Here is a 57,671-nt window from a genome sequence, read left to right on the forward strand (position 1 = left end):
TGAAAGCCAACCAAACGGCCCTATTTCCAACCTAGTGGGCTTACATTCCAATTTCACCCAAAAATCTCCTCTGATTAAGTTCTTTTCAACCTCTCTGAGAAATTCTTACTTTAGTCGGACACTAGTGATTATTATTTTTCAATCAAAAATTTTGAAAGAACGGTGAATCACGAACCTAAACAGAATTAAATTTTGATAATGGATCGATAGACAATAATAGAAGTAGGAAAATCAAAAACATTGCCCCCTATAAACCAAGCGTTTAGCTAAAAATTCACCTCAAAATTATCAATGCTTAAAAGTGGATTTTTAAAATATATTAAACACTTATCAAGTTAATCGAAATTAAATTTTGAAATCTTAGTTTTTTCGAAAGCATACCAAATACTATTCTTTACCGTGCAAATTGATAGCCTCCCGCTTATTATATTTGTGCGCGAATTTATTTAAATCCAAATATAGAAGTCATGATTATAGGTGTTCCTAAGGAAATCAAAAACAACGAGAACCGTGTAGCGCTTACCCCTGCCGGTGCTAAAGAATTAGTAAAAAGAGGTCATTCTGTATACGTTCAACATACTGCTGGTGAAGGAAGTGGATTCCCAGATGAAGTGTATGTAGAAGCTGGCGCTACTATTCTCCCTACTATCGAAGCCACATATGAAATCGCTGAGATGATTATGAAGGTAAAAGAGCCTATTGAATCAGAATACAAACTGATCAAAGAAAATCAATTGTTGTTCACCTATTTTCACTTTGCTTCCTATGAGCCATTGACTAAAGCAATGGTGGCAAGTAAGTCTGTGTGTCTGGCATATGAGACGGTAGAAAGAGCAGACAAAAGTCTTCCTCTTTTGATCCCTATGTCTGAAGTAGCTGGTAGAATGGCTGTACAGAAAGGCGCAAACTATCTGGAGAAACCACTTGGAGGAAGAGGTATTCTTCTCGGAGGCGTACCAGGTGTACTTCCTGCTAAAGTATTGATTCTTGGCGGTGGTATCGTAGGTACTCAGGCTGCTTGGATGGCTGCTGGACTCGGTGCTGACGTGACTATCATGGATCTCAATCTACAACGCTTGCGCTATTTGGCTGACGTAATGCCAGCAAATGTGAATACCATGATGTCTAATGAATTTAACATCAGAAAATTGATTCAGAATCATGACTTGATTATTGGTGCGGTATTGATTCCAGGCGCTAAAGCTCCTCACTTGATCACGCGTGATATGCTTAAAGAAATGCTTCCAGGTACTGTATTAGTGGACGTGGCGGTAGATCAGGGAGGTTGCATCGAAACTTGTAAGCCTACTACTCACCAAGATCCTACTTTTGTAATTGATGATGTGGTTCACTACTGTGTTGCTAACATGCCAGGTGCGGTACCTTACACTTCTACTTTGGCTTTGACTAACGCAACCCTTCCTTATGCTATGCAACTGGCAGATAAAGGTTGGAAAAAAGCAGCTCAGGACAACCCAGACTTAGTACCAGGCTTGAATATTATCAATGGAGACATTGTGTTTCAGGCAGTAGCAGAAGCATTTGACATGGATTACACTCCAGTTATAAAATATCTTGCTGACTAATCTCAGTTAAGCTTACTATCTACGAATCCCTCTGGTGAAAGCTGGAGGGATTCTTTTTTGCAGGCTGATACAAACTACAAAGGACAGGGAGGTTTAGCAGAAATCACATAGTCATTGGCGCATCATTTCATGGCCCCAAGTGGCATAGCAATGTTGAATCCCGTTGGGCCCAAACTAATCTGATAACGATCTGCGGAAGTTCCTTAGCATGTGTATGGTGAAAAGTATACATCACGGCATCAAATGTCAGCAGAAATGCACCTTGGAGGATAATTGACTTGCCAAATCCCACAAACTTATCTTTGCTGATCCGCAGTCCACGCTCTTTCAAATACATACCTCCAGCGATATAGGCCACATCCAGCGCAGCATTGAACAGCAATATTTTCTCCATATTCTGCTGAGCATCCATAGTACTCCAAAATTCGACTCCAGCATTTTCCTTAGTTGCTTGCCAATATCCAAATCCAGCAATGACTAAATTCACCGAATTCCAGTACAGATTCATTTGGTGAAAAGCCTGCGTTTGTCCACTCGTCTGGCTTGCAGCCATACCACCCCAAATCATATTTCCTACTGCCCATCCTCCCAAAATCAGCATCCCTTTTTCGTTGTACGAAATTCTGGTTTGATTAAACTTCTGAAGCTCGGGGATATTTTGTGCCAAAGTATCAAGAGGAATGAAAACCGCAGTAAGCAAGGCTATAAAAAGTATAAGTGAGTACGAAGGGGATTTGCTGAGCATAAGAAAAGATTTAAAACAGGTAAGAAATCTGAAATTTCAACTCACTTGTGAGATAGATTGTTTTTAAAGCTACCCAATACCCTGACTTATAGAATCTACGGTTTAAAAACCTACCCCATCGCAAACCAAATCAGCCGGAAACCAAAACCTATCATGGCTATTCCCACTGCTTTGTTCAGCCAAAACATAAACTTGGGAGTCACAAATTGGGATAGCTTCTTTGCTATGTAGGCTTTTGTCAAATCTATGGAGAAAACCGTAACAAGAATTCCAGCATAATAAAGCCATACATCCGCTGAATCATACGATTCCTTGAGATGAACCAAGCTGGCAATTGAAATCCAGAAAAGCAGCACAAAAGGATTGATTCCATTGATACTGAATCCTTTCAGAAAGGCACTTCGCTTCTTGGCTCTGCGCACTTCATCAACTTTAGCTTCAGGCTTGGCTGTTTGCTTTTTCACTAAGTAGCTTATTCCAAAACCAATCAAAATAGCTCCACCTACATAGCCCAAAACAGACTCAAAATAAGTAGCCTCTGCCAAGAACTTAATACCAAAAAAAGTAAGTAAGACATAGAGCGTATCACTAGTCAAAATCCCCAAAGCAACCATCGCAGCATAACGAAAACCGTTTTCCAGACTACTTTGGATTAAAGTGAAAAACACAGGGCCTATCATTGCCGACAGCAACAATCCCATGCTTACTCCTTCCAGCAAAGCCTGACTCACAACTTCACCTCATTTTTGAGCAGAAACTCCTGCCAACTTGCAGCTTTATCGCCCTTCAGCACCCGCGGAAATTTGTACTGCCCTCCTTCTTTTCCCTGCTCTTTTAGCCAATCATAAAAGAAGGAAGATGGCAACACCGTGACTTTTACTTCCTTCAAGGCATGGTTACGCTCCACCGCATAATCATCATTGAGCACCTTCAAATTCGCATCAATGGACTTTTTCAACAAACTTTTTTTGACTTTATCATCCGACCCTATGAACCAATGATGTGCAAACAAACTTCCGTGAGGCACTCCAAGAACAGTGAACTCACGAATATTCATATCATGTTCTTCAGCTGTCAGCTCAATGGCTTTGTTCATATTATCCACCGAAAGATGCTCTCCACATAGACTCAAAAAATGCTTTGTTCTACCGGTAATTATAATTTCTGATTCCTCTTTTGATACAAAACGGACGATGTCTCCAATCAAATATCGCCATGCTCCAGCGCAAGTGCTGATCAGTAGTGCATAATCTTTACCTTCTTCAATCTCATCAATTTTGAAAGTCTTTGCATCGACTCGGATATTTCCTTCCTCATCAAAATTCTCCTCATTGAATGGTACAAACTCATGAAAAATACCGTTGTTGAGTACTAAGCGCATGGATTTTCGATTTGGCAAAGCCTGAAATGCCAGAAATCCTTCTGAAGCCAAATAGGTTTCAAGGTATAAAAGTGGCTTACCCAATAGCCTCTCAAAACCTTTTCTATAAGGTTCAAAGGAAACTCCCCCATGCACGAAAATCTGGAGGTTTGGCCAGATCTCATGAATATTATTGAGCTGGTACCGCTCAATGATTTTTTCTATCAATATCTGAAGCCAAGCCGGCACACCTACGATAATACCTATATCCCAGGATTCGGCTTTCTCTACGATCTGATCTAGTTTATCTCCCCAGTTTTTGCTTCTTGAGATTTTTTTCCCTGGCTTATAAAAACGCTGAAACCAAATCGGCAATCTACCAGTGGTAATCCCGCTGAGATCGCCTGAGAAATAGGTACCGTTAAACTCCAAATCAGTACTTCCACCTAGCATCAAAATCCCCTTGGTCAAAAGTGAAGCTGGCAAGTCATATTTTGAAAGAGATAAAATCTGACGAACGCCTGTTCTACGAATAGCTTTCACCATATCCTTGGTGATGGGAATAAACTTGGAAGTAGCTCCTGATGTCCCACTGCTCAATGCGAAATGTCGTACTGGACCTGGCCAAGTTATATTTGACTTCCCTTCCAGAAGCTTATACCACCACTCGCTGTGTATGCGATCATAATCGTAAATCGGAACCTGAGCCTTGTATCGCTCATAAAACTCATCTTCACCACGGCGAAAACCTTTCAGTATTTTAGGGAAATCATACTTTTTGCCTATTTCAGTTTCAGCTGCATGAATCAATAATTTCTTCAATTCCTGACGCTGAAGTTCTAGTGGATGAGAATATTCTTGTTCTAAACTCTCTCTCAGTCGAATGCCTTTTTTTAGCAAAGTACTAATGATCGCCATATCTTTGTTTTGGTCCTTTTAGAAAAACGTAAAGCATAAAAATAGAAAATGGACATCAAAGCCAACCTTCAAGTAGTAAAAAAAACATTCTTAAATCAAGAATGCCTACTGGTAGCAGTGAGTAAAACCAAACCACTCGAAGATCTAAAAACCGCCTATTCGGCTGGAATTAGGGATTTTGGAGAGAATAAAGTGCAGGAACTTCAGGTGAAACAACCAGAAATGCCTGAAGATGTCAAATGGCATATGATCGGCCACTTGCAAAGTAATAAGGTTAAATACATAGCTCCCTTCGTGCATTTGATTCATGGAGTGGATTCCTTCAAGCTTCTTAAGGAGATCAACAAGCAAGGGGAAAAGATCGATAGAAAGATTAATGTGCTACTCCAAATGCACATAGCCGAAGAAGAAACCAAGTTCGGTTTTGATAAGGGAGAATTAGATGAAATGCTCACCAATCCGGATTTCCTAAGCCTAAGTCATGTGAAAATTCAAGGACTAATGGGAATGGCAACCTTCACAGAAAATAAAGATCAAGTCAGAAAGGAATTCAGAAATTTGAAGACCCTTTTTGAAGAGTTGAAAAGTCGTCCACTTCCAGAATTCGTCCAACTCGAAGACATTTCCATGGGGATGAGCGGGGATTACCTGATCGCTCAGGAAGAAGGAAGTACGATGGTGAGAATCGGTTCAGCGATTTTCGGAGGAAGGAGTTAAGGATAGTTGTTAGTTTTTAGTTTTTTGTTGTTGAGAATTGAAAATTATGAATTTAAAATTGGCGACTTACATCACGGAAAGAGTTTTAGAATAGCTAATCACTAATAGCGGAATCTATTTTGTCGATTTGAAAAGACAATATAAATATATTTATGTAGTTTTTATTCGACAATTATTAAATATATTTGCAGAATATATTCGACAAATAATGGATATTCTATTTTCAAATTCCCAAAACTTACTCAATCAAACTGACGGTAAGTTCTTCAGGTACCTTTTTGATAAAATAGAATGGAATCAGCGGATGATTGCCATTAAAGGGCCTAGAGGTTCTGGCAAAACAACCTTAATGCTCCAACGAATCAAGTATGGCATAAAGCCTCAATCCTACGAAGCGCTATACTTTTCTGCTGATCACTATTGGTTTTATACTCACAATCTGGTAGAGACAACCGCAACTTTTTACGAAAATGGTGGTCGCTTTTTATTCATCGATGAAGTTCACAAATACCCGAATTGGTCACGGGAGCTCAAGAATATTTATGATTCATATCCTGATCTGAAAGTGGTATTCTCCTCCTCTTCAGCACTGGATATTTATAGAGGTGAATCCGATTTGAGTCGCCGCGTGATCAGCTATGAATTACCAGGAATGTCGTTTCGGGAATACTTGAATTTAACTCAAGAGAAGAATTTTCTACCAGTTTCTCTTGCAGAAATCCAGAATTCACATTCACAAATCACTCCTGAGATCACCTCAAAACTCCAACCCCTACCAGCATTCAAGGAGTACTTGAAAAGGGGTTATCTCCCCATCATCACCGAGTCAAACTCAGAATCCATCCCGGTTTTCCTCCAGCAGATCATCAACACTGTAGTTGAGTCTGATCTGGCATTTATAGCTGATTACAATGCTGGAACAGCTTATAAAGTCAAAAAATTGCTTGGTGTATTGGCAGAGTCAGTTCCTTTCAAACCGAATGTATCTTCGATTGCAAGAAAAGTGGAAACCAGTCGGGACTCAGTGTATGAATGGCTTACCCAATTAGAAAAAGCCAGATTACTTAATTTCCTGATCGCAGAAGGTAAAGGCATTTCACTTTTACAAAAGCCTGATAAAGTGTACTTAGAAAACACCAATCTATCCTACGCATTAAAGGCTACTCCAGAAATCGGTTCGGTGCGGGAAACCTTTCTACTAAATCAACTCAAAAACATCAAAAAAGAAATCCGACTTCCAAAGTCAGGTGACTTCCAAGTGGATGATCTAGCGATAGAAGTTGGTGGCAAAAATAAAGATTCAAGCCAAGTCAACCACCACGAAAACTACCTCATTGCAGCCGATGAGATCGAGCATGGCTTTGGTAAAAAAGTGCCATTGTGGGTACTTGGGATGATGTATTGAAAAACTCCGCCCATGTGACTGTCTTCACTCACATTTTCAAATCAGTTAGTGGAGACTCTAATTATGGCTGAAGTATAAAAATAGAGTAGTAGTGAGTGAAGACACTCACTACTTCATAACTCTCAGCGCCTTCTCTGCGTCACCTCAGCGTACTTTGTGGTTAAAAGAAAGGGATCAACCTCCAAACTTCCCTTTCAGCATCTTCAGCTTATCAGCCATCGATCCTTCAGATTCTTTTGCCTGAGTTTTGACCTCTGGTTTTTTTTCCATCTTTTTTCCTCGCTCCGCAAATGGATCTGACTTCATACTCAGCCCAACTCGCTTACGTGGAATATCGATTTCCATCACTGTCACTTGCACTTTTTGATTCACTGATACGATCTCATTCGGGTCTTTTACAAAACGATCTGCCAAATGACTCAAATGCACCAAACCATCCTGATGAACTCCCACATCTACGAAAGCTCCAAAAGCCGTAATATTAGTCACCACGCCTGGTAGCTTCATTCCCACTTTTAGATCAGACATGCTGTTCACACTTTCTTCGAAAGCAAAAACTTCGAAAGTCTCACGTGGATCTCTTCCTGGTTTTGCAAGTTCCTCCAAAATATCCTGAAGCGTAGGCAAACCAACCGTTTCGGACACGTAATTCTTTAGGGAAATTCGATTTCTCAAGTCATCCGAACTCATCAAATCTGAAACCGAAGCATTCACATCTTTGGCCATCTTCTCTACCAAGGCATAGCGCTCTGGGTGAACTGCAGAAGAATCCAGCGGATGTTTTGCTTTACTGATTCTCAGGAAACCAGCTGCTTGCTCAAAGGCTTTATCTCCAAGTCTTGGTACTTTTTTCAGTTGAGCACGACTCTTGAAAGGTCCATTCTCATTTCTGAAATCAATAATATTTTGCGCGAGCGTAGGTCCCAAACCTGACACATAAGTCAACAGTTGCTTGGAAGCTAAATTCACTTCTACTCCTACTCCATTTACTACAGACATCACCGTGTCGTCAAGCGCATTTTTCAAGGCATTCTGATCTACATCATGTTGGTATTGACCAACTCCGATAGATTTCGGATCGATTTTCACCAATTCTGCCAATGGGTCCATCAGTCGGCGACCAATAGAAACAGCTCCTCTCACTGTCAAATCCAGATCAGGAAATTCCTCCCTAGCCACATCTGAAGCAGAGTAAATCGATGCCCCAGATTCATTGACCATGGTTACGATCACAGATTTTGGTAGGCCAAGACCTTTTACAAAAGCTTCTGTCTCACGACCTGCTGTACCATTACCTATCGCTATAGCTTCAATCCCAAATTTCTCCACCAATCCTTTTACATTCATCGCAGCTTCCTGATTTCTGCGATTGGCTTCGTGCGGGAAAATAGCTTCATAATGCAAGAATTGACCTTGTGGGCCCAGACAAACCAACTTACAGCCTGTTCGGAACCCGGGATCAATCGCCATCACGGACTTCTCTCCCAAAGGAGCCCCAAGTAGCAGTTGACGAAGATTCTCTGTAAATACTTTGATAGCTTCCTCATCCGCTTTACGCTTGGTAAACAGACGAACTTCTGTTTCCATGCTTGGCTTTAGCAATCTTTTGTAACCTTCCTTAATGGCGAGCTTCACCTGATCTACTGAAGAATTTGCCGCATCGGCAAGAATCATTTTCTCCATCTGATAGATCGCAGATGCTTCTTCTGGCACCGAATCCAGCATCAGGAAAAGCTCTTTCTCCCCTCTTCTCATCGCCAATACACGGTGAGACGGCGCGGTTTTTATAGGTTCAGACCATTCAAAATAGTCCTTGTATTTGATCGCTTCCTGCTCCTTTCCAGGTAGAACTTTCGATGAAAAAACACCTTCATTGAGGAAAAGCTTTCGCATCTTCTCTCTCAATTCTGCCTTCTCATTAATCCACTCAGCCATGATATCACGGGCGCCCTGCAATGCTTCTTCTATGCTATTTACCTCTTTAGAAGCATCCACAAACTTCTCTGCTTCAGCTTCCAGATTAAAAGACTTTTGCTCAAAAACCTGCTCAGCAAGTGGCTCTAAGCCTTTTTCTCTGGCAATAGTGGCCTTTGTTCTTCGCTTAGGTTTGTATGGCAAATAGATATCTTCCAGCTTGGACATGGTCTCAGCATCTTCTACTTTAGCCTTCAATTCTGGAGACAATTTCCCTTGTTCCTCAATAGATTTTAGAATCGCTTCCTTACGCTTAGCCAGCTCTCGCAACTGCAATACACGATCACGGATAGCAGCCACCTGCACTTCATCCAACTCCCCAGTAGCTTCTTTTCTGTACCGGGAAATAAACGGAATCGTTCCTCCATCATCCAATAATTGCACCGTGGCATTTACTTGATGTGGTTTAATTTGGAGTTCGGAGGCTATTTGTACTTCGTAATTCATATGGAAATGGGAATTCTACTCTTAATTGATAGTGCAAGTTAAGCCTCCTTTTGGAGACAAAAAGTGTGAAGTGTGAGAGTTATCACTAAGCGTCTGGGAATGTGGGGGTAATTTTGTAATGAAATTTTAGTAGGTAACATTGATTTAAGAAAAAGTGGAAAGTCTAGATAGAAAAATACATTGGGAGAACATCTACCAAACGAAAAACTTCGAGGATGTTGGTTGGTTTCAAGCTAAGCCAGAAACTTCTTTAGAATTCTTAGAGAAATTCAACGTACCAAAAGATGCTAAAATCATTGATTGTGGAAGTGGTGAGAGCTATTTTGTAGACAATCTTCTTGATCTTGGTTATCAAGACATAACTGTATTAGACATCTCAGAGAAAGCCTTAGAAAAAGTGAAAAAAAGGCTTGGAAGTAGAGCAAATAAGATAAAATGGATAGTTGCTGATATATCCTCATTTCAGCCGCCCGAAAAATACGATTTTTGGCATGATAGAGCCGCTTTCCATTTTTTAAAAGAGGATGAGGTCACCAAATATCTTCAGATCATCAAGGAAAACTTGAATCTTGGAGGTCATTTGGTTATAGGTACATTTTCTGAAAATGGCCCTACCAAATGCAGCGGAATTGAAATCAAGCAATATTCAGAAAACACACTTAGCCAAGTAATAGAGAAATATCTGAAAAAGATTTATTGCTTTACGATAGACCATATCACACCATCTAAGTCTACTCAGAACTTTATGTTTTGTGGCTTTCAAAACTAAAAAATAACCACACACTTTATAAACCGTACTTAGTACTCACAAATGGATTGGAAAAAAGAAATTAAAAGCTGGGGCATCTTGCTCAGCGTAGTGGCATTTTTATACTTCACTGGGCTTTTGCCAGTTATCATAGGGGGATTACAATCCGTGTTGCTTTCTACAGGTTTGATCAAACCGACCATTGAAGTTCCGGATCTCAAAGAGCAGCAATTCGACTACCGAGGGAAGTTTCTGACATTTGATGGACAGCAAATCGACCTGGAAAGTTACCGAGGCAAAACACTCTTCATTAATCTTTGGGCTTCTTGGTGTGGACCATGCCGAGCTGAAATGCCGCATATTTCTGAGCTGTATAAGTCCGTTCAAGACGAGCCTAACTTAGAATTTCTGATGATTGGGATTGATAATGACATCAAGAAAAGTCAGGGATTTCTAGAAGGAAAAAGCTGGACTTTCCCTACAGCTCATGCTAGTTTTGGGCTGAATCAAAGTTTACAGAGCCAATCCATTCCTACTACCTTGGTAATAAACCCGGAAGGAAAAATCGTCTTTTATCAGGAAGGAATGAGCAATTTCAACACAGATGAATTTCGGGAGTTTTTAATAAACCAATCCAAAATTTCAGAGTAAGGAAAACTAATTCTGCTGCTAAAAGAGCCCAATTGTAAAAGATTTGATGACTATCTGTCAAAATTTTTATAATTTATCCTTTTCAAAATGGTTGGATACTTGATCAAATCAGGTGCCTGAAACTTTCTCAGAAAACAGAAATTAACTTGGGTTTATCAGCTCATTTTTCTTTTTCTTTGACTTCCATTGTCAGCATCTATGAACAAAAAAAGCCCTTCTACCCAAGAATTCGAAGTAAACGAAGGCAAATTGATGGATTCTGTTTTGGAGGAATTTCAGGAATTCAATTCTGGTGTAGCAGTACAATCTTCGGCAGATGAACTCTACTCCTATCTCCTCATACAAGGTAGTAGCTTACTCGCAGCATACAGCAAAGCTGGAGACACTTGCCTTGACATGGCTGGGAAAAACACTGAAGTAACGGATCCAGATCATTATCTCGTTCACTTCTCCTATCCTGATCGCTTCAAATCAATCATTCTGCTGGTACGGGATGTCTTACTTCAGCTAAGCATAGCCCATCTTCGCTACCTTGAGAAGCTAGTTTCAAAGGAAACGGTGATTGATCATTTCGAAAAATCAAAAACCCTTCTCCTCACTGAATCAGAAAAATCCTTTAACTATTTCAAGGTTGAGCGCAAGAGCCTACTCGAAAAGCCTGAAGTGCTCAAACGGAAATTAGACTCAGTGAAGCATTTTTCCAATCCTTGGAAAACGTACCAGTTGCAGTTCGAAACTATATTGGGCCAATTCAAGGAAATAGAGCTTAACTATACTAGACTTGACCAAACCATAAATCAATATAGACTTATTCGGGAGATGATACTCCAGATGAGAACGGACGTTCAGAAAACTAATGCCCTATTGGCAGGCAAAGCCGATCTATGTCTGAATGGGCTTAAAAACATCAGCGAAGTACAGCAACTCAACGATATAATTAAGTCTTTTGATGATCTTATCACTTCAGGAATCAGCCAGGAGATTCGTCCCGAAAGCACGATTCGAGATCTGGAAGATTCTGTAGATAAACTTCCGTCACTCTCTGTTCCTGTAGGCGCACAAGAGGGATACTTAATTTTAAAGAAAGTAGATTTCAAAAAGTCGGCTGAAAAGTGGTTGGATTATGAAATTCTGCCCTACCTCTCTGATTTATGGGATGGCCAGGAGGCTAATTTCTCACATCTTCTAAATGTTGCCACGCAAATTAAAAGTAGCTTGTTGGTTGCCAAAAAGACGCAGCAACTCACTAGTTTTCATGGTGAGATTTCGTCACTGAATTCGATCAACCAGGAGCAAAAAAATACAATTTCTCAAAGTGAAGATGCAGTTGCTCATATAGAGAAGGAGCTCGCACTAAAATTCAAGGTAACAGAGATTTTCAGGGAAGAGGAATACCTTAAAGTCCCTTTACAAACCAATTTCTCTTTATTATCCAACACCAAACCTGGTAACCTCAGGTATTTTTCTGCTCAAGTAGCGCAGCTTTTCAGAAATGTCGGAAAGCAAGTAAAGGACGTTCAGGAAAAAACACCACATCAGCGGTTAGAGATTGCACTGGAGATTCTAGAAACGAGAAACGAGAAAGAAACGCCAGACCACTACCACTCCTTGTTCTTGAACAAGAATTTCATCGGTGATCTGTTTTTAGTGAAACGAAAGCAGCAAGAAGAAGCTCTGGAGAAAATCATTCCATACTGGAAAAAAGGTCAAAGTAGATCCCTTGCTGTAGTTGGAGATCCTCTTAGTGGCAAGTCCACACTTTTGGAGTACGCTACACATCAATTCAAGTCAAATGATGTGCATCACCTAACTCCCGGTGGTGAAATCAGCATAGAAGGTAGAAAGCTCAAAATGGGTAGAAACCTAGAAGAAGTATTAAGCTTCGTAAAAAGATCCATTAGTAATTCAAAACCCATACTTGTCATAGATGATCTTCACCTCTGGCGTGATTCAGATCGCTCACTGCTCACCAATGTCATTTCGTTGGTAGACTTCATGAGTCTGAATGCTTCCAAAGTATTTGTAATTGTCGCTATTACCAATGCGCTTCGGTTACATTTAGACACCAGAATCCCCTTTTCGCAAAGCTTCACAAATCTTCTGGACACGAATCTTTCCACTACCGACGAAATCTACAAAGCAGTAATGCTACGTCATGGAGCATCTCACCGTACCTTATTTGAGAAAGAAGGCAAGGTGATGAATGATGGACAACTGAGAAAAAGAATTGGATGGTTGACAAAAAAATTCGATTTTAACATCGGAGCAGTTTTACAGGCGTGGATTTTCTGTACAGATGTTCAGGAGGATAGCTCGATTCAATTTTCAGAGAAAGAAACTCATCTCAACGATTTTCTCTCCACCACAGAACTTCTAATTTTAAAAAACTGCTTGCTCTTCGGATATAGCAGCGATCTTGAACTCAAAAATTTATTTACTGACCGCTTCGAATCGGAGTATAAACCTGCCATACGAAAACTCCTAAATATTGGTGTTTTGGATAGAGATCCTAATGGCTATTTAATAGTGAAAAATACAGTAAGACAGGATCTTTACTCTATTTTGAAATACAGAGAATTACTCGCTTGATAAGAAATGAATCACTGGAATGATCTTTACGCATTAATCCTTATCGTCTTTGCGATCTATCTTTTCCTATCCTTATGTTTTTTCGGGTTTACCCGATATTTGAAAAAAAGGAGGATCAACGAAAGGTATTTAGCCTTAGTCAATAAAATTCGACTTTTCTATAAGCCGATCGCTTGGCTGGTAATCATTGGCGGTTTTATAGCATTAGATCCTGTGACCCATGGTTTGATAATAGTATTGGTAGCGGGATTCGGCTACAAGCAATTAGGGAATTATATCAGTGGACTCTTCATCCGAGCCAGTCCTTTGCTTGCGACTGATACCCTTGTGAAAGCTGGAAAGATCCATGGCAGGATCAATCGTATTGGAAGTTTGGGGATGGTACTTGGCACTGACCAAGGAGAACGCTGGGTTTGGTATCATTCTTTTGACCGAGCTGGTTTTACGTTAATTTCCAATCAGACGAATGTGCTTCAACGAGCACTTTACCTACGTTCAGAACTTAGTAAAGAAGGTCTTTTAGATTTGATTTTTAATCATCCCATCCTGGCTCTCGGCAAACCTACTAATCTGAAAGCTCTAGCTACTAAAAACACCTTCCTAATGCATTACACATTAGTAAAAGGTGCGCGACACGAAGATTTTATTAACTACCTGCATGGCCATAAAGTCATGACCAATTCTACTGAAAACTTTGACGCCTAATGGAAATCATCTCTTCATATAATCTGATCATTGAGTTTTCGGTGATTATTATTTTATCCTTCCTATTCAACGGCTTGTCTAAAAAAACCAATATCCCTGCGGTATTGATGCTGATAGCTCTAGGAGTCATTTTACAGTATGTATTGCACTATTTCACCTCTGAAACGATAGACTTTTTCCCAATTTTGGAGGTTCTAGGTATAGTAGGATTGATCATGATCGTGCTGGAAGCTGCTCTTGAGTTGGAGCTCAAACGCGAGAAACTGGTACCAATTCTCAAATCACTAGCTATAGCACTGATCGGGCTAGCTCTTTCCACTTGGGCAGCAGCGAGTATCCTTTATTATTTCATTCCGGACATGACCATGCAGTCCGCCTGGCTATATGCTACACCTCTGTCTATCCTTTCCAGCGCTATCATCATTCCGAGTGTGATTGGGCTGAAAGGTAAAAAGCGGGAGTTTCATATCTACGAAAGTACCTTTTCAGACATTTTGGGCATCATGCTTTTTTACTTCCTGTCGGGAAAATTAAATCCAGCAGAAGATTCAGGATTGGTGGGATTTGGGGGAAATTTCCTACTGACCATTACTATCTCTCTAATCGCGAGCTATGCTATTATATTGATTTTTCAGAATATCAAAAGCAATGTCAAGCTGTTTCTAATGATCGCAGTATTGCTTTTGCTCTATGCGTTAGGCAAAAAAATGCACCTTTCCTCACTGATTATTATTCTGATTTTTGGTCTGGTCATCGCCAACATGAAGTTGTTTTTCAAAGGACGACTTTCACGCTTGCTGGATTATGAAAAAGCACATCAGATTTACCATCAGTTACACACGATCACTGGGGAAACTGCATTTGTGGTACGTACGCTTTTCTTTGTGATTTTTGGGCTTACTATTACGATCACCTCCCTGTTTAATATGCAGGTAGCATTGATTAGTAGTATGCTGATCGGATCGATTTACGCAATTAGAGTAATCCTGCTTTTGATTTTTGAAGGAAAAGACGTTATCCCGCAAGCATTTATCGCACCGAGAGGTTTGATCACTGTATTGTTATTTTATGCCATTCCTGAGGAGGCAGAAGTAGCAGGTTTCGAACCTGGGATATTACTCTTTGTCATTATCGGAACGAGTCTGATTATGACTTTCGCGATGATCTACGAAAAAAGACGCTCATCCAAAGCTGTTGATTTAGCGAGCAGCAGAGCTGTGGGTTCCGTTAAATGGAAGGTGCCAAGTGTTATAGAAAACGAAGAAAAAGCAAGCTAAGCATTGTGATTTTTGGCTAGTTAGCGGTTCTAAATGCTTATTTAAGCCAAAAGTCTAGTTTTGAATATCACCGTTTATAGGAATCAAATAGGCATTTAAGAACATTTTGGGTTGGCGACTTCAAAGATTTGTCGTAATCTTATTTTTTGACCCAAAATACCATGAAAAAGTTCTTCCTAAGTGCTCTAGTATCTCTTTGCCTATACAATTTTACGTTTTCTCAATCCTCCTCCATTCTCTGGTATAATCAACCTGCTGCGGAATGGGAAGAAGGCTTACCAGTAGGAAATGGTCGTCTTGGAGCTATGGTGATGGGTATTCCGGGACAGGAACATCTTCAGCTCAATGAGGATTCTCTCTGGCCGGGAGGATATGATGACTGGGGTTTGGCAGAAGGAAAAAGAGCGGATCTAGATCAAATCAGAGCCTATTTACTAGCTGGAGAGAACAAAAAATCAGACTCACTTTTGGTGTTGAAATTTTCCAGAAAAGAAATCACAAGATCTCACCAAACCATGGGAGACCTCTGGTTCAACTTCGATTGGATAGAGTCAGAGAATTATAGAAGGAGCCTAAACCTTGAGACGGCGACGGTACTCACCCAATTCATAAGCGAAGGATATGAAGTCAGTCAAGAAGTGATTGCTTCTGCACCTGATGAAGCCTTGATCATTAGATTTAAAACCACTCATCCTAAAGGCTTCAATGGGCAAATCACCATGAGCCGTCCTAAGGACAATGGCTTTGCGACAGCAAAAACTACAGCCCTTAATGATAGACAGTTAGAAATGTCTGGGATGATCACTCAGCGTGGCGGAAAATTAGATTCCAAACCATTAGAGATTTTGAACGGTGTGAAATTCCGCACTTTATTATTTGCACAGAATCAATCTGGCGAGATCTCGACTACCGATTCCACTTTGGTGATTTCAGGAGCGAAAGAATTCACGCTAAAGATGGTCTCAGAAACTTCATTTTATCATACCGATTTTGAGGCAGAGGCAGACCGACAGCTAGAAAAAATTCAATTAAAAAGCTGGGGAGAACTACTTCACTCACATGAAAAGGAATACGCATCTTGGTATGATCGCATGAGTTTGCAATTAGGCACAGATGTCCCAGACAACATTGCAACTGATGAGAGAATTGAGCGGGTTAAAAACGGAGAAATTGATTTGCACTTGGAGAAGCTTTTGTTCGATTATGGAAGATACCTTTTGATATCTTCTAGTCGCCCAGGCAGTAATCCGGCAAACCTACAAGGAATTTGGAATAAGCATATCGCTGCTCCATGGAATGCAGATTATCATGTGAACATTAATCTACAGATGAATTATTGGCCAGCGGATGTGACTGGTCTAGGAGGACTGAATGAGCCACTTTTTCGATTTATTGATGGTGTGATCGAAAATGGAAAGAATGCTGCCAGAGAGAATTTCGACATGGCTGGCTCCATGGTTCCGCACACGACCGACCTTTGGCAAGTTGCTTTTCTGCGTGCAGCTACTGCCTATTGGGGTAGCTGGATCGGTGCTGGTGGCTGGATAGGGAGACATTATTGGGATCATTATTTATTTAGCCAAGACACTAAATTCCTTGAAGAACGTGCCTATCCCGCATTGGAAGCTATTTCAGCATTCTATTCTGATTGGCTGGTGGAATACCCTAAGGATGGGACTTTGGTCTCCTCTCCTTCCACCTCACCAGAAAATCAATTTATCAATGCTAAAGGAGAAACTGTAGCATCCACTATGGGTGTGGCGATGGATCAACAGATTATTGCAGATGTATTTAATAATTATTTAAAAGCATCTGAGCTACTTGGAAAAGAAACTCCACTTCGTGAAAAGATAAAGAATCAACTTGCAAATCTTAGACCAGGCGTACAGATAGCTGAAGATGGAAGAATACTTGAATGGGATCAACCCTATGAAGAAAGCGAAAAGGGACATCGTCACATGTCCCACATGTATGCTTTTCACCCAGGTGATGCAATTACATCAAGCGCAACGCCGGAGGCTTTTGACGCAGTAAGAAAAACCCTTGAATACAGACTGGCAAATGGCGGAGCAGGAACTGGCTGGTCACGCGCTTGGCTGATTAATTTCTCTGCAAGATTATTGGATGGAGAAATGGCACATGAGCATATTCAAAAGCTACTTTCCCAGTCACTTTATCCAAATTTATTTGATGCTCACCCCCCTTTTCAAATTGATGGGAATTTTGGTTACACAGCTGGATTAGCAGAAATGCTTGTTCAATCGCATGAAACTGGAATGATTCGGCTACTACCTGCTTTACCAAAAGCTTGGGAAAATGGAAGTGTGAAAGGGCTAAAGGCCAGAGGGGATTATACAATCGACATGACATGGGCAGATGGCGAACTCAAAACATGCCGTATTCATGCTGGAAAAAACGGTAAAGTCATGGTTTATTATGATGGGTCAGAAATGGATCTGGATCTAGAGAAAGGACAGAGTTTCGAGATTGAATTATAAAGTCCTTACAGCACAACTAATTATCTCAGCATTAATGAAGGAACTTTGACTTACCCAAAGTGATAATCACCGATGCTATCGCTAAATTCGAACAATGATCCGAAAGTTTATTACCCTATTCCTGTTAACTGTTTTTATCTGGCTTATTTGGTCTTCTTCAGGGCGAAATACACCACTACCTGAAGCAATGCATCATATTAGTTTAGTAGAAGAAGTTAATTCTAGCGATAGCCTGCCTCATAATATTATTGGAATACAGCCCGTCATGGATGTTTCTGATTACTTCATGCAAACTACCTTCAAAGATAAGGTCCGTCAATATTTAGTATCGGTTAATAGAAAGTCTTTAATCCAGAAAAACTCAATAATCGTCTACCCTGAGTCTATTGGCACATGGCTTTTTTTACTTGGAGAAAAACATAACATCATCGAAAAACCTTCTTTTTTAGAAGCAAGGAAAACACTAGTCTATAGTAATTCCTTTGACTACATGCTTGGCTATGTCAAAACTTCGGATGAAAAAGACAAGGAATTGTCAGCAATCTTCCGGATGAAAGCCAAATCAATGCTAAGCGCTTACTACGAGACATTCAGTGATCTATCAATGGAAACAAGTGCTTATATCGTAGCTGGATCCATCGTACTACCTGAGCCCAGAGTCGTCGACGGAAAGATTTATATTAAATTAAATGGGCCACTTTATAATGCTTCTTTCATCTTTGGACCAGATGGCTTAGTCATCGGACAGCCTATTTTGAAAGCCTTTCTAAATGAGTCAGAAGCTCAGTACATGACGGCTGGAAATCCTCAAGATATGCAGGTTTTTAACCTTCCTTTTGGCAAAACAGCTGTAATGCTGGGAACAGATAATATGCATCCGGAGTCCTACGAAAATCTTATCAAAGACGAAGCAGAAATCTTGTTGTCTCCTTCATTTTATTCCTCTGACAAAAAAATGAGCGATATAAAACCATCAACAGACAGTTTGAAGACCCTGCAATCAACTACTAATCGCGCGATCAGCGCATCGTCAATAAGTTATGATGTCGATAAATTTTTAAGCTTACTTGAAAGCACTAGTGTTCAAGTTGCCTTAGGTGTATCCATGCACGGTGAATTATGGGATTTAAATAATCCAAGTCCACCTTTAGCTATTTTCAAAGGAGACTCCCTTCCTCTAACTCCTTCTGACCAAGGAGCAGTATGGTCATTGAATTTCTAATTAGACTTATAAAATTATGTGTATTCGGATATCTGCACGTATGTTCAATCAGGCTTCGACTGCGCTCAGCCTCCGGTCAATTTTGGCTTAAAGGGAGAGGGAGAGAATGCGGCACCGCCGCATTCTCTCCCTCTCCCTAGATTTTAAGCTTAAATTCGGTTCCTGAGCGCAGTCGAAGGGAAAGGTATTCAAAATATTATTTTGGCACGTGCATTCATGCGGATACACATATATAAAATTTACATTTTAATCAGTCAATTGCTATTTAAGACCTTCATCAGAGCAGTTGAGATTCAGCAATGACCCTCCAATAGCATACCAGGAAGGCTGCTTTCTGCGATCAGAAGTTGAATGTTTGAATAGCTTCAGTTCACTGATGCGTAATTATAAAAGCTTCAGCTTGTAGTATATTAAGCTTGCGCAAAAGCATTGAGTAGTAATTGCCCTATTAACATGTTGTAAGCCTAAAAGAATAGCATTAAATTACTTCTACATTAAACTCCAAAATTATGAAAACGCTCTTCTCCTTTATTTGCATCTGCTTGATGTCAGTTCCAAGTTTTGCACAAGATAAATCTGTTGCTACAAAAGAAGTCCAAATCAAAACTGCTGTACTAGCAGCTCCTGATGAAAAACAAGCTGACGCTACCGTTATGGGATATAATGAAAGTGGAGAGTTGATAGAACTACGGAAAGGATCGAATGGGATGATTTGCCTTGCTAGTGATCCAAATGGAAAGGGCTTTAGTGTTTCTTGTTATCAGGCAGATTTAGAACCTTTTATGATCAGAGGAAGAGAGCTTAAAAAAGAAGGTAAATCATTTCAGGAAATATTCGATACCAGAGAAGCAGAAGCAAAAAGCGGCAAACTCAAAATGCCAGCTGAAGGGGCTACTCTCTATGTGCTTACAACAGATGCCGAAAATTACAATAAAACTACTGGAGAGGTATCTGACACCTATCTAAGATACGTGGTGTATTTACCTTGGGCTACTTCTCAAACTACAGGACTTCCTCTGAAGCCAAGTGCACCGGGCATGCCATGGATTATGGATCCAGGTACTCATCGAGCACATATTATGATTACACCAGTTAGGGATTAATTCTTAGCTTATTGTTTTAAAAAAGGCTCAGCGGGTTTCTATTGAATTAGAAACCCGCTGAGCCTTTTTAGTTAGAAAACCCTGACTGGAATAGTCTATTCATGAAAATGCCCTGCGACATTAATGATGTTGCAGGGCAGATTTAGTAGTTGATGGCTCCTAAGCCTACCACATAATTACTGGCTGTGAATCTGTCCTCACATTGTCGCGGAATAAGTTGAACACTGCTGTAAACTCGTGGGTATTTCCTGGAAAGTTGTAGCTTCCACCATTAGGGAATTCATAGAGGTAACCTATTCTAAGTCGTTTGGTTACTATACCTGCCTGTGCATTAGTTGCATAGTCCATTCTATGTCCAATTCCCAACCAGAGCTTGTCCATTAGGACTGCCTTCATGTTGAACTCAATATTATCGTCTAGATTTTTTTGTGTGCGATAGAAAGCATTGAATATTACAGCGACATTCTCACTAACAGCACTTCTATATCCAGCCTGAAAAATGGAGCTAGCAGGATATCCATTCATGAACTCATCCCCATTGGTGATTTTGCCACCATTCACCCGGTGGATACCATACGAAATGTAGTAATTCGCATGTGTCAAGGCCATACCCAGGTTAAAGTCCACTACACTCATGTTGGAGAATTGACCAATATACTGACCCAAAGTCGGATCATTTTGTTCCTCTGTGGACAATGCATTGCCATCCAAACGGATTGTCTGGTAATTGATGCCAGCACCCATTCTTAAGTTGTGTGTTTCTGAAAGTCTGATTCTGCTTGCATAACCCACCGTCAATTCTGTTTCTCGGAAGGCGCCATAGGTGTCGTGAAGTAAATTTAATGACACTGCATTCTTACCTGTCAGTGCAGGGTCCACCTCGCCTGACAATTCTCCGAAATCCAATTCTGTACTAAAGAAATATGTCTTCGGAGCTCCATCCACTCCAGACCACTGATTCCGTACGAAACCTCGTACGGTCGAACCCTCGTAGCCTGTCAGGGCGGGATTGAAGTAACTCTGAAACTGACTGAATTGGGAAATGTATTTTTGCGATTGGGCCTGCGCTTGGTTAAGTGTAAGTCCAGTTAAAAGGAAAATGGCTATGTATGTTAATCTTTTCATGATGTCGTTGTTGAGAGACTGAAAAATAATATTCTGACTCGTTTAAAATTTATCTTTGAGATTGACCTTTGAGGCTTCACTGCCCCAAAGGTCTTCTCATTCATGTTATTGCCTCAAGAGGTTTAGCATGCCTCGTCTGATCTCTCCGGTTTCACCCACTTCGATCACATATAAGTAAGATGATATTGGCATTTCCTTGCCTTCAAACGTTCCGTCCCATTTCTTATCAGGATTTTCAGTGTAGAATATTCTGTTTCCTCCCAGATCAAATACCTGAATTCTCACTCCTGTATAATATCTCAGCGCTAGTATACCCCAAGCGTCGTTGGTACCATCGCCATTCGGTGTGAAGGTATTTGGCACTTCCAATTGATCCAATGGAGTTCTCAATCTTCTGATTGAAAATGCTCTCTTGATTTCATTCCCCGCTCTATCTACTACACTTAGTACTATGGTGAAGTCTACTCTACCCGATTGCTGATCTGCACTACTCCAGAACAAGATGCCTGAGTTGACTTCGAAGAACACATTGTCTCCTTCGCCTTCCGGCAAGCTCAGCGTATGAACATTGTCAGTAGGATCAATCACTGTAAAGGCTCCTATTTCTTGGAAGAACTGATCTGGTATACCGATAAATTCATTATTGCTAAGCGTGACATCCAGTGGTGCAGGCTTAGCCAGTACAGTGATCTCAAGCATAGCCTGAATATCTAGCGGATTGAACAGGCCTGCAGGTAATTCTACGGTACCTGCGTAGGTAGTAATGCCTGACATCATAGGGTCATAGCCCGTCAGATCCCATGTCACAGGTAAATTAACAAATGCTCCCTCTGCAGTCATGACCACTACTTCAGTAGGTATCTTGAGATTATCTGCTTCAGTACCCCAAAGAACATCTAAGCTTTGAGTTACAAACTCCGAAATCGACCTTGTCTGTACATAATCAGGAAGACCATCTTCGTCTTCATCCAGGAAGTCTTCCGAATCGTTCGGATCAGTTCCCTGCTGCTCTTCTACGTAGTCAGGAACATCATCTCCATCCGAGTCCACATAATCTCCCGGATCGGTAGGATTTGTCCCCTGTTCCACTTCTACAAAGTCTGGAACACCATCACCGTCAGAATCTTTGAAGTCGGTTGGATCTTTTGGATCTGTACCTTCTATTTCTTCCACATCATCCGGAACTCCATCTCCATCGCTATCATTAGTAATGATCTCAAAGTCAGCTCCTGAAAAGTCAATTAAATAGTTGCTACCTGCATTCAGTGTTCCGATACCGATCGCATAGGTGCCTACTGACTCACCTGCTGTTCTTGTTAGTATTCCTGATAGAATGCTTGCATCATCTCCTGCTCCAAAGCCCGAAACTGTATAAGTCAGGATTGGATCTCCAGTACCGTACAATTTACTTTGACCTGCATCTGCTATTATCGCCAAGATTGCCTTGGTAATCTCAAGATTCGCTGTAAGCTCAAAAGAGGTGAAGTTCGATCCCGAGATTGTCGCTGTCACCTCTTGTATTCCTGTATCAGTTCTGCTGTTGTTGCTATAAGCTACAGCCGCTCCTACTGGAAGAGTTCCTGAGATCGCAAGTGATTTGGCTGAACCGTCGTAAACAAAACTTCCATCTGCAAAGGTGATTCCTACTATAGCAGCTTTGCTGATTGCAAAGTTTGCTCCCAAATAGTTGATCGCATAGTTTGCACCGGCACTTAGCGTTCCAAGGTTGATGGCATAGTTACCAACATTTTCTCCTGCAGCTCTGCTTAATGCTCCAGTCAGAATTGCATTCGTATCCCCATTTTCAAAACCAGTTGCGGTATAGGTCAATACAGGATCAGCAGTTCCAAAGACTTTGCTTTGCCCAGCTTCAGCAGTCACATTCAATACCTTGGTAGCAATCTCAAAGTCTGCTGAAGTGAAGTTGATCGTATAGTTTGATCCTGCACTTAGCGTTCCAAGGTTGATTGGATACATTCCAATGTTCTCCCCTGCCGTTCTGCCTAATGCACCAGTCAGTATCGCATTTGTATCTCCATTGCCGTAGTTGCTGGCTGAGTATGCAAGAACTGGATCAGGTGAACCATATACTTTCGCCTGATTTGGATTTGCTGTCACATTCAGCTTGCGAGGCGTGATCGCGAAATTAGCTCCAGTGAAGCTGATTGTATAATTGCTACCAGCTGAAAGTGTTCCCAGGTTTATTGCATAGTTACCTACATTTTCACCTGCCGCTCTAGCCAGTGTTCCAGAAAGTATAGCTTGGGTATCACCATTCTTGAAACCAGAAACTTGGTAAGTCAAAGTAGGATCTCCATTACCATAAATCTTAGAAATTCCAGCGTTTGCAGTCACTGCCAGTGTGGCCTTGGTGATCTCAAAGTCTGCCTCTGTAAAGTTGATCGTATAGTTCGGTCCCGCATCAATCGTGGCTGGGTTGATCGCATAGAATCCTACATCTTCTCCGGCAAATCTATTGATTGCACCGGTGAGGATTGCCTCGGTATCTCCATTCTGGAAGCCGCTGGCGGTGTAAGTAAACACTGGGTCTGCTTCACCATACACTTTCGACTGACTTGGGTCGACCAAGATATTCAAACTAGCCTTGGTGATCTCAAAGTCTGCCTCTGTAAAGTTGATCGTATAGTTCGGTCCCGCATCAATCGTGGCAGGATTGATCGCATAGAATCCTACATCTTCTCCGGCAAATCTATTGATTGCACCGGTGAGGATTGCCTCGGTATCTCCATTCTGGAAGCCGCTGGCGGTGTAAGTAAACACTGGATCTGCTTCGCCATAAACCTTCGTCTGTCCTGCATTAGCAGTAATATCGAGGGTAGCTTTGGTGATCTCAAAGTCTGCTGTAGTGAAGTTGATCGTATAGTTATCACCCGCAGATAAGGTTCCCAGATTGATTGGGTAGTTTCCTGCATTTTCACCTGCAGTTCTTGAAAGTGAACCAGTTAAAATAGTATCATCATCTCCTGCTTCGAAGCCTGTAGCAGTATAAGTAAAGAAAGGATCTGCTTCTCCATACACTTTACTCTGACCAGATTCAGCAGTCACATTCAATATTTTAGCTGCTATTGTGAAATTCGATGAGGTAAAGTTGATTGAATAATTAGGCCCAGCACTAAGCGTTCCCAAGTTGATTGGATAAGTACCTTTATCTTCTCCTGCTGTTCTACTTAATGCACCTGTTATCACCACATCGGCTTCCCCTCCAACAAATCCTGATGCAGTATATGTAAACACTGGATCGGCCGTTCCAAATACTTTACTTTGATTAGGATTAGCAGAAATCAAAACCGTTTTCTTGGTAATATTAGCTTCTAGCCCTGCAGGCGGAATAATCTCATAATTATCTTTATCTCCACCATCTAAGGTAAGCCCTGTGACGATTATTGGAATTGCTACTCCTACACCAGCCTGTGTGAAATTGGCAATAGCTGTGCCTGACACAGATACATCATCTGCACCAAGAGGAGGTACCGAAGGAGTACCAGACAGAGAAGCTATTGTCGTACCGTCATATACTTTATCGTTAGACGAATACCCAAATACAGCTAGGTCTGCTGGAGAAATAGTAGCCGTTGAAGTCGGTGCTCCGGTATAGTCAATATCATATGATCCTGCAGCTGCACCGGTCAAGGTGACCGATGTGATTCTTACTTCTTTACCTACCCCAACATTTTTATCAACAAACTCAGTGGTAACGGTACCAATTGACACATCTGGCACAGTGGCATCTATACCACTTAGGCTTAGATTATTCACCGAAATAGTGGCTGCCTTTGTGGCGTCATATACTTTATCAGCTGCATCAAATGAACCTGTTATCTGAACTGTGCCCTTTTTGATCTCAAAATCAGCAGGAACAAAATTGATTGAATAATTAGAACCGGCACTTATGTCGCCAGCGGTAATTCCATAGATACCTACAGTTTCTCCAGCATCTCGAGAAAGTGAACCTGTTAGAATTGTCTCATTATCTGCCCCCTCAAATCCGGATGCAGTATACGTAAACGCTGGATCTGCTGCACCTATGAGTTTCGACTGACCTGGATCAGCTGTGATGGTTAGTGTTTTAGGAACGACAACAACGGTCACTACTGCAATCGCACTTGAAAAATTACCACTGCCATCGAAGACAGTTAAGTTTACATTATTTGGTCCTTCATCTGTTCTGTCAAACTCTGTTTTACTTAAAGTCCGTGATACAATACTACAGTTATCACTTGATCCGTCATCAATCATACTTGGCAATAGCGTCACTGTTCCAAATGCATCGACATTCAGAATGATGTTTTTAGCTATTGCTGTAGGGGCGGTAATATCTTGAACCTTAACATTAGTTTCTGCATAATCCGAATTGCCTGCTTCATCTGTGGCAGTAACTCTAACAAGATTATCACCAACATTTGAGCAATCAAAAGTTGATTTATCGAGTTCCAATGCAATATTGGCTGGATCAGAGAAGTCGTCTGAAATAGGAGATGCTAGGAAATCAGCAGCAGTTAAGATTGGTGAATCACCATTGACATCCAATTGAAGTACCAACACATTAATTATTACAGGAGTTGGTGCTCTTGTATCAATCGTCAAACTCAAAGGATCTGATTCGCTGCTGTTTCCAGCAATGTCAGAAATCGATGCAGTGACCGAATGTACTCCCGTTAATAAATCAGTACCTGGAGTAAATGACCATTGTCCTGCTCCATTTGCTACTGTAGTACCTAAGGTTCCATCAATAGAACTCTTAATTGTTACAGTACTATTAGCCTCTGCTGTACCTTCTAAAGTCGGCGTAACATCATTGGTAATGTCATCGGTATCACTGATGCCAGAATCACTACCTGCTTGCAAGTCAGGAAGACCTGGCTTCGCAGGAGCTTGGGTATCAATGGTAATTGAAAGCGCATCTGATTCGCCACTCTCATTATCAAATGAATCTATTGCAATTACAGTAATTTGAAAACTACCATCCGCTATTGTTCCAGAGGTAAAAGACCAATTTCCAGATCCATTTGCAGTAGTGGTACCTAACGAGGCTCCATCACTAAATACTTCCACTGTGTAATTAGCCTGTGCTGTACCCGTGAAAGTTGGAGTATTGTCCGAAGTAATATTATCTGTATCGCTTGATCCTGTATCGCTTGAAGAATCTAAATCAGGAACAGATGGAACATCCGGAGGAGTATCATTATCAGTTATAGTTATTGAAGCATTACTAGTTGCGCTTATACTTACAGCAGCATTATTCGTGCTAGTCATGGTGATACTCACCGATTCATCTCCTTCAACAATATTATCAGCAGTGACATCAATTGGTACCGTAACTGTATTCTGATTAGCTGGAAAAACAACGGAAGTACCAATAGAAGCATAATCTGTCCCTTCAGCAGCAGTACCACCTACTGTGAAATCAACAGTTACAGCTGAACTGAATTGTTTGGTAGTCGTAATCGTGAATAATCCATCTGTAGCATCTTCAGCGGCTTGAGTAGTTGCTGCTATGGAAAGTTCAGCTGTATCATCATCTGTGATTGTTACAGTTGCTTCATTCTCAGCACCAGGCGTTCCGTTTGTAAGAGTACCCAAACTGACAACAATATCTCGATCCCCATCTACAATTTCATTAGTAATACTTATCAAATCAATAAATGATGAAGTGCTTCCTGGAACAATTATAAAGCTACTTATAGGAACATCAACAAAGTTGTAATCTGTAGCCAAAACAGCATCACCAGTAAATTCTATTGGAATAGTCACATTTACTCCAGCAATAGCCGAAAGCGTTACTGTTATTCTGGTGGTCTCTGCTGCTTCACTTATGGAAATTGGATCTGCTGCTATAGTCACCGTAGGAGCTGAATCATCCTCCTCAATGGTATAAGTCACTTGTTGAGTACCATCTTCTAGCCCATTAGTCACCGAAGAAATATCAACAATTACCGTTTCATCCCCTTCATAAATGCCATCGTTGACATTATTGATGACTATAGTACCAGTAATTTCACCAATAGGTATCACAATAGAACTTCCAGATCTAGTATAATCTGTAGTATTGGTAGCCGTACCAGAGAATGAAAGGTTTACAGTTACTGCAGAGGTAAAGGTATTGGACAGCGTGGCTGTTACCGTGTTAGCCGTAACCAAATTCTCTGCTCTACTCGTAGGAGACAAGGATAGCGTCACGCTTGGTTCGGCATTTAGGATGTCAATATTCACTGTTCCTAAACTCACATCCGTTCCACCACCGGAGCCTGTATTTCCACCATCATTGGCGGTAAGTGTTAATGTTGCGGCATCATTTCCTGTCACTGATACAGGGCCAGTATAGTTAATATTTGATGCGGTATTCAAATAAGTATCTATTTCAGAAGCAGTTCCTGTAAGTATCAATGTCACTGTTCCTGTTCCCACTACAGTTACACCGCCCGCATCTGAGGCAGCCAAAGTTCCCGTTGAGACACCTAACTCCAGAGTAATATCGTTTGAACCTGCATCCGGGTCATTAAAAGTAGCTGCGGAAAGGTCAACGTTACTAGCCGTATTTTCTACTACACTAATATCTGTAGGAAGGCCAGACACAGTAGGGTCGTCATTAACAGAGCTTATGCCTATCCCAATATTTGCTATTGTACTCGAAGTAGAAGCGTTTGCATCTGTCACAAAGAAGCTTATTGCACGAGAATTATCAGTATCACCTTGTCCAGGATCATCTGTTGAATTACTAAATACAACTGTTCTCAAAGCCGCTTGCATTTGAGCAGCTGTTCCGGTACCAGATAAGGAAAGAACCCCAGTGCTGGTATTATAACTTGATGAATAAGGTGATGGAGTGGTAATTCCTAATATATCTCCGGTGACAAAATCAGCAACACTTATAGTTGCTGAGGTAATATTATCATCCTCTGGATCAATGACCAAAATTGCCGAATTTATGACAGTTGGGCTAGCACCTTCTGTCCAATCAGCTATTGAAACACCATTTTGGTCAACCACAGGAGCATCATTTACCCCAGTAATATTGAAAGTAACTGACGCGGTATTAGAGTCAGCTGTTCCGTCGTTGGAAACAAATCCAATAGTCGCTACTCCAGTACCAAATAAATTTGGTGTAGGTGTAAAAGTGGCAGCATCCAATGCCGTATTTAAAGCGACTAGAGTACCAGCTGCTGTGAAGCTTGCTGCCCCATTTCCTGATCCTCCAAATGTGATCCCTGCAGTACCGAGAGTTACTGTTCCTCCAGTGATGGTAAACGTAATTGTCTGATCATCTCCATCGACATCGGCCACTTGAATATCATTATCCAATGCCACATTGGTATCATCTTCTGTTACCACTGGTGCTGTAGGAGCTGTTGCCACCGGGGCAGTGAATACTCTCTTCAACACTGTGTCTTCTGCAGGATCACCTTCATTACTCGATGCATCTGTAAGTGTAACAGACAAGGTGATGGTCCCCAATCCTAAACCACTTAAATCAATCCCTGTAATCTGATCTGTAGCCGTGAGAATCGTACCAGTACCCGTAACGTTTGTTCCGCCTCCAGCACTTGAAAAAGTATAGTCGTAAGTGGCTCCTATTTCAGCACCGGCAAAGGTAAAGCTTACCGCATCGTCATTGTCAGGTGAAATAGGATCTTGATCAATAGAAACACTGTAGCCGCTTGGAGCTACATCATCTGCACAGAATTCGAAGTTATCGATATTGATATATTGGAAGGAACCTCCTAATGTAATTTCGATTTGATCTACAGCTTTAGCTGAATTATCCGTTCCTCCCTCTGTCCTTAAATCAAAAATATAATAGCCACTGTTGGCTGTAAAATCGGTCGGGAAGCCTGAAGCTTTTGAAATGGTATAAACCGTGTTGATACCACTTTTCCCAACTACAGTAATATTTCCATCACTCGTAGGTGCACTGCCATCTACAGTAGAGGAAAGAAACACTGCAAATTTCTTTAAGTTGATATCAGAGGTAGTTGAAGAAATAGTGTAGGTACCTACTCCGGTATTGATCAACACATAACTAGATCCATTGATCCCTGTGAAAGGTGTTTCCGTATGAACCTCCATGTTTGCAGAGGTAATGGAGAAACCATAGCCTCCATGAGAAAAAGTAGTACTTCCGTCCGTCTCATCCTCAAATCCCTCCACTAAGCAGGGGCTTACATTATGGACTTGGCCTGATGTAAAGGCAGCTGTGCCTGTGACATCATTTTCATTGGCGATGTCTGTACCTGCTTTAAGATCAAGCCGAAGAGTTCCCTCGCCAGAAATTCCAGTAATCGGTACAGTATAAGTTGCATTACTTCCCGTAACCGTGCCAATCGTTCCATTGGCAGTCCCTGTTTTGGTTAGCGTAAAATCGCCAGCACTAACGTTTTTGGCTATTTTAGAAAAACTTACTTGGTATTGAACTGAGGTAGCAGTACTTATTGGAGTTCCTATCAAATTGATAGCTGTCACTTCAGCCGGATCAGCATCACCTACAACGAATGGTACTCCATATTGAATTTCGTCAAGTATTAGAAACAGATCTGCACCTTCTATTAATACATAATCCACATCATAAAAATCTGGATCACTAGCATACGACTTTATCCCCGTTGAGGAACTGTTAAAAATTAATTGTTTAGCTGGACTTAATGATCCACCACTAAATGCTTTGATTGTTCCTTCAGTCGATGTACCTGGAGGATTTGTTGCTGTGGGACCTCTGTCATTTACCCAAAGACTGATAAATTGAAAAGATGCGTTGTCTGCCCTGGATATTTTCCAACCAATAATGCCGCCAAGACTTTGATTAGCATCGTCTAACCCTGGGCTATTATCTTTTCCTTCATTTATATCTATACCCATACAATTTGTACAAGAAGCCGAAGGGCCGAGGATTGCTTCAAATTCTAATTCCCCTTCCACATGCGGAGAAGAAAGACCAACATTGGCCGTATATGTATTAAAATTAACGGTAGTTTGAGCTATTGTAGTGAAAGCGCTAAATGCCAACAATACAATTAGAAAAATAGATTTGGTAACAGTACGTATCATTGGGATAATTTATAAATCAAAAATAGCTGACTCCATTAGAAGTCAGCTTTATAATCATTAATTCCGGGAAGGATAAATTCCAAACAAGGCTATAACATAATTCATAGCTATGCTTGGCTGCATGTTATCGTGTGGCAGACCACCTCCTGCTGCTCCTATGCTTGCACCCATAGCTGCATTCGCTGCGCTATCAATAAAACCGTTGCTAGGTAAAGGATCGGATCCCCTTTCTCTGGTAACGGTGTTTTTCGCAATAGAATTAGCAGCTGGGTCATTTGATGTACCATCAGTATTATTACCTAAGAGTCCATGCGTGTGAGATGGCAGTTGATTTTGCAACAGCGTTTCTGTTTGCCCTCCTAGTGTTGCTCCTTGTCTTCTATCAGAAAGACCTGGACCAATACCCATACCAATAGCACATCGGCCTCTAAGGTCAGGCAAACCAAATGTGGTTCTACCATCCCCACCATAGATTGTTCCGAGAAGAGAGAAAAGCGCATCATTTTGAGAAATCGCCAACAACTGTCCGTTACAAAAAGCCCAGCCCCTTGGTGCAAAGGTTCCCCCAAAAAGTTCTATTTGTCCAACAAAAGGATTCATAATATCTGCTTTTAGTGAAAAGTGATTTAATTTCTAGAAGGAAAAACCCCTACTGTTGCAATGACATAGTTCATTACTAGGGAAGGCTGCATATTATTATGCGCTAAATTTCCTCCAGCAACTGCTATACTTGAAGCATGCATTGGCGCATTAGCTGCACTTGCAATAAATCCATTTGCAGGAATAGGATCTGACCCTCTTTCTAGTGTTACGGTGTTTTTAGAAAGTGCTTTACCAGCCGGATCATTAGATGTTCCATTAGTACTATTGCCAAGAAGTCCGTGGGTGTGAGAAGGCATTTCACTTTGTGTCAGTGTCACTGTTTCCTGCCCTAGAGTATCTCCCTGTCGTCTATCAGTAAGACCTGGCCCATTACCCATTCCAATTGCACATCGACCTCTAAGGTCGGGTAATGCAAAAGTGGTTCTTCCATCCCCTCCATAAGTAGTGCCCAGAAGAGAAAATAGAGCTGTATTTTGAGCGATTGGTAAAAGTTGGCCTGAGCAAAATGCCCAACCTCGTGGTGCAAAGTTAAAACCAACAAGCGTAATTTGTCCTAGAAATGGATCCATTGTATTAAAAGTTTAAGTGAAAAATTATTTATAATAATCTAATTTTATTGCTTTTATTTTATTTATAAATCAGTTCGGGCTTTCCGCCAAAAATTGCAATTCTCACCATCTTATAGTGAAGGAATTCCGGTGCAATCACATCAGCGATTAACCCCATTTGGTAAAACTATAAAAACATTAATTCAATATCCATACGTATTAATACGTATATGAGGAATCCAAGTAATTCCTTAGATCAATTGAAAACCTGAAAATCTCCCCTCTCGTACGGAAACCACAGATTGTTTTTCCGCATTAGGATTAGCAATTGTCAACAAAACCTGATGCTTGTCATTGTTCTTCATTACAATCAATTGGCTTTGCTCCTTTTGTGAATCAGATCCAAAAAACTGGTCAATATAACGGCTAGCTGAAGCCAGGTCTTTTAGCGAAAAGAATTGAAAATATGGATTAGGATTATCTGCTAGACAATAGACCTCATCACAGCCTAGGTCATTCTTAAGATCAAAAGCGACTTGATTCATCTTCTCTATGGTTCCAGAAATACTCTGACCTTTCTCTCCAAATCCGATTCCCATTACTCCAATTTTTCTAGTTGAACTAGAGAAAATCAAATGACTGGAAATTGATTCTGGCATTTCGTGGGAAGAAAAATTCGAGTTAACAAAAGGCAAGCTACTTATAGGAGTATTACCTGAATCAGAATTACCTAGTTTCTGAACCCAGTCACCACCAAAAAGCATCGCATTAATACCGATTTTATTCAGCCGAACTATACTTTTGTTTGAAATATCTGAAGGAGTCAAAGTAGTCAATACCAATCTATTGATAGCACGAGTGCTACCTAATAAATACCCCGTTTTTGCACTTTCTAATGAGTTCCCCCCTACTTGCAAAATCTGCTCATAAGCTAGATTATTATGAGAAAATGCCGATGCAAAACCAATCCCTGGAAGGGAAACAGCTCCTAGCGAAATAGACATTTTCTTTAAAAATTCTCTTCTATCAAAACTCATATTTGAAAAATAAATATTAAAACGATATTAGAAACTACAGGAATTATTTCAGAAACTCTAATCACAAGTACATAACGACCCAATTAGTAGAACGGGCAATACAAGACTCAAATCTTAAATAAAAACCTAGTCAATCCTAAAGCATTTGCTCGTAAGGCCTTATGCCCAGTGCCGCCAATTTGGAACCCGTAATTATAGTCCCATCTATTTGGAAAATATTTATTCTCAAGTATTTGAAATCTGCGCACAAAACAAATACTCCGTACGTCGCGTCAGCATACACTATGGTGCCTGGCGAGAAAATCCCTACTACATTCACTTCTGCAGGACTAACTTCTAGTATCCGAATTTGACTTCCTCGGAAAGTCGTGATAGCTCCGCTATAATTAGGGTTGGCAGCATTTACCAAAAACTCTACTTCATCGGCACTTTGACTTTTCCAATCAATCGTCAAATCCTCTTCTTTTGGTCTAGGTAAAGGAGACTCATTAGGAGTAAGAACCTCCCCCTCTGAAAGAGGAAGTTTATCCAAAGCTTTTAGAAGTTCCGTTCCTGCCAAAACAGATAATCTGGATGCTAATAAGCCATATGGTTCTCCAGGAAATATCGGAGCTACAGATTCTAAAATTAATACTCCAGCATCCCAATTTTCATCAATTTTATGAAAGGAAATAACAGCAGATTTTTCTCCTTGTTTTAACGTCCAAAAAAGCGGTGCAGCTCCGGCATATTTCGGCAATTTTCCATAATGGACATTTAGAACGCCCCATTCCAGACTTGCGAATATGGCTTTTGGAATTTTATATGAAAAACCAAAACTCACACCTCTGTCAGCTTTTAAATTAGTAAGCCATTCCCCAATCTCCTCCAAGTCTTTTCCATCCCATCTAAAAATATCAAGTCCGAAGTTGTTACAAACTTCATTTAGCATTTCCTGATTTTGAAAATCCTTTTGGGGAATCACAACACCGATTATTTGCTTGTTTAGGGCCAATTGCTGAATGGAAGGAATGCTCCATATACTCTGCGTAAAAATTACGATTCGCATGAATTAAAGGTTCTTTGTGGTTTCAATTTGAAAGTAGTCGTATAATTCCAACATTCAAAATCAGTGAAGGATGCCACTCCACTGGCTTTTGTCAGCTTCACAGTTACTCTCCTATTCGATAGTAGTAATAAGAAGAAGTTATGAATCAAAGTACATCAAGGCTACACAGAAACTAAAACAGATACAATCAGGGAGTTAACTTCAAATAATAAATACTCATTACCGGTTTACAGTTGAACCAAAACGAATTCAGATAGTATGACAGGCCATCGATACTAGCCGATTGCGAAAATTTCCTTAAAATTGTCACCCAGACAAACACTCGTCTCGTTTCCCCAACTCATGGCTTACCTAGCAGATCAGCATTATAAAAACAGTGACTTTACTGTAGAAGAATTTCAATTAATTGAATACGAGAATTGCAGCTTTGAACAGTGTAAGTTCTCTGATCTAAACCTTAGGGGTGCCAGTTTTGAGAACTGTACTTTCAAAAGATGTGACCTTAGCAATCTCAAAGTGACTGGAGTTCCCTTTCGACAAGTGAGTTTCGAGGATTGTAAAATGCTAGGAATTCATTTTCACGCATCAAATCCCTTTCTTCTGGAATTCAGCTTCACTAGTTGTCAAATGGATTACTGCAGTTTTTACAGTCTCAAGATAAAAAAGACAAAGTTCATAGCCAGCAAACTGACTGAAGTAGATTTTACCCAAACAGATTTATCAGGGGCAGATTTTCAGAATTCTGATCTTAGCGGAGCTACATTTGACAGGACAGAACTACTCAGTACTGATTTCAGAAATGCATCTAATTATACAATTGACCCGGAGCTTAACAGAATCAAAGGAGCCAAGTTTGATTTAGATGGATTGCCTGGATTATTAGCCAAATACAAGATCAAAATCAGCTAAATAATTTCCAAATCAGAAAAGATTCTACGCGCTACTAATTGCCTGTGAATATGGATTAGTACAGGTCCCTATTTCTTAAAACTGTACAGAAAAGGCGCTTTGTGTGAGCCTCCTAAAAAGAGTTTCTCATGTCTTTCCAAAATATTAAGACTAAGCATTTTGCGCTGAAAATTAGCTCTATTTTGAGTTTCCCCGAGTATCCCCTCATATACTTGCTGCAGCTCCTTCATGGTGAATCGCTCAGGAAGTAGATTGAAGCTCAGTAGCTTTTGATCCAAATTTGAACGTAGGTGTTCAAGTGCTTTTTCCACTATTTCAGCATGATCCATCATCAATTTTGGCAGCTGATCAAAATCGTACCATTCAATAGAATCAGATAATTCATCCGGTTTTGGCACTACATTTTCATAATTGATCAAAGCATAATAGGCAACTGTGATGAATCGCCCGAAGAGCCAATGATCTTCATAGATATGTCCTTGCTCCGCCAGCATTTTGCGCATCACAGCCGGACTAAATCGATCCATGGATCCGAATGTATGAAATTGCTCTAAGTAGATTTCATCCAAACCAGTACGTTCCGAGAGGCCACGCTTCACCGCATCATCTAGAGGTTCATTTACTTTCACAAAGCCACCGGGCAATGCGTAAGTCTTCATATTATAATATTCCAAAACCAAAATTTTGAGCTTTTCTCCAGAAAAACCAAAAATAACCGAGTCGTATGAAATATTTGGAAGATATTCTGCTTGTGGTAAGGGCATGGACAAAACTAGGAAATACTGGTATAAGTTATAGGAATTTTAAAAATAAGCATTTACTATTGTTTCACAAAGAAACATTAATTCACCCCCATGAAACCTACCTCAAAACTAGTCGGAATTTTTTCGATGGTTCTTCTTATTGGAATCTCAACTTCCTTGATAGCCCAAAACAAAAACTCCTTTGAAGTGCAAGCTAAAGTCAAAAACGGAATGATTGCAGGATCATACGACACCAAAACAGGGATACAAAAGTATTTCGGAATTCCATTTGCGAAGCCACCTGTAGGTGAGCTTCGTTGGAAAGCACCACAGCCTTTGGACAATTGGACTGGGGTAAAAGAAACCAATAAATTCGGGCCTAGAGCCGTTCAAGCCCCTGTTTTTGGAGATATGGATTTCAAGTCTGATGGAATCAGTGAAGATTGTCTATACCTCAACGTATGGACTCCTGCTGATCGGAATACCAAAGACTTGCCTGTATTAGTCTATTTCTACGGAGGTGGATTTGTGGCAGGTGACGGATCAGAACCACGCTACAATGGTGAGGCTATGGCTCAAAAAGGAATTGTAGTAGTCACGGTCAATTATAGACTGAACATTTTTGGCTTCCTAGCTCACCCTGGCTTAAGTGCTGAAGCTCCATACAAAGCATCCGGAAATTATGGGTTGATGGATCAGTTGGCATCCCTACAATGGGTGAAAGAAAATATTTCGGCTTTCGGAGGAGATCCTAAGAAAGTTACTATTGCGGGGGAATCTGCAGGTTCGATCTCCGTTAGTTATCAAATGGCATCTCCCCTTGCCAAGGATCTAATCGCCGGAGCTATAGGTGAAAGTGGAGCAGGCATAAACCCAACTATGGCTCCAACTCCCCTAGCTGAAGCAGAAAAGATGGGAGCTGACTTCGCAGCACAAGCTGGATTTAACAGCATTAAGGAACTGCGAGCACTTTCCACCAAAGATATTTATGACGTCTACAATGAGTCCAAGCGTTTTGGATTTCCTGTAGTAATGGATGGCTATTTCCTTCCAAAAACACTTCCTGAGATTTTCGAAGCTAAAGAACAGGCAATGGTACCACTCCTGGCTGGATGGAATTCGGCAGAGATCCCAGGTTCGGCATTTATGCAAGGCCAATCTTATACTCCTGATGCCTTCATCGCAAAAGTAAAAGAAACCTATCCTAAAGATTATGAGGAAGTATTAAGCCTTCATCCTCATGCTGATGCAAAGGAAGTGGAGAGATCAGCAACTCACTTGGCGGCAGATAGATTCATCGCATATTCTACTTGGAAGTGGTTGGATTTACATGCTAAAAACTCTGATCAGCCAGTTTACAGGTATCTATACAGCAAGCTTCGTCCGCCATTAAAAGACGCAAATCTGACTCCTGGGCTAGCTGGAGGCACTATAAAAGGAGGACCTAAAGGACCAGAGGCAATTGGTGCTCCACATGCTTGTGAAATTGAATATGCTATGGGTAATCTTCCGCTAGTAGATGTCTTTGCATGGACTGCTGAAGACTATACTGTATCTAAAACCTTCATGAATTACTTTGCCAATTTCATCAAAACTGGTAATCCTAATGGAGATGGGCAGGCAGAATGGAACGCAATGAAAGGTACCGACACTACTCCGCCAGTAATGGTGATCGATACAGAAAGCAAACTTGTCAAGGCCAACGATGATGCCCGCTACCACTTTCACGATAAGTCATACGGAAACAAAAAATAAATCAATCAACCAACCAAATAAAACTAAAAGAGAGGCTCATGGCCTCTCTTTTTTTATAGTGCTTATTAGTTCTAATGTCTCAATACTAATATCTTACGACCAACACCTCCTTAAGGTATCCACTTATTTGCTCCGAAGTTAGGCTTACGCTTCTCTAAGAAGGCGTTTCTACCCTCTATCGCCTCATCAGTGCCATAGGCCAAGCGAGTGGCTTCACCAGCAAAAACCTGCTGACCTACCATGCCATCATCAGTTAGATTCATCGCAAACTTCAACATTTTGATGGAAGTTGGGGACTTGGCCAAGATCTCCTGAGCCCACTCATAGGCGGTAGATTCAAGTTCAGCATGAGGAATCACAGCATTCACCATTCCCATTTCGTAGGCTTCCTGAGCTGAATAGTTTCTTCCCAAGAAGAAGATCTCACGCGCTTTCTTTTGCCCAACCATTTTCGCTAGATACGCCGAACCATAACCTCCGTCAAAGCTGGTCACATCAGCATCAGTCTGCTTGAAGATCGCATGCTCCTTACTTGCCAATGTCAAATCACAAACTACGTGAAGGGAATGCCCTCCTCCAACTGCCCAACCTGGAACAACGGCAATCACCACCTTTGGCATAAAGCGGATCAAGCGCTGCACTTCCAAAATATTCAACCGGTGATAACCATCTTCTCCTACGTAGCCTTGCTTGCCCCGTGCTTTCTGATCTCCTCCTGAGCAAAATGCCCAGCCACCGTCTTTTGCAGAAGGTCCTTCCCCACTCAATAGAACCACTCCAATAGAGGTATCTTCCTGAGCATCGTAAAAAGCGTCATATAATTCCGCTGTAGTTTTGGGGCGGAAGGCATTTCTTATTTCTGGGCGATTGAAAGCGATTCTTGCTACGCCGTCGCATTTTTTATAGGTGATATCCTCGTATTCTTTTGCTGTGATCCAGTTCATAACTTCCGATTTGGTTAAAAATCTAATTCTTTTGCAAGATAACAGGCTTCCCTGAATTTTGAAGTCAGGATTATTACCTTCGGGAAAGCCATTATCCAGCATAGCGTAAATGTTTCAACTCACTTTCGGCAAACACATATTTCAGGCAAAAGAAGACTTTGAGCTTGCAAGCGATGATTTCCCTGACTTTGCAAAAGTTGCTATGCAATTCTGCAAGGAATGGCTTTCAGGTAAGGACACCTATGTGCAACAAACATCTGGCTCTACCGGAACTCCAAAAAAAATCGAGATTTCAAGATTTCAGATGATCGCCAGTGCAACCTCTACTCAAGCCTTTTTCAAAACCAACGAAAACACCAATCTCCTTTGTTGCCTTGATCCAAACTATATCGCCGGTAAAATGATGCTTGTGCGAGCAATGGTTTGGAATAGTAAGATTCAATTGACAAAACCTAAGTCAAACCCTCTGTTGGAACTCAATGATATTCCTGACTTTGTAGCTATGGTGCCGCTACAAGTAGAAGCTTGTTTACAGGATAAATCGTCTGCAGAGAAACTACAAAAAATTAAACAGCTGATCATAGGTGGAGCTCCTATTAGTTCTGGATTGAAAAATCAGCTAATAGCACAGGGAATTCAGGCATACCAAACCTACGGCATGACAGAGACTGTTTCCCATATCGCCTTGGCTAAAATCCAACCTGGAGAATTAAGTTACAAGATGCTCCCTAGGGTTGAATTCGGAATGGATGCACGAAAAGCACTTTGGGTGAAATCAGCTGCAAGTAATAATGAAGTGGTGCAAACAAATGATTTGGTTGAATTCATAGAAAACGATTCCTTTCGCTGGCTAGGGCGAGCAGACTTTGTAATTAATTCCGGAGGAATCAAGCTTCACCCAGAACTATTGGAAGCAAAAGCTGAGCGTATCATTGATAGTTATTTCCCAAACTCCCCATTTTTCTTTTTTGGGATGAAAGATGAGAAACTAGGTGAGAAATTATGCTTGGCTATCGAGTCAACTGACAACAGCATTGAAAAACCCTCAAAGCTCCAAAAGGCACTAACAGAAGTCATGAATAAATTTGAAGCTCCAAAAAACACTTTTATAGTTCCCTCGTTTTCTAGAACAAGCACAGGAAAAATAAATAGACCAAAAACAATACAACTATTATGAAGCTGGCACTTTTAAGCCTCCTTTTTATACTTTCTATTTCACCAACTCAAAGTGATTTGGGCTCAATTGAACTAGTCATTTCAGAAACTTCTTCTGATGATGGAGTGATTCAACTTCTTATTTTTGATCAAAAAAGCGGTTGGCCAGAATCACTCGATGAGGCTTGGAAGATAGTAACTATACCCATCAAAAATGGTGTAGCTAAGAAAACTATCAGAGATGTTCCTGCTGGAAATTATGCTGTCATAGTTTTTCATGATCATGATAAAAATGGGCAAATCAGGAAAAATAAAGTAGGATACCCGCTGGATAATTTTGGGTTTTCTAATAATCCGAGCCTACTCTTTGGAATCCCATCTTTTGACAAATGCAGCAAAAAAGTCATAGCAGGCGAACTCACACTTTTTGAAATTGACTTGCGCTAAGAAATTTTGAGGTAAAAGACCTACTTTTGCAGCAATGAAATCGAGCATGCCTGTGGCAGACAGGCATACCCCAAGAATCATTCAGTGGGTTGATAGATGAAATCGAGCCTGCCTATGGCAGACAGGCAGGCCCCAATCGACACACAGAGGGGCATTATTACTAGTGCGAGATTCCATGTGGCCATTGAAAACAAAATATAAACACATGAAAAAGAGTAACGACCACACAAACGGAATCGTAATTGAATTCGACTCAGGAATTATCCCACCTCCTTATAGCCATGTTTATAGGCTAGCACTTGACTGGAGTGGTTCTGAGCTGATTGCAGAATTGGAACTACATTATACAGATAGAGAGGAGTTGACTGTTGATGAAATCCTCGATGAGGGATTCACTGCAAAGGATGATTTCAGCTTTAAAGGAACACTTGACTACGTTTGGAAAAAGGTAGTTTCCATAGAATTTGAAAAAACAAAATGGAGCGGTAGACAATTAGATGAGGGCGGACTTACGCTTTCAGTTTTAGAAGACGGAAAAACCGGTGCAGCCAAAGCCCCTACAGATCAGGAAGGTTGGCAAATGCTGGCTCAGGACGTGATTCAAGCGATCTATGAGACTTCGAAGAAAGAGTCACCTCTTACTGTGAATTACCGTCAGGTAACTAATGAGGAAAGCATAGATTGCTCTATTACCATGAATTTCTCGAATCGGGAAGCTGTCTTAGTTTCGAAAAACAATTCGAGAATTATCAATTGGGAATATGCTGTTCAGCTTATGAAATTGGTGTTTTCTCCAGATTACAATTATGATATTGCTAAAGAAACAGTAGGCAACCAACGCGGATCTTATATAGAATGCGGAGACGGCTACTGGCATGAGCTCGGCAAGGGAGTGGTTAATATTGACACCTCTTTTGACGCAGTTGGAAAGATAAAAGATGGGTTTGAAAACCTGATCGAAGAATAAAAAAAACCTTTGCATTGCAAATAAGAACCTGATTCGCTTAACTTTAACTAGCTAGAATCAGGTTTTTTTATGGAAAAGAATAAAATTTTTCTCAGTCACAGGCATTCAGACACTCAAAGTGATTGTCATCGCATTAGAGAAACACTAGAAGAGGAATTCGGAGAAGATGCTGTTTTCCTGGATATAGAAAACCTTGAACCTGGTATTCGATTCGCAGATGCGATAGACAAAGCGCTTAAGGCAAGCAAAGTCGTATTGGTAGCCATAGGTCCAGATTGGTTTGGTGACCCAAATGAAGACGGAATTACTAGGCTTTTTCAGGAAAAAGACTGGGTAAGAAGAGAAGTTAGCGCTGCTTTGGCAAAGGCAGATACCCGGGTGATTCCCTTGTTGCTTAAGGGCGCCACCAGGCCCACGGCCGATCAATTACCTGATGAACTAAAAGAACTTGCAGGCCTTCAAACTTTCGAGATATCAATCACGCGGTGGAAGTATGATTTGGGCGTATTGGTGGAAGCGCTTGCCAAAGTGATTCCAAGAAAAAAGAAACCCGTCAACCCTAATCCCTACAGACCTATTCCAGCTCTCAAACCTAAAAGCTGGTGGGCCAAAAACTACATTTGGGTCCTCATTGTATTGATAGTATTAATCATTATCGGCTTGATTCCAGATGAGGAAACCTACTATGATGACACATTAGATGATGGTGGTGGACAGGTGGAGAATGAGCTCAGCCAAGCCGACATCAATCAACTTAGAGAAGAGAATCCAACTGGAAACGAGATTTACGAAAGTCTGCAACTAGAGGATGAAAATACAGCAAATACACCGGCAGAAGCTGTTTTTGATTATTCAGGCAAATGGTGGGTATGGCAAGATGGGGTAAGAATGGGCTATATTCTAATCAAACAGAATGGTTATTTTTTCACCTTTGACTATTACTATTTTGATCAGAAAACAGGTGAGGGCACGGGAGAATTCGATGGTACCTATCTTTATACAACCCAATTTAGGATGTATGGAGACTCAAATAATTACGGGTTTTCATTTGGATCTAATGACGGAGGTATAAGTTGGTTTGGCCAGACATTCAATAACGGTTCGCCAGCAAATGCAGAGTTGAGAAAAAATTAACCCTTCAAAGTCCTTAGGTCTGCCCGAATATCAGAGATCATTTCCCCAAGATCTTCCATGGTTAAGGGCTTTTTCTTATCGCCGGGATTTGGGAAATCTGTGCTGATAAAAGCTTTTGCTTCCCAAACTTCCACTACCTCCTCACCTTTTACCTCGTAAGGCTTGTATTGCTCATTATCAGAAACTAGAAAAAGCTTACCGTTATCGCTCAGGTAGTTGAATACTCTTTTATATACCACACCTTCAGAGTCAGTCACGAGTACATAGGTTTTGCCACTTTTGATATCTTTCAATTGATCCACATAGGCACCGATGACAATGGTACCTGATGCTAGAGGGAGCATGGAATCACCAGCCAACTCGAAGGCACGGTAGGTAGCCTGCTTGGATAGTGTAGGTATCTGGAACTGAGGAAGGCTCTCCATGTATTCCGTATCTGCATAGCCATTCAGGTAACCAGCTGAGGCTTTCTGTCCTACCAGTGTGATATTCTCCTTATCATCTTGATCACAGGCAATGGTAAGAATATTGATACCTCTTTTCTGGATTGCTTTTCTTCCTTGATTTTCTATATCATGATTCAGAAGCTCTTCCATCCCTACCTCAAAAACATCAGATAGCTTACCGAGTGTTAAGAGTTTTGGTTCAGATCTACCATCTTCATAAGCAGAAATCATAGTGCGCTGTACATCCAGTTGATCGGCGAGATCATTTTGGGTGATTCCTTTTTGCTTACGCAAAAACCGAAGATTAGAAGCAAGGTATTTCATGCAGAGTAGAGGTAAAAGTTATGATCTTCGGGAGTAGCAGGGATGGGGAAAAATGGGTTCATGTTTAAAGCGGCACTCCTTCTTCTTTCCATTCTCTGTTTGATTTCGTCAATGATTTCTCCCACAGGCTTTGGACCATTTACGAGTAGGTAACCGTATAGAGGCTTTGCCTCGTCTTCGATGAAAAATTTAACCTGGCAATTACCTGATGCCAAAGTCTTTGTAGTGATGCTGATCTTTTCTTGGTTTTCCATAACTGATTCTTTTAACATCAGCTAAGATATAAATGTTGTTTTTATAAACATACCGATGTTCTAAAAATTAACATTATTTCATGACGCTTATTGTCAAAGTATGTCATTTGGACTTCTGAAATGCCTTTTGAGGGAATTAAGCAGGATGATTATTCGCAGAAGACGGGAGACGAGAGACGGGAGACAGGAGACAGGAGACGGGAGACCGAAGTGGCCTAAATGCTAGTATTTACCAAAGCCTGCAATGCTTTAGTCGCTTTACTGGCAGAAAAGCGGATAGACAAGGCATTCTGATTATCCGCAGCCGAACTATGACGGAAGACGGGAGACCGGAGACCGGAGATGGGAGACCGAAGTGGCCTAAATGCTAGTATTTACCAAAGCCTGTAATGGTTTAGTCGCTTTACTGGCAGAAAAGCGGATAGACAAGGCATTCTGATTATCCGCAGCCGAACTATGACGGAAGACGGGAGACGGAAGACCGAAGTGGCCTAAAACCTAGAATTAAACTTATTCTAAGCTGCATTTAGATCTTTACTGGCAAAAAAGCCAATACACAAATGGCCTATTTGCTACTCAGTACAGCATATTACCGCTTAGCCAATTATTACTCTTTATCATGCCTTAAACTTCCTTCCTTTGATGTAAGGTTGACCTCGACCCTACCACCAAAATATTCTCCCTATAAATGAGAGAAACGCTTTTTACGGAAGCTCCCAACTAGCCTATACAATGAAATACTGCCTCTACCTATTCTTTACGCTATTATCGATTTCTCAATTATCTGCCCAGAACTATTCTATTAAAGGAAAAGTAAAGCAAGCAGGTACGGAGATTACCATTCCGAACGCAACTATTTTGATTCAAAATCTACCCGACTCTGTGCAGGTGGAGGGCATGATATCAGATTTGGATGGTGAATTTGAAATTCAAAACATCAAATCCGGAGAGTATCTTCTCAAGATTCAATATCTGGGTTACCAAAATTTTTACAAAAATATACATGTCACTCAGGATTTAGATTTGGGTGTTTTAGGTATTAAGGAGCAAGCTACAGATCTGGACGAGGTAACTATCAGTGCAGCTAGGGCACAGGGGGAACAAAAAGGTGACACTACCCTATATAATGCTGATGCTTTCCAAACCATGAGAGATGCCAGTGCACAGACTTTAATACAAAAACTTCCAGGAGTAATATCCCAAGACGGAACACTACAAGCTCAAGGTGAGGCGATCACACAGATCTTAGTAGATGGCAAACCTTTCTTTGGAGGTGATATCAATACAGCTTTGCAAAATCTCCCAGCGGAGGTAATACAAGGAATAGAAATCTTTGATCAAAAAAGTGATAAAGCAATACTAAGCGGATTTGATGATGGTGTGCGAATGAAGACTATTAACATTATCACCAAGCCAAATAGAAGAAAAGGTCAATTTGGAAAAACCACTGCAGGATATGGAACGGATGATCACTACTTGGCTGGAGCTAGTATCAACTCCTTCAATGAGGATCAACGAATAACTTTTACGGGGTTGAGTAATAATATCAATGTGCTGGATTATTCCAGTGATCCAAATGCTCAAAGCAACAACCGCCCCCAAAACGGCCTTATAACCACGAATATCCTTGGTGTGAATTATTCAGATAATTGGGGAGAGAAAATAAAAATCAGTGGTAGTTACCTCTATAATAATCGCAAAAACACGAGCCAATCCAGCCTGATCAGAGAGTATGTAACTGGATCTTCCTCAGATCAATTCTACACGGAGGAAAGTAGAGAAACACGCACCAGTCAAGATCATAGATTTGATATGAGGCTGGAATACAACATCGATAAAAACAACCGGATTTTATATAGACCTAGATTCTCTGCATCCCGCGAAAACGAAAATTCAGGATTCTTTGGACAAAGCGTAAATGATATAGGTCCATTGAACCAAACAGAAAACATCCGGACTTCCAACAATAAAGATTTTGACATGTTCCATAGGCTTTTCTATAGTCACAAATTTGGAAAAGAAGGAAGAAGTCTAACCCTGAGAGCCAATACAGGCCTCCACGGAGACAATGATGCGGCCTTCCGAAGTGCTACTAACATTTATTACCAACCCGACGAGCGTAGGGAATTGATCAACCAGGAGATCACCCGTGATAGATCAGGCACAGATTGGGAAACAGGCATTTCCTACACAGAGCCACTTGGAAAAAATGGGCAGATGGAGTTGGAATACCAAATAGGAAATCGCATCAATGATTCAGATCAGTTGACCTTCAACATTCTAAACGAGGAACTGACAAACCCGGATCTGGCACTAGATACAGCGTTGAGTAATTCCTTTTCGAGCAAATATCTTCGTCAGGAATTGGAGCTAGGCTACCAATATACACTAGAGAAATTGAAGTTTCAGGCAGAGGTACAATACCAAGACGCTAAACTTAGAAACGAACAGTTTTTCCCAGCTACGGAATCATTGGAAAGAACGTTCAAAAGCTTCCTTCCAACAGTTAGATTTGATTATACCATTTCAGAGAATACCAATTTTGAACTGGATTATGATACCGATGTAGACGCCCCTTCCGTGGGTCAGCTTCAAAATGCGATAGACAACTCAAATCCGCTGCAGTTGAGAACAGGTAATCCTAACCTTGATCAATCCTATTCGAATAGAATGAGACTTCGATTCCGCAGCAATAACCCTGAGAATGATAGATCATGGTTTGTTTTTGCTCAATACAACTTGGTTAATAACGCCGTTTCAAACAGTACATTCACTGCACAGGAAGCGACCGAACTTCCGGGAGAAATTATTTTGTAAAAAGGCTCCCAGCTATTCAAACCTGTGAATTTGGATGGATCCAAGGACTTCAGGTCATGGGTGAGTTATGGTATTCCATTGAAATTCATCAAATCAAACTTCAATCTCAATGGCGGGTTTAGCAGCACCAAAAGACCAGGACAGGTAAACAATCAATTAAGCTTTAACAACTCATCTAGGATCAGCACTGGGATTTCATTGAGCAGTAATATCTCAGATCAAATAGACTTCAACATCTCTACACGCTTCTCCTACAATGATGTAGAAAACACGTTAAATGCAAACCTGAATAATCAGTACTACAATCAGCGCTCAAGACTAAATTTGAGTTGGATAATATGGGAAGGGTTTATATACAGACTGGACGTAAATCATCAGTTGAACTCAGGACTATCCGCAGGATATGATGCTAATGTAGTATTGATGAATATGAGCATTGGCAAAAAAATATTCAGCAATCAGAGAGGCGAAGTTTCTTTGAATGTCTATGATCTATTGGGACAAAACAGGAGTGTTTACAGAAATGTAACTGATGCCTACATAGAAGATGGCCAAAACAATGTAATGCAGCGCTACTTCATGCTTTCTTTCTCTTACAATATCCGCCACTTCAACAAAGGAACGGATATGGAAGATTATAACGAGATTTATAACTAATCAATGTGGTTATCCGCAATCTTGCCAGTAACCAAAAATTCTTTGCTCATCCGGCTAGAAGACCCCTGCCCGAACTGCAGGCGGGGATGACAGGAGACCGAAGTGGCCTAAAATCTAGAGTTGAGCTTATTTTATATTGCTTTAACCTCCTTACTGGCAGAAAAGCGGATATACCTATTAAATAAAAAAGCGGCTGATGGATGATCCATCAGCCGCTTTTTTTAATCTCAAATATGAATTGGAAAGTGTCCATTCAAGGACAGACAGATTTTCAAATCTTTAATCCAGAAGAGTCGCGCATTCAGCAATACACTCTCGGCATGAGTCTGCACATTCTTGACATGCATCATGATCGTGCTTTTCACATTCGCTAGCACAGTTGTAACAAGCATCCGTGCATTGTTGCATGGAAATATCCCTGTCAAGTAAGCTAATTTTTGATGCAGCAATACAATCCTTGCATGCATCTATGCATCGCTCACAAAAAAGGATACATTGCTCCATACCTTTCATTTGTTTACATGACTCTATACAGGCAAGGCAATCAGCAATACACTTTTCACAAGCTTCTAAACAGTTGTTCTTAATCTTAACTTGGGTTAGTGAATTCATAGGGTAATATTTAAGTTTAATAATAAGCTTTACTCATTTGCCACATTCAAAAACTGAATGACCTAATTATTAAAACCTTAGAGAATTATTTTCAATTTTTAATAGCATGGCAATATCGGTACTTCCAATAAACAAGCCACTGAGTGAACTTACCCTTTTGATCGTCTTTAAAGCACTATTAGACTACTCAAAGTTATCAATTCTACTGAAAATCAGACAAATGCGGGGTGGAATTATCTCAATTTGGGGAATGAAAAAACAATTCAACAAAAGTACATCCTCTACAAGAAACTTTCTAAGTCATTTTTCTATTAGCATGAAAGGAAAACATCGAAGATAGATGCCTGCAATTTCCTATTACCTATAGTAAATAACCAGCTATTTTGAATACTACCAAACCATACTCCCTACTCGATCTTGCCATCATCCGCGAGGACTTTGATGCCAAAGACGCTTATATAAGAAGCTTGCAAATCGCCCAGCATGCCGAGAAACTTGGCTACAGCAGAATGTGGCTTGCCGAGCATCACAACATGGCAAACGTGGGCAGCTCCTCCCCTCAGATACTTATTGGCTACTTGGCAAATGGCACTTCTACGATTCGACTAGGATCGGGAGGAATCATGCTTCCCAACCACAGCCCCCTGATCATCGCTGAGCAATTTGGAACGCTTGCCACCCTTTATCCCAACCGGATAGATTTAGGACTTGGCAGAGCTCCTGGTACGGATCAGACTACGGCTACCGCCTTGAGAAGAGGAAGACATGAGTCAGTACAAGAATTCCCGAGTGATCTCGACGACCTTCGTCGCTATTTCTCTGAAGATAATATGGACTCCAAAGTACGGGCATTCCCTGCCGAGGGATTGGATGTACCTATCTACTTGCTAGGTTCCAGCATGAGCTCTGCAGTACTTGCATCGGAAAAAGGATTGCCATACGCATTTGCCAGCCACTTTGCTCCTGCATACCTGATTAATGCTTCCAGATATTATAGGGAAAACTTCCAGCCCTCAGCCCATTTGGCCAAACCTTACTTTATTTCCTGTGTGAATGTGATCGCGGCAGATACTGATGAGGAAGCACATTACTTTGCTACATCTTTTTATCAAACAGCATTGGGGATCATTCGTGGAAGATCATATCCGATGAAAAAGCCTGTGAAAAGTATGGATAACATCTGGAATGAAGCCGAAGCTGCTGCTATACAAAATATGATGGCTTGTACCTTCATTGGTACGAAAGAGTCATTAAAACCACAATTCGAAAGCTTCTTCAAGCAGGTAGAGGTAGATGAGTTGATGGTATCTACGAATATCTATGATACAGAGAAGAGACTGAAATCGTTGGAAATCACAGCCGAGGTTTTAGGATAAATTCCCTGTTCAGATATGGATTCTTATCATTATCCGTAATGACACCAGTAGACTTGCTTTCTTTGGTTACCTAGCTGTCCCGATAGCTATCAGGAGACCGAAGACGGCAGCCTGACTACTGGCGGGGGTGTCAGAAGAGGACTAAATGCTTGAATTCACCTATTGCTTTTATCTCTTTACTGGCAAGAAAGCCGATATACATATACGTAAAAATGGAGAATTAATGTGTTGACTAGGTGAAGGAATGCCTTTTGGAAAATTTACGTTTAGCTTTTAAAAGTCTATACCTGAAGTCATCATAAAACAAACTAACAAGCAAAACTATCGCTGCTATTAGCAGGGTATTTAACTCCATCTGAAGTTTGGAATAGAAAAAACCACCAGCTAGCCCTCCCCCAAAAAAGAAGGATATAATGAATATCCGCAGTTTGATCGTAGCATGTAACTTCACTCTATGTGGATATACTTTTGGGAAAAACAATTGGGAAATCTCTATCCCCAAATCTGTAAAAAGACCTGTTAGATGAGTAGTTCTCACTATGGCGTTGGAAATCTTGGTCACATAGGAGTTCTGCATACCCATGGCAAAAAGAAGCAAACAGGCAATCAAATCTGCACGCTGTACCTCAACAAAATGAGCATACAACGCAATCGCTATCAAGAGCAGACTTTCTATTATTCCGGGTAACACAAAAACATTGAGTCTTCTGTTTTCTCTGAACTTCTCTATCAAAAGACTGGCGAAAAAGGAGCCTAGGAAAAAGGACAGGATATAGATGAAATAAATTGTTCCTCTCCAAAAATCAAGGTTTGCCACATCATTAATGAAAAGAGCAAAATGCCCAGTGACATTAGTAGTCAATTGCTTAAATGCCAAAAATCCGGTCACATTCACAATCCCCGCTACAAAAGAGAGCACCGAGGCGAGAAGTAGATTATGCTTGAAAGTTCTGCTCTTTCCCTGGTGTCTAAACATTAACTTTTTATTAAACCTGAAATAGGCATTAGAATATCTACGGCTGTCCCAAACCACTTCAAAATCAGACGTTTTACTTCACTATTCCTCCGCTCATTCGTCGGAAAGGGAAGTTAAGGTTCCTACTAAATAAAGCAGATAAAACCAGCTTCTAATTGTTAAGCCCTTAAATAAGACTCAGCTCATTTAGCATAGATGCGAATTTACCGATTTGATAGGCACATCGCACCACCTTCCCTCACTTAAAGCTCATATTTCCTGGACCTGAGTTCATACAAGAAATATTTACCCGTGAATGATCCTTATACAAGCCTTTTGAAGATAAATAGCGTTGAGTTAATCTGACTTACTCTTGAAAAAATCAGTAGATACAGACAACTTAATAATGCCCCGCAATGGGATTTATATTTCCCAAAAAATGAAGATAACATGAGTAAAATTTAAATAAACCGCCTTAAAATGCCTTTTAGAGAGATTATTTCTAGATGGCATTAGGATTGAATTTCCAGAGAAGTAGTATTATTCACTTTCTAACCACATATAAAACAACAAAACTATGAGTTCTTTATTATATTTCATTGCGGTAATTCTATTAATCGGCTGGTTAGTCGGAGTTTTCATTTATAGCGTAACAGGACTGATACACATACTTCTTGTTCTTGCTCTTGTAGCTATCATTTTCAGACTTATAGGTGGTAGGTAGATTTACCCTCAGCGCTTGGCATCCTGATCCATATCAATATCAGGATGCCAAGTTTTGTTTCTATAATACCTTCCCGCTTTTTGTATAAATATTACCTATCTGATTTTTCCTACCAGAGTTTCTCATCTCAAGGTTGAATGAGGAATTTAAAATGAAGAATTTAAAATGAGGAATGAAGAATGAGGAATGAGGAATGAGGAATGATGAATGAAGAATTTAAAATTAAGAATGAGGAATGTTGAATACTGATTCGCCCCTACCTTATGAATTGTTAGGAATAGCATATTTGGGCGAATATTGATTCGCCCCTAACTTATAATTTACCAGCTACAGGGAAATACAAGGTTATAGTCGTTCCTACTCCAACAGCGCTAGTAGCTTTGATATGCCCACTGTGTTTCTGCATGATTTTTTTGCACAAGGCAAGCCCTATACCCGAACCGGTATATTCTGACGAAATATGAAGCTTAGTAAAAATATTGAATATGGATTCCGCATATTCCTGATCAAAGCCAATACCATTATCCTGCACTGTAATCACATGGAAGAGTCCATCCACATGTGGAGTAAAAACTCTTGGAGCACCTGAGGAGAGGATTTCTATTTTTGGTATAAGGTCTGCTTTGGCATACTTAAGGGAATTGGATATCAGGTTGGCAAACAATTGTTTGACCAAAAACTTGATGCCTTTGATTTTGGGTAGCTTTCCTATGGTTATGCTTATTTGAAAATCTGAACTCTCGACCTCATCATCACTGATTACTTTGATGAGTTCTTCTAACCCCAGTACTTCATAGGGATCATTATTGTTCTTTAATCGGGCATATTGCAGTATATCGGCCAACAAAGTCTGCATTCTTTCTGCAGAAAAATTCAGTCGCTTTAGCATATCAATCACGTGAGGAGGCATATCTTGCTCTACCAGCAAATGGGAAGAAATCAATTGAAGTTTTCTTAAAGGCTCTTGCAGATCGTGTGAACTTATCCAGTTAATATTTTCCAGTTCAGCATTTGCCTCTTTAAGCATTTCACTGAGTGTACGATATTTTTCTTCTTCCTTCATCACCAGGATCATATTTAGCTGACGCTGAAGACTAAAGGCATAAGACGCTGTTGCATCCAGTTCAGACTGAAACCAAGGTTTACTTGTACAGTCAACGATCTCTTTCCAAAGGTTAAATGAGTTTCTAGGAGATAATCCATTTTTATCAAGGGTGATAGATTTAGTGGGATCTCCTGCCCAGAGCACTTCGGATTTGGTCTCGGGTCTGTACCAAATAATACAATTATTACTATCTAAATCCAGAGAATGGTAAATCAGCCCAGCAGTCTTTTCACATAGACTTTTATGGTTGGGCAATTGATTTAAGAGTTTATCAGTACTGAAACTGGTACTAATACTATGTTCTGTAAGAAAATCAGCCAAAAAAATGACCTCTTCATCTGAATGGACCACTCCGTTCTTGTAGACATTCCCGTCAACTATAAGAGAAACACCGGAGGCGTTACAAATCTGCAGAAGCTCAGGCTGTCTAATAAATTCTCCGAAGGATTCCTTATCTGCAGATAAGTTAAATGTATCAATCTTGTCAAAGGCGCTGTTGACCTTTCTGGAAACTTCATACTCTTCTTGTGATTGTCTTAGGCCTATTTGCGAAGTGATAAAATGCCCCTGCAAAAGAGCAGCCTGTTTAATTTCAGGAGTTAAATTCTTGGGAGAATAGTGATGGCAGGCAATCAGTCCCCAAAGCTTTTGCTTGTAAATAAGGGAAATAGTAAGCGTGGCCCCCACTCCCATATTGTGCAGGTATTGCACATGTATAGGAGAGGTACTTCTCAGAATGGAAAGGCTTAGGTCCAAGTTTTTACCTACTTCATCATCAACTGTAAAAACAGGAACAGGTGTATAGTCTATATCTGCTATAATCCTTAGTAGGTTTTTCATATACAGATTCCTAGCCTGTGCTGGAATATCTGTATGCGGATAATGCAGACCTAAAAATGGCTCCAAGTCATCCCGACGACTTTCTGCATATACTTCCCCATTGTAATGACTATCAAAACGATAAATCATGACTCTATCATACCCAGTCACCTCTCGAGTACCTTTAGCTACAAGGCTGCACAGATCCTGCATACTGTGAGTGGAATGCATGTAAGTAAGAAATTGAGAAGTATGATCGTATACTTCATTAGGCATCTTGTAGTGCGGATTCCCAGGCTCAAGCTCAAGAATATATACTTCTCCACTTTTGTGTACAGTACATACAAATTCGCAACCCAAAAGTGTCATTTTCAGAAGGGATGAAGAGAGCATTTGTTGGGTAGTGATGTAGTCCAAAAGTGACTTCATCGCCTCCAGTCCAAATACTTCCTCAAATCTTTTCCCCAAAATCATGGTGTGAGATGCCTCGATAAAATCAAGGGTATTTCCACTACAATAGTCTATTAGAAATGAATCAAGTTTTAGACCTAAAAGAAACCCATGGGGCTGAATGCTACCTGGAATGTGTATTGGTTCCTGCTCACAATTAGTAAGGTTAACTAGATCACGGTTGACTATGTCTTTTATCTTCATAATTAGCTGTTTTCAAGAGTCCCTTGAAAATGTTTGCTAATAACATCAAAGGCATGATTGGCTCCGGCGATGATTTCATCTCCATTATGGTTTTTCTGCTCATGGGTGATCAATTCCGTCATAAATTCCTTCCAAAGCATTCCTGTAAGTTCTCCATAACCTGAAAAGTATGCAGCTCCAGAATCAGTATCTAATCCCAATACTTTATGAATATGCTTATAAATTACTCTGCCTCCAAGAGAAGATCCTTCAATTACATAAAAGACCCCCATAGCAAATCCAATGGGATTTACTTGCTCTGAAAAGGCAGTAAGTCTTCGCTTTTTTTGTTTTTGAAAGCCTAAAACTTCAAAATCTCTCTCCAACAGAGAGGTTTTTCTTCGCTCATTCAGTGAATTGATTTCAGTGCTGACGATAGGGAAAAGAGTGGTTTCCACATCAACTATAACGTCATGCATTAAATCCAAATAGCGTAAGTATTCTTGTATAGATACTTCAGGTGCTAGAATAGACTGTGAGACAGGCAAGGATTCTAGCTGCTCATGAAGTGGCGCTGTGGATTTTCTAAGTTCCTGCGTAAATACTGAAGATAACAAAGGAACAGTCATTTTAGCTTAATTTCTGGTGTACGTGAAATTAGTATTATCGGGAATAAAGGTTTCCCAATTAATCTGTAGTGAATGTTGGATGGATAGTTTCAGTTCATCAAAACGAGAGGACTTGGGGACGTAGTAATTCGCGCCAAGAGCCAGGGATTGCTGAACAAAGGGACCGTCTTTGGTGGTGGAAAGCATAATAACAGGCAATTTCTTAAACTTATCAGACTCCCTCAATTTCTTCAAAACCTCAAGGCCATTCATTTTAGGCATATTAATATCCAAAAATACTAGATAGGGGGTTGGAGGTGGATTATTAATAGCCGCCATCAATTCAACTCCATCAGCATGGGTTACCACTTCATAGTTACCGCCGATTTGCTTGATAATTAGCTTAAAAAACTCCAAATCATCCAAGTCATCATCAGCATAAAATATAGTTAGTTTCTCATTCATGGTGCAAAATTTCGATCGCTATCAGCAGGGTGTTTAGCAAAGGTACGGAAAATTATGCCTGAGTACTCAAGGTCGAATTTGGATAGTTGGTTGGTGACCCACCCCCGACCCCTAAAAAAAAAGGGGGGGGGGGATAGAATTTGGTTCCGGCACGGCGGACGGGAGGCAGTTGTTGGTTGTTGATTCTTGATACTAATGTCTTGACACTTATGTCTTGCCTCTTGGTTCTAGAATCTTGACTATGGACTCTAAATCCCCACCATTTATCATTGAATTACCCCTACGAACAAAGGAATAGCCAAAAATATGCTCCAAAAAAGGAGAATCTGATATATTTGAGGTCGCAAACTGCGACCTCAAAATAATAAACCTCTAATTTCATTTTTAGCATGTCTAAAATTTCGTTTCCAGTTATAGCAATAGCTGGCGGTCTATTGGCTTTTGGATGCTCTAGTCCCGACACAAGAAAAGCTGACTTAGAAGAGCTTACCAATTACTACCCACAATACCCTCTAGACACCGCGAAGCATGGTGCCGACAGCACCGAATTGATCATGACAAATTTCGCAGGGCCGGACATCGTTCCAAGTCCAGCTGCTTTATCAGTTTCTCCTAATGGAAATGTTTTCGTAGGAGTAGACATGATGGGTTCACTGGGTAAAGAGCCCGGAAAAGGCGCAATTGTTCGCTTGGTAGATAGTAACAATGACGGCGAACTTGATTCACATACTGAATTTGTCAAAGTAGATAATCCACGTGGTATCATCGCTGTAAGAGATCAAGTCTTCGTACTTCACACACAGTTTTCAGAGGAAACCGGTGAAGCTTCAGGAATGAATTTGGTGGTTTTTGAGGACAAGGATAACGACGGTGTGGCTGATGGTCCTGCCAAAATGCTTATTGAAGGAATTTCCTCTCCAGTCTCTCTCCGTTCCCGTGGAACAGATCACTCTACCAATGGTATCCGTATGGGTATCGATGGCTGGATCTATATAGCCGTAGGAGATTTTGGTTTTCCAGATGCTGTAGATAGAGACGGAACGCATATGACCATGCTTGGCGGCGGAATTGTCCGTGTACGTCCTGACGGCACCGAAATGGAAGAATATATCCATGGAACTAGAAACATCTACGATGTGGCTATTGATCCATTTATGAATATTTATACGCGTGGCAATACCAACGATGGCGGTGGCTGGAACATTCGTTTCATTCACTACACGCAGTCTGGTGAATATGGCTACCCTAACTTTTTCAAAAACTTCACTGAAGAAACCATTCCTGCACTAGTAGATCTAGGCGGCGGATCCGGTACAGGAAGTTACTTCATGGATGATGATAGATGGCCAGCCAAATACAATCACGTGCCGATGATGGCAGATTGGGGCAGAAGCCAATTGTACATTCACCGTGTGACAATGGATGGTGCTGGTTTTACACAGCAAGATGAGGAATTCATCAAACTTCCACAGATTTCAGATCTAGATGTGGATGGTTCTGGCCGTATGTTCCTTGCCGCTTGGAATGGTGCGGGATACTTCGGTAGCCCAGAGAAAGGCTATGTTGTTCGTGTAGTTCCTAAAGACTGGACATACGAACCTTTCCCTGACTTGAAGACTGCTACGATCGAAGAATTGACAGCATTGCTCAAAGCGAATAATTCAGTTTCACGTTTCCACGCACAGCGCGAACTACTTGCCCGCTTCCCAGACGAAGCTGGAGCAGCAGCACTTTCAGTAGCTACAGATAAAACACTTTCCCTTGAAGCAAGAGTGGCAGGTATTTACACCTATGCTCAGGCTACCTGCGAAAACGGTAACGGTGAATTGATGAAATTAAGCCTGGAAGAGAAGATTAGAGAGTTTGCTCTTAGAGCTTTGGCAGATCGCAAAACCTGTCTTCAGGGCGTTCCACTTGATCCATTCATTGAAGGGGTAACTGATCCTAATGACCGAGTGAAATCAGCAGCGATTGTTGCCTTGGGAAGAATCGGAAATCCAGAAGCAGCGGAGGAATTGCTAAAAGTAAGCGTACCTACTTCATTCAAGCAGCCTGAGAAAGGCACCGAAGGCCCACACGCAACTCCTAATTCAGCGATTATTCTTCCTCACATAGCTGTGAAATCACTGGTAAAACTTCATGCAGTAGATGCAGCAGTAAATGCTATTGGAACAGAAAACTCAAAAATCGCACTTTGGACTTTGCGCTACATGCATGATCCAAAAGCCGTAGATGGTTTGATTAAAGCCTATGGTGACACAGACAATATGGAGTTGAAAGCGGAAATCTTGGGCACACTTTCTAGATTGTACAAGAAAGAAGCTCCTTATGACGGTTCATGGTGGTGGGGCACTCGCCCAGATACGCATGGTCCGTATTACAAGGCAATCACTTGGGAATCTTCTGATAAGATCAAAGACTTCTTGGTTGGCGAGCGAAATGCGCAAGATGACCCGACGAAAAGACAATTCTTCGCTGAGCTTAATGAGCGAAACAGAATGGAAATCGAGGAATTTGGAGAAGAGCAGTCCAACTTAGTCATCCAAGAAACAGAAGTTGATCTGGAGAAAATCAAGAGCAAAAAAGGACAAGTAGGCGCCACGTCTATTGAAGATGTGATGATCGCGGTACAAGATCTCAAAGGAGATCCTATCAAAGGAAAAGCACTCTTCACTAGCCAGGGTTGTGTAGCCTGTCATAGCATAGAGAAAGGTCAGCCGTTGAAAGGTCCATTTATGGGGCAAATCGGCTCGATCATGAATCGCTCTCAGATCACTGAATCTATCCTGAAACCAAACGCTTCTATCTCACAGGGTTTTGCTTCAGTTCTTATCTCTACCAATGACGATAAGAGCTACATGGGCTTCGTCACTGCAGAGACAGCAAATGAAGTGGTACTTCAGGACATCACTGGCACAGCTACCAAACTGGATAAGGCTACAATCAAAACACGTAAGGTGATGGAAACTTCCATGATGCCTCCTGGTTTGGTTAACTCCCTTTCCTATGAAGAACTGGCTTCCTTGATTACTTATCTGCAGCAGCAGAAATAAGTATCAGTCAGTATAATCTGCTTATCAAAGCACCTTGGGATTCTAGGATTCCAGGGTGCTTTTTTTTGTTCGGATTTTACCGCGGAGGACACGGAGCTTAACGCAGAGGGCACAAGCTAGAGTTGTCCTGCTTCTCCAGAAGCTGGACTGAGCTGAAAAATAATCAATCATCAATGTTCAAACTCAATATTCCAAGTATTACCGTTCCGTAGGAACGATTCGTTTGTAGCAAAACGGAATAAATAGCGATACCTCGTTTCATAGGAACGACTCGTAAAATAAGGTCACCATTCGTACCTATCGAAGGAGGAAACGATCTTCTATGTCAATCATCTACATACCAGTTGTCCCGCTGGGAGTCATACATTTAGTATTGATTCAAAGAGATGACCACGAAGGGGTCGAACCTTTCAATACCTGTGCGCCGTGGCGTAACCGCGGGTGAAACCCGTGGAAAAGGTATCGGTGTTGAAACATGGAGCGACCCTAAATGGGGTTAACGCAGAGGGCACAAATTGGGATTTAATACCCTGTATGGCTCAAGTCTTCAGATTTGGACTCAGTATAATGCAGTCTTCGGACTGCTTCCAATGTTAATTTTCCACCATAGGGTGAGTTGAAAATTATTTATGTTCGACGCCCTTCGGGGTCGTCCAATCTTTTGGTTGATCATCAAACCATGGGTTGCACCCATGGCTATTCAGAAGTTTGATCCTTTCAGGATCATCACTGGTAAATACCCAGAGTGAAAATGATTATTTCAGAATGACCACGAAGTGGTCAAACCTTTCAATACCTGTGCGCCGTGGCGTAACCGCGGGTGAAACCCGTGGAAAAGGTATCGGTGTTGAAACATGGAGCGACCCTAAATGGGTCGAACTTTTTTGAAACGGATTACAAATCCCTAAAAACAGAAAAGCGTAGATACAATCTACGCTTAGCGGGAGAATTATAATGATCTAAAAAACCAACCCTGCAAGGGGTTGAATTAACCACTTTGGTTAAAAAAATATTCAATGGTCAATGTTCAAACTCAAGGAACAAGGAAGCAGCAGCGCGGTAAATACAAAAAATGCCGTGGCATATACGCATACACCACGGCAAAGAATAACCAGTAAGACAACTCTATTTTTTGTCTAAGACCATATTTCCCGACACATCCACAACTTCTGCGATCTTGGAGAACACGATGGTTGGGATTTCAATCTTGTAATCCTCCAGTTTGACAGGGAATTTGAAGTCGAGCTTCAGCTGCTTTCCATCGGATACTACCGTCCCGGGGATCAACACCTGATGCGAAACTCCATGCATGGTCAAGGTGCCTTCTGCAGTTACCTGATAAGTACCCGCTAGGGTAAGATCAGCCTTTTCTTTGATCTTCCCCTTAAACACACTGGTAGGGA

The 57,671-nt window shown here is 40.9% G+C and carries 41 protein-coding genes (1 of these 41 running past the window's edge); 22 read left to right on the forward strand and 19 right to left on the reverse strand.

The features are described 5' to 3' along the window. Positions 1–467: 467 nt before the first annotated feature. Positions 468–1,586, forward strand: coding sequence for an alanine dehydrogenase (gene ald / locus ESV85_RS15660; protein WP_146919195.1), 1,119 nt, complete (start codon positions 468–470; stop codon positions 1,584–1,586). A gap of 127 nt (positions 1,587–1,713) precedes the next feature. On the opposite strand, the gene ESV85_RS15665 is transcribed toward ald, so the two are convergent. The 3 genes from ESV85_RS15665 to ESV85_RS15675 all read right to left on the reverse strand — a co-directional run bounded on the left by ESV85_RS15665 (position 1,714) and on the right by ESV85_RS15675 (position 4,609). After that, a complete protein-coding gene (locus ESV85_RS15665; protein ID WP_146919197.1) occupies positions 1,714–2,331 on the reverse strand; it encodes a DUF6992 family protein in 618 nt (205 codons plus the stop codon). 110 nt (positions 2,332–2,441) lie between these two features. Then, a complete protein-coding gene (locus ESV85_RS15670) occupies positions 2,442–3,062 on the reverse strand; it encodes a LysE family translocator (RefSeq protein ID WP_146919198.1) in 621 nt (206 codons plus the stop codon). Continuing rightward, positions 3,059–4,609 (reverse strand): GH3 auxin-responsive promoter family protein, encoded by a 1,551-nt coding sequence (locus ESV85_RS15675; protein WP_146919200.1) that lies wholly within the window; start codon positions 4,607–4,609, stop codon positions 3,059–3,061. The genes ESV85_RS15670 and ESV85_RS15675 overlap by 4 nt, the downstream gene beginning before the upstream one ends. 48 nt (positions 4,610–4,657) lie before the next feature. Here ESV85_RS15675 and ESV85_RS15680 point away from each other — a divergent pair, with 48 nt between their 5' ends. Both ESV85_RS15680 and ESV85_RS15685 read left to right on the forward strand, forming a co-directional pair. After that, positions 4,658–5,326 carry a YggS family pyridoxal phosphate-dependent enzyme gene (locus ESV85_RS15680; protein WP_146919202.1) on the forward strand — a complete coding sequence of 223 codons (669 nt, stop codon included), beginning with the start codon at positions 4,658–4,660 and terminating at the stop codon, positions 5,324–5,326. A gap of 208 nt (positions 5,327–5,534) precedes the next feature. After that, positions 5,535–6,731 carry an ATP-binding protein gene (locus tag ESV85_RS15685; RefSeq protein ID WP_146919204.1) on the forward strand — a complete coding sequence of 399 codons (1,197 nt, stop codon included), beginning with the start codon at positions 5,535–5,537 and terminating at the stop codon, positions 6,729–6,731. 174 nt (positions 6,732–6,905) lie between these two features. Here the strand turns inward: ESV85_RS15685 and ESV85_RS15690 are convergent, their stop codons facing one another. Then, positions 6,906–9,152 carry a Tex family protein gene (locus ESV85_RS15690; RefSeq protein WP_146919206.1) on the reverse strand — a complete coding sequence of 749 codons (2,247 nt, stop codon included), beginning with the start codon at positions 9,150–9,152 and terminating at the stop codon, positions 6,906–6,908. A 154-nt stretch (positions 9,153–9,306) separates the two neighbouring features. On the opposite strand from ESV85_RS15690, the gene ESV85_RS15695 reads away from it, so the two are divergent. The 8 genes from ESV85_RS15695 to ESV85_RS15730 all read left to right on the forward strand — a co-directional run bounded on the left by ESV85_RS15695 (position 9,307) and on the right by ESV85_RS15730 (position 19,945). Continuing rightward, complete coding sequence (locus tag ESV85_RS15695) at positions 9,307–9,921, forward strand: class I SAM-dependent methyltransferase (protein ID WP_146919208.1); 615 nt, start codon at positions 9,307–9,309, stop codon at positions 9,919–9,921. A gap of 42 nt (positions 9,922–9,963) precedes the next feature. Next, complete coding sequence (locus ESV85_RS15700; RefSeq protein WP_146919210.1) at positions 9,964–10,551, forward strand: TlpA family protein disulfide reductase; 588 nt, start codon at positions 9,964–9,966, stop codon at positions 10,549–10,551. A gap of 198 nt (positions 10,552–10,749) precedes the next feature. Further along, the gene (locus tag ESV85_RS15705) at positions 10,750–13,140 is read left to right on the forward strand and encodes an ATP-binding protein (protein WP_146919212.1); all 2,391 of its coding nucleotides are present in this window, start codon (positions 10,750–10,752) and stop codon (positions 13,138–13,140) included. A 6-nt stretch (positions 13,141–13,146) separates the two neighbouring features. Next, a complete protein-coding gene (locus ESV85_RS15710) occupies positions 13,147–13,845 on the forward strand; it encodes a hypothetical protein (protein ID WP_146919214.1) in 699 nt (232 codons plus the stop codon). Then, positions 13,845–15,122: a cation:proton antiporter gene (locus ESV85_RS15715; protein ID WP_146919216.1), complete on the forward strand. Its 1,278-nt coding sequence runs from the start codon at positions 13,845–13,847 to the stop codon at positions 15,120–15,122. Before ESV85_RS15710 ends, ESV85_RS15715 begins: the two co-directional genes overlap by 1 nt. Before the next feature lie 161 nt (positions 15,123–15,283). Beyond that, on the forward strand, positions 15,284–17,620 hold the full coding sequence (locus ESV85_RS15720) for a glycosyl hydrolase family 95 catalytic domain-containing protein (RefSeq protein WP_146919218.1): 2,337 nt from the start codon (positions 15,284–15,286) through the stop codon (positions 17,618–17,620). 94 nt (positions 17,621–17,714) lie between these two features. Then, positions 17,715–18,842 (forward strand): hypothetical protein, encoded by a 1,128-nt coding sequence (locus ESV85_RS15725; protein WP_146919220.1) that lies wholly within the window; start codon positions 17,715–17,717, stop codon positions 18,840–18,842. 509 nt (positions 18,843–19,351) lie between these two features. Next, positions 19,352–19,945 carry a hypothetical protein gene (locus ESV85_RS15730; protein ID WP_146919222.1) on the forward strand — a complete coding sequence of 198 codons (594 nt, stop codon included), beginning with the start codon at positions 19,352–19,354 and terminating at the stop codon, positions 19,943–19,945. A gap of 165 nt (positions 19,946–20,110) precedes the next feature. Here ESV85_RS15730 and ESV85_RS15735 read toward each other — a convergent pair whose 3' ends face one another. From ESV85_RS15735 to ESV85_RS15760, 6 genes are all read right to left on the reverse strand, one after another. Continuing rightward, positions 20,111–21,070, reverse strand: coding sequence for a type IX secretion system membrane protein PorP/SprF (locus ESV85_RS15735; protein ID WP_146919224.1), 960 nt, complete (start codon positions 21,068–21,070; stop codon positions 20,111–20,113). Between the two features lie 105 nt (positions 21,071–21,175). Further along, positions 21,176–30,130: an MBG domain-containing protein gene (locus tag ESV85_RS15740; RefSeq protein ID WP_146919226.1), complete on the reverse strand. Its 8,955-nt coding sequence runs from the start codon at positions 30,128–30,130 to the stop codon at positions 21,176–21,178. Positions 30,131–30,187: 57 nt separating this feature from the next. After that, a complete protein-coding gene (locus ESV85_RS15745; protein ID WP_223276017.1) occupies positions 30,188–30,730 on the reverse strand; it encodes a phage tail protein in 543 nt (180 codons plus the stop codon). 26 nt (positions 30,731–30,756) lie between these two features. Beyond that, positions 30,757–31,302, reverse strand: a complete 546-nt coding sequence (locus tag ESV85_RS15750; RefSeq protein ID WP_146919230.1) for a phage tail protein — start codon at positions 31,300–31,302, stop codon at positions 30,757–30,759. Between the two features lie 230 nt (positions 31,303–31,532). Further along, positions 31,533–32,285 (reverse strand): hypothetical protein, encoded by a 753-nt coding sequence (locus ESV85_RS15755; protein ID WP_146919232.1) that lies wholly within the window; start codon positions 32,283–32,285, stop codon positions 31,533–31,535. 169 nt (positions 32,286–32,454) lie between these two features. Beyond that, complete coding sequence (locus ESV85_RS15760) at positions 32,455–33,366, reverse strand: methionyl-tRNA formyltransferase (protein ID WP_146919233.1); 912 nt, start codon at positions 33,364–33,366, stop codon at positions 32,455–32,457. Between the two features lie 342 nt (positions 33,367–33,708). Between ESV85_RS15760 and ESV85_RS15765 the strand changes: the two genes are divergently transcribed. Continuing rightward, complete coding sequence (locus ESV85_RS15765) at positions 33,709–34,275, forward strand: pentapeptide repeat-containing protein (RefSeq protein WP_146919235.1); 567 nt, start codon at positions 33,709–33,711, stop codon at positions 34,273–34,275. 68 nt (positions 34,276–34,343) lie between these two features. Here ESV85_RS15765 and ESV85_RS15770 read toward each other — a convergent pair whose 3' ends face one another. Then, positions 34,344–35,039 carry an NUDIX hydrolase gene (locus tag ESV85_RS15770; RefSeq protein WP_146919237.1) on the reverse strand — a complete coding sequence of 232 codons (696 nt, stop codon included), beginning with the start codon at positions 35,037–35,039 and terminating at the stop codon, positions 34,344–34,346. Positions 35,040–35,129: 90 nt separating this feature from the next. On the opposite strand from ESV85_RS15770, the gene ESV85_RS15775 reads away from it, so the two are divergent. Continuing rightward, on the forward strand, positions 35,130–36,773 hold the full coding sequence (locus ESV85_RS15775; RefSeq protein ID WP_146919239.1) for a carboxylesterase/lipase family protein: 1,644 nt from the start codon (positions 35,130–35,132) through the stop codon (positions 36,771–36,773). Between the two features lie 110 nt (positions 36,774–36,883). On the opposite strand, the gene ESV85_RS15780 is transcribed toward ESV85_RS15775, so the two are convergent. Beyond that, complete coding sequence (locus ESV85_RS15780; protein ID WP_146919241.1) at positions 36,884–37,717, reverse strand: 1,4-dihydroxy-2-naphthoyl-CoA synthase; 834 nt, start codon at positions 37,715–37,717, stop codon at positions 36,884–36,886. Positions 37,718–37,826: 109 nt separating this feature from the next. On the opposite strand from ESV85_RS15780, the gene ESV85_RS15785 reads away from it, so the two are divergent. From ESV85_RS15785 to ESV85_RS15800, 4 genes are all read left to right on the forward strand, one after another. Further along, positions 37,827–38,894, forward strand: a complete 1,068-nt coding sequence (locus tag ESV85_RS15785; RefSeq protein ID WP_146919243.1) for an AMP-binding protein — start codon at positions 37,827–37,829, stop codon at positions 38,892–38,894. Next, positions 38,891–39,319 (forward strand): DUF2141 domain-containing protein, encoded by a 429-nt coding sequence (locus ESV85_RS15790; RefSeq protein ID WP_146919245.1) that lies wholly within the window; start codon positions 38,891–38,893, stop codon positions 39,317–39,319. Before ESV85_RS15785 ends, ESV85_RS15790 begins: the two co-directional genes overlap by 4 nt. A 205-nt stretch (positions 39,320–39,524) precedes the next feature. After that, on the forward strand, positions 39,525–40,286 hold the full coding sequence (locus ESV85_RS15795; RefSeq protein WP_146919247.1) for a hypothetical protein: 762 nt from the start codon (positions 39,525–39,527) through the stop codon (positions 40,284–40,286). 69 nt (positions 40,287–40,355) lie between these two features. Then, positions 40,356–41,420 carry a toll/interleukin-1 receptor domain-containing protein gene (locus ESV85_RS15800; protein ID WP_146919249.1) on the forward strand — a complete coding sequence of 355 codons (1,065 nt, stop codon included), beginning with the start codon at positions 40,356–40,358 and terminating at the stop codon, positions 41,418–41,420. On the opposite strand, the gene ESV85_RS15805 is transcribed toward ESV85_RS15800, so the two are convergent. Together ESV85_RS15805 and ESV85_RS15810 are read right to left on the reverse strand one after the other, a co-directional pair. Continuing rightward, entirely contained in the window at positions 41,417–42,190 is a 774-nt protein-coding gene (locus ESV85_RS15805) for an XRE family transcriptional regulator (RefSeq protein ID WP_146919251.1), read from the reverse strand. The genes ESV85_RS15800 and ESV85_RS15805 overlap by 4 nt on opposite strands. Next, positions 42,187–42,444 carry a hypothetical protein gene (locus ESV85_RS15810; protein ID WP_146919253.1) on the reverse strand — a complete coding sequence of 86 codons (258 nt, stop codon included), beginning with the start codon at positions 42,442–42,444 and terminating at the stop codon, positions 42,187–42,189. Before ESV85_RS15810 ends, ESV85_RS15805 begins: the two co-directional genes overlap by 4 nt. 732 nt (positions 42,445–43,176) lie before the next feature. Between ESV85_RS15810 and ESV85_RS15815 the strand changes: the two genes are divergently transcribed. From ESV85_RS15815 to ESV85_RS15820, 3 genes are all read left to right on the forward strand, one after another. Continuing rightward, positions 43,177–45,261: an outer membrane beta-barrel protein gene (locus ESV85_RS15815; RefSeq protein ID WP_223276018.1), complete on the forward strand. Its 2,085-nt coding sequence runs from the start codon at positions 43,177–43,179 to the stop codon at positions 45,259–45,261. A gap of 30 nt (positions 45,262–45,291) precedes the next feature. Further along, the gene (locus ESV85_RS22575; protein ID WP_223276019.1) at positions 45,292–45,918 is read left to right on the forward strand and encodes an outer membrane beta-barrel protein; all 627 of its coding nucleotides are present in this window, start codon (positions 45,292–45,294) and stop codon (positions 45,916–45,918) included. A 995-nt stretch (positions 45,919–46,913) separates the two neighbouring features. Continuing rightward, positions 46,914–47,906 (forward strand): LLM class flavin-dependent oxidoreductase, encoded by a 993-nt coding sequence (locus ESV85_RS15820; RefSeq protein WP_146919255.1) that lies wholly within the window; start codon positions 46,914–46,916, stop codon positions 47,904–47,906. 232 nt (positions 47,907–48,138) lie between these two features. Here the strand turns inward: ESV85_RS15820 and ESV85_RS15825 are convergent, their stop codons facing one another. Continuing rightward, positions 48,139–48,882, reverse strand: coding sequence for a YoaK family protein (locus tag ESV85_RS15825; RefSeq protein WP_146919257.1), 744 nt, complete (start codon positions 48,880–48,882; stop codon positions 48,139–48,141). Between the two features lie 556 nt (positions 48,883–49,438). Between ESV85_RS15825 and ESV85_RS15830 the strand changes: the two genes are divergently transcribed. Continuing rightward, positions 49,439–49,585, forward strand: a complete 147-nt coding sequence (locus tag ESV85_RS15830; RefSeq protein ID WP_146919259.1) for a lmo0937 family membrane protein — start codon at positions 49,439–49,441, stop codon at positions 49,583–49,585. A gap of 313 nt (positions 49,586–49,898) precedes the next feature. On the opposite strand, the gene ESV85_RS15835 is transcribed toward ESV85_RS15830, so the two are convergent. From ESV85_RS15835 to ESV85_RS15845, 3 genes are read right to left on the reverse strand one after another with little or no spacing between them, the layout of a single operon-like run. Further along, positions 49,899–52,163 carry an ATP-binding protein gene (locus tag ESV85_RS15835; RefSeq protein WP_146919261.1) on the reverse strand — a complete coding sequence of 755 codons (2,265 nt, stop codon included), beginning with the start codon at positions 52,161–52,163 and terminating at the stop codon, positions 49,899–49,901. A gap of 2 nt (positions 52,164–52,165) precedes the next feature. Next, complete coding sequence (locus ESV85_RS15840) at positions 52,166–52,771, reverse strand: biliverdin-producing heme oxygenase (protein ID WP_146919262.1); 606 nt, start codon at positions 52,769–52,771, stop codon at positions 52,166–52,168. A gap of 6 nt (positions 52,772–52,777) precedes the next feature. After that, positions 52,778–53,215 (reverse strand): response regulator, encoded by a 438-nt coding sequence (locus ESV85_RS15845; protein ID WP_146919292.1) that lies wholly within the window; start codon positions 53,213–53,215, stop codon positions 52,778–52,780. 389 nt (positions 53,216–53,604) lie between these two features. On the opposite strand from ESV85_RS15845, the gene ESV85_RS15850 reads away from it, so the two are divergent. Beyond that, a complete protein-coding gene (locus tag ESV85_RS15850) occupies positions 53,605–56,268 on the forward strand; it encodes a HEAT repeat domain-containing protein (protein ID WP_146919294.1) in 2,664 nt (887 codons plus the stop codon). A gap of 1,125 nt (positions 56,269–57,393) precedes the next feature. Here the strand turns inward: ESV85_RS15850 and ESV85_RS15855 are convergent. Continuing rightward, positions 57,394–57,671, reverse strand: the 3' portion of a protein-coding gene (locus tag ESV85_RS15855) for a YceI family protein (RefSeq protein WP_223276020.1). It continues 265 nt past the right edge of the window; the window shows 278 of its 543 coding nt (coding positions 266–543); its start codon lies beyond the right edge, outside the window; it ends in the stop codon at positions 57,394–57,396.

The sequence above is a fragment of the Algoriphagus aquimarinus genome, from assembly GCF_007997215.1.
Lineage (GTDB): Bacteria > Bacteroidota > Bacteroidia > Cytophagales > Cyclobacteriaceae > Algoriphagus > Algoriphagus aquimarinus_A.

Coding starts and splice junctions, on each gene's coding strand:
- ald (WP_146919195.1), top strand. CDS start 468: ATGATTATAGGTGTTCCTAAGGAAATCAAAAACAACGAGAACCGTGTA.
- ESV85_RS15665 (WP_146919197.1), bottom strand. CDS start 2,331: ATGCTCAGCAAATCCCCTTCGTACTCACTTATACTTTTTATAGCCTTG.
- ESV85_RS15675 (WP_146919200.1), bottom strand. CDS start 4,609: ATGGCGATCATTAGTACTTTGCTAAAAAAAGGCATTCGACTGAGAGAG.
- ESV85_RS15680 (WP_146919202.1), top strand. CDS start 4,658: ATGGACATCAAAGCCAACCTTCAAGTAGTAAAAAAAACATTCTTAAAT.
- ESV85_RS15685 (WP_146919204.1), top strand. CDS start 5,535: ATGGATATTCTATTTTCAAATTCCCAAAACTTACTCAATCAAACTGAC.
- ESV85_RS15690 (WP_146919206.1), bottom strand. CDS start 9,152: ATGAATTACGAAGTACAAATAGCCTCCGAACTCCAAATTAAACCACAT.
- ESV85_RS15700 (WP_146919210.1), top strand. CDS start 9,964: ATGGATTGGAAAAAAGAAATTAAAAGCTGGGGCATCTTGCTCAGCGTA.
- ESV85_RS15705 (WP_146919212.1), top strand. CDS start 10,750: ATGAACAAAAAAAGCCCTTCTACCCAAGAATTCGAAGTAAACGAAGGC.
- ESV85_RS15710 (WP_146919214.1), top strand. CDS start 13,147: ATGAATCACTGGAATGATCTTTACGCATTAATCCTTATCGTCTTTGCG.
- ESV85_RS15715 (WP_146919216.1), top strand. CDS start 13,845: ATGGAAATCATCTCTTCATATAATCTGATCATTGAGTTTTCGGTGATT.
- ESV85_RS15720 (WP_146919218.1), top strand. CDS start 15,284: ATGAAAAAGTTCTTCCTAAGTGCTCTAGTATCTCTTTGCCTATACAAT.
- ESV85_RS15725 (WP_146919220.1), top strand. CDS start 17,715: ATGATCCGAAAGTTTATTACCCTATTCCTGTTAACTGTTTTTATCTGG.
- ESV85_RS15730 (WP_146919222.1), top strand. CDS start 19,352: ATGAAAACGCTCTTCTCCTTTATTTGCATCTGCTTGATGTCAGTTCCA.
- ESV85_RS15735 (WP_146919224.1), bottom strand. CDS start 21,070: ATGAAAAGATTAACATACATAGCCATTTTCCTTTTAACTGGACTTACA.
- ESV85_RS15740 (WP_146919226.1), bottom strand. CDS start 30,130: ATGATACGTACTGTTACCAAATCTATTTTTCTAATTGTATTGTTGGCA.
- ESV85_RS15745 (WP_223276017.1), bottom strand. CDS start 30,730: ATGAATCCTTTTGTTGGACAAATAGAACTTTTTGGGGGAACCTTTGCA.
- ESV85_RS15750 (WP_146919230.1), bottom strand. CDS start 31,302: ATGGATCCATTTCTAGGACAAATTACGCTTGTTGGTTTTAACTTTGCA.
- ESV85_RS15755 (WP_146919232.1), bottom strand. CDS start 32,285: ATGTCTATTTCGCTAGGAGCTGTTTCCCTTCCAGGGATTGGTTTTGCA.
- ESV85_RS15760 (WP_146919233.1), bottom strand. CDS start 33,366: ATGCGAATCGTAATTTTTACGCAGAGTATATGGAGCATTCCTTCCATT.
- ESV85_RS15765 (WP_146919235.1), top strand. CDS start 33,709: ATGGCTTACCTAGCAGATCAGCATTATAAAAACAGTGACTTTACTGTA.
- ESV85_RS15770 (WP_146919237.1), bottom strand. CDS start 35,039: ATGCCCTTACCACAAGCAGAATATCTTCCAAATATTTCATACGACTCG.
- ESV85_RS15775 (WP_146919239.1), top strand. CDS start 35,130: ATGAAACCTACCTCAAAACTAGTCGGAATTTTTTCGATGGTTCTTCTT.
- ESV85_RS15780 (WP_146919241.1), bottom strand. CDS start 37,717: ATGAACTGGATCACAGCAAAAGAATACGAGGATATCACCTATAAAAAA.
- ESV85_RS15785 (WP_146919243.1), top strand. CDS start 37,827: ATGTTTCAACTCACTTTCGGCAAACACATATTTCAGGCAAAAGAAGAC.
- ESV85_RS15790 (WP_146919245.1), top strand. CDS start 38,891: ATGAAGCTGGCACTTTTAAGCCTCCTTTTTATACTTTCTATTTCACCA.
- ESV85_RS15795 (WP_146919247.1), top strand. CDS start 39,525: ATGAAAAAGAGTAACGACCACACAAACGGAATCGTAATTGAATTCGAC.
- ESV85_RS15800 (WP_146919249.1), top strand. CDS start 40,356: ATGGAAAAGAATAAAATTTTTCTCAGTCACAGGCATTCAGACACTCAA.
- ESV85_RS15805 (WP_146919251.1), bottom strand. CDS start 42,190: ATGAAATACCTTGCTTCTAATCTTCGGTTTTTGCGTAAGCAAAAAGGA.
- ESV85_RS15810 (WP_146919253.1), bottom strand. CDS start 42,444: ATGGAAAACCAAGAAAAGATCAGCATCACTACAAAGACTTTGGCATCA.
- ESV85_RS15815 (WP_223276018.1), top strand. CDS start 43,177: ATGAAATACTGCCTCTACCTATTCTTTACGCTATTATCGATTTCTCAA.
- ESV85_RS15825 (WP_146919257.1), bottom strand. CDS start 48,882: ATGTTTAGACACCAGGGAAAGAGCAGAACTTTCAAGCATAATCTACTT.
- ESV85_RS15830 (WP_146919259.1), top strand. CDS start 49,439: ATGAGTTCTTTATTATATTTCATTGCGGTAATTCTATTAATCGGCTGG.
- ESV85_RS15835 (WP_146919261.1), bottom strand. CDS start 52,163: ATGAAGATAAAAGACATAGTCAACCGTGATCTAGTTAACCTTACTAAT.
- ESV85_RS15840 (WP_146919262.1), bottom strand. CDS start 52,771: ATGACTGTTCCTTTGTTATCTTCAGTATTTACGCAGGAACTTAGAAAA.
- ESV85_RS15845 (WP_146919292.1), bottom strand. CDS start 53,215: ATGAATGAGAAACTAACTATATTTTATGCTGATGATGACTTGGATGAT.
- ESV85_RS15850 (WP_146919294.1), top strand. CDS start 53,605: ATGTCTAAAATTTCGTTTCCAGTTATAGCAATAGCTGGCGGTCTATTG.